The organism is Pseudomonas sp. P4_C8, assembly GCF_056401975.1.
In genome coordinates this window covers 55,710-112,239 of record NZ_JBFUIH010000002.1, presented here as the reverse complement: position 1 = coordinate 112,239, position 56,530 = coordinate 55,710, and the positions used below count along the sequence as shown (strand labels likewise).

56 protein-coding genes (2 of these 56 only partly in view) are annotated in these 56,530 nt (G+C 58.5%); 34 read left to right on the top strand and 22 right to left on the bottom strand.

All coding sequences use genetic code 11. The features are described from left to right. From AC1DWM_RS01725 to AC1DWM_RS01715, 3 genes are all read left to right on the top strand, one after another. Window positions 1-131 carry the end of a cytochrome ubiquinol oxidase subunit I gene (locus AC1DWM_RS01725; protein ID WP_223519412.1) on the top strand. The gene continues 1,309 nt to the left of window position 1, outside the view, so 131 of the gene's 1,440 nt are visible here — the last part of the coding sequence; its start codon lies off the left edge, out of view; it ends in the stop codon at window positions 129-131. A gap of 3 nt (window positions 132-134) precedes the next feature. After that, the gene (gene cydB / locus AC1DWM_RS01720; protein ID WP_223519414.1) at window positions 135-1,142 is read left to right on the top strand and encodes a cytochrome d ubiquinol oxidase subunit II; all 1,008 of its coding nucleotides are present in this window, start codon (window positions 135-137) and stop codon (window positions 1,140-1,142) included. A 69-nt stretch (window positions 1,143-1,211) separates the two neighbouring features. Further along, window positions 1,212-1,379 (top strand): DUF2474 domain-containing protein, encoded by a 168-nt coding sequence (locus AC1DWM_RS01715; protein ID WP_223519415.1) that lies wholly within the window; start codon window positions 1,212-1,214, stop codon window positions 1,377-1,379. A 67-nt stretch (window positions 1,380-1,446) separates the two neighbouring features. On the opposite strand, the gene AC1DWM_RS01710 is transcribed toward AC1DWM_RS01715, so the two are convergent. Both AC1DWM_RS01710 and AC1DWM_RS01705 read right to left on the bottom strand, forming a co-directional pair. Next, the gene (locus AC1DWM_RS01710) at window positions 1,447-2,571 is read right to left on the bottom strand and encodes a methyltransferase (RefSeq protein ID WP_477794497.1); all 1,125 of its coding nucleotides are present in this window, start codon (window positions 2,569-2,571) and stop codon (window positions 1,447-1,449) included. 177 nt (window positions 2,572-2,748) lie between these two features. After that, the gene (locus AC1DWM_RS01705; protein WP_477794496.1) at window positions 2,749-3,459 is read right to left on the bottom strand and encodes an autoinducer binding domain-containing protein; all 711 of its coding nucleotides are present in this window, start codon (window positions 3,457-3,459) and stop codon (window positions 2,749-2,751) included. Window positions 3,460-3,804: 345 nt separating this feature from the next. On the opposite strand from AC1DWM_RS01705, the gene AC1DWM_RS01700 reads away from it, so the two are divergent. After that, on the top strand, window positions 3,805-4,581 hold the full coding sequence (locus AC1DWM_RS01700; RefSeq protein WP_477794495.1) for a ferredoxin--NADP reductase: 777 nt from the start codon (window positions 3,805-3,807) through the stop codon (window positions 4,579-4,581). Between the two features lie 44 nt (window positions 4,582-4,625). Here AC1DWM_RS01700 and mscL read toward each other — a convergent pair whose 3' ends face one another. Further along, entirely contained in the window at window positions 4,626-5,039 is a 414-nt protein-coding gene (gene mscL / locus AC1DWM_RS01695; protein ID WP_046028605.1) for a large-conductance mechanosensitive channel protein MscL, read from the bottom strand. 285 nt (window positions 5,040-5,324) lie between these two features. Between mscL and katB the strand changes: the two genes are divergently transcribed. The 3 genes from katB to radA are packed head-to-tail and all read left to right on the top strand — an operon-like array spanning window position 5,325 to window position 8,881. Next, window positions 5,325-6,866 carry a catalase KatB gene (katB, locus tag AC1DWM_RS01690; RefSeq protein ID WP_477794494.1) on the top strand — a complete coding sequence of 514 codons (1,542 nt, stop codon included), beginning with the start codon at window positions 5,325-5,327 and terminating at the stop codon, window positions 6,864-6,866. Window positions 6,867-6,925: 59 nt separating this feature from the next. Beyond that, window positions 6,926-7,468: an ankyrin repeat domain-containing protein gene (locus AC1DWM_RS01685; protein ID WP_223519425.1), complete on the top strand. Its 543-nt coding sequence runs from the start codon at window positions 6,926-6,928 to the stop codon at window positions 7,466-7,468. A gap of 45 nt (window positions 7,469-7,513) precedes the next feature. After that, entirely contained in the window at window positions 7,514-8,881 is a 1,368-nt protein-coding gene (gene radA / locus AC1DWM_RS01680; protein WP_008040321.1) for a DNA repair protein RadA, read from the top strand. Between the two features lie 121 nt (window positions 8,882-9,002). Here the strand turns inward: radA and AC1DWM_RS01675 are convergent, their stop codons facing one another. Further along, window positions 9,003-9,371 carry a PilZ domain-containing protein gene (locus AC1DWM_RS01675; RefSeq protein WP_477794493.1) on the bottom strand — a complete coding sequence of 123 codons (369 nt, stop codon included), beginning with the start codon at window positions 9,369-9,371 and terminating at the stop codon, window positions 9,003-9,005. A 160-nt stretch (window positions 9,372-9,531) separates the two neighbouring features. On the opposite strand from AC1DWM_RS01675, the gene AC1DWM_RS01670 reads away from it, so the two are divergent. From AC1DWM_RS01670 to yjiA, 3 genes are all read left to right on the top strand, one after another. Beyond that, window positions 9,532-11,601, top strand: coding sequence for a carbon starvation CstA family protein (locus tag AC1DWM_RS01670; RefSeq protein ID WP_223520486.1), 2,070 nt, complete (start codon window positions 9,532-9,534; stop codon window positions 11,599-11,601). Between the two features lie 15 nt (window positions 11,602-11,616). After that, window positions 11,617-11,814, top strand: coding sequence for a YbdD/YjiX family protein (locus AC1DWM_RS01665; RefSeq protein ID WP_003228401.1), 198 nt, complete (start codon window positions 11,617-11,619; stop codon window positions 11,812-11,814). 124 nt (window positions 11,815-11,938) lie between these two features. Next, complete coding sequence (gene yjiA / locus AC1DWM_RS01660) at window positions 11,939-12,910, top strand: GTPase (RefSeq protein ID WP_223520484.1); 972 nt, start codon at window positions 11,939-11,941, stop codon at window positions 12,908-12,910. A gap of 105 nt (window positions 12,911-13,015) precedes the next feature. Here yjiA and AC1DWM_RS01655 read toward each other — a convergent pair whose 3' ends face one another. From AC1DWM_RS01655 to AC1DWM_RS01635, 5 genes are all read right to left on the bottom strand, one after another. Then, complete coding sequence (locus AC1DWM_RS01655) at window positions 13,016-13,705, bottom strand: GntR family transcriptional regulator (RefSeq protein ID WP_477794492.1); 690 nt, start codon at window positions 13,703-13,705, stop codon at window positions 13,016-13,018. Between the two features lie 24 nt (window positions 13,706-13,729). Beyond that, window positions 13,730-14,434, bottom strand: coding sequence for a FadR/GntR family transcriptional regulator (locus AC1DWM_RS01650; protein ID WP_223520476.1), 705 nt, complete (start codon window positions 14,432-14,434; stop codon window positions 13,730-13,732). A 57-nt stretch (window positions 14,435-14,491) separates the two neighbouring features. Further along, window positions 14,492-15,805 (bottom strand): C4-dicarboxylate transporter DctA, encoded by a 1,314-nt coding sequence (locus AC1DWM_RS01645; RefSeq protein ID WP_222588533.1) that lies wholly within the window; start codon window positions 15,803-15,805, stop codon window positions 14,492-14,494. 259 nt (window positions 15,806-16,064) lie between these two features. Continuing rightward, window positions 16,065-17,318, bottom strand: a complete 1,254-nt coding sequence (gene glyA / locus AC1DWM_RS01640; protein WP_223520474.1) for a serine hydroxymethyltransferase — start codon at window positions 17,316-17,318, stop codon at window positions 16,065-16,067. 223 nt (window positions 17,319-17,541) lie between these two features. Further along, window positions 17,542-21,390: a sensor domain-containing protein gene (locus AC1DWM_RS01635; protein WP_223520472.1), complete on the bottom strand. Its 3,849-nt coding sequence runs from the start codon at window positions 21,388-21,390 to the stop codon at window positions 17,542-17,544. 505 nt (window positions 21,391-21,895) lie between these two features. On the opposite strand from AC1DWM_RS01635, the gene ettA reads away from it, so the two are divergent. Beyond that, the gene (gene ettA, locus AC1DWM_RS01630) at window positions 21,896-23,560 is read left to right on the top strand and encodes an energy-dependent translational throttle protein EttA (protein WP_223520471.1); all 1,665 of its coding nucleotides are present in this window, start codon (window positions 21,896-21,898) and stop codon (window positions 23,558-23,560) included. A 165-nt stretch (window positions 23,561-23,725) separates the two neighbouring features. On the opposite strand, the gene AC1DWM_RS01625 is transcribed toward ettA, so the two are convergent. From AC1DWM_RS01625 to AC1DWM_RS01615, 3 genes are all read right to left on the bottom strand, one after another. Further along, window positions 23,726-24,220, bottom strand: a complete 495-nt coding sequence (locus AC1DWM_RS01625; protein WP_223520469.1) for a GreA/GreB family elongation factor — start codon at window positions 24,218-24,220, stop codon at window positions 23,726-23,728. Window positions 24,221-24,364: 144 nt separating this feature from the next. After that, window positions 24,365-26,218, bottom strand: a complete 1,854-nt coding sequence (locus tag AC1DWM_RS01620) for an Lnb N-terminal periplasmic domain-containing protein (RefSeq protein ID WP_477794491.1) — start codon at window positions 26,216-26,218, stop codon at window positions 24,365-24,367. Between the two features lie 92 nt (window positions 26,219-26,310). Then, a complete protein-coding gene (locus tag AC1DWM_RS01615) occupies window positions 26,311-26,799 on the bottom strand; it encodes a DUF3015 domain-containing protein (RefSeq protein ID WP_477794490.1) in 489 nt (162 codons plus the stop codon). A gap of 279 nt (window positions 26,800-27,078) precedes the next feature. Here AC1DWM_RS01615 and AC1DWM_RS01610 point away from each other — a divergent pair, with 279 nt between their 5' ends. Further along, window positions 27,079-29,517, top strand: coding sequence for a Lon protease family protein (locus AC1DWM_RS01610; protein WP_477794489.1), 2,439 nt, complete (start codon window positions 27,079-27,081; stop codon window positions 29,515-29,517). 323 nt (window positions 29,518-29,840) lie between these two features. Then, a complete protein-coding gene (locus AC1DWM_RS01605; RefSeq protein WP_223515467.1) occupies window positions 29,841-30,182 on the top strand; it encodes a PA4575 family protein in 342 nt (113 codons plus the stop codon). A 5-nt stretch (window positions 30,183-30,187) separates the two neighbouring features. Here AC1DWM_RS01605 and AC1DWM_RS01600 read toward each other — a convergent pair whose 3' ends face one another. Further along, entirely contained in the window at window positions 30,188-32,017 is a 1,830-nt protein-coding gene (locus tag AC1DWM_RS01600; protein ID WP_477794488.1) for a hypothetical protein, read from the bottom strand. Between the two features lie 181 nt (window positions 32,018-32,198). Here AC1DWM_RS01600 and AC1DWM_RS01595 point away from each other — a divergent pair, with 181 nt between their 5' ends. From AC1DWM_RS01595 to AC1DWM_RS01585, 3 genes are all read left to right on the top strand, one after another. Beyond that, on the top strand, window positions 32,199-32,687 hold the full coding sequence (locus AC1DWM_RS01595) for a TIGR00645 family protein (protein WP_027924206.1): 489 nt from the start codon (window positions 32,199-32,201) through the stop codon (window positions 32,685-32,687). Between the two features lie 212 nt (window positions 32,688-32,899). After that, window positions 32,900-33,211: a DUF6482 family protein gene (locus tag AC1DWM_RS01590; RefSeq protein WP_223515487.1), complete on the top strand. Its 312-nt coding sequence runs from the start codon at window positions 32,900-32,902 to the stop codon at window positions 33,209-33,211. Window positions 33,212-33,332: 121 nt separating this feature from the next. Then, window positions 33,333-33,950 carry an FKBP-type peptidyl-prolyl cis-trans isomerase gene (locus AC1DWM_RS01585; RefSeq protein ID WP_477794487.1) on the top strand — a complete coding sequence of 206 codons (618 nt, stop codon included), beginning with the start codon at window positions 33,333-33,335 and terminating at the stop codon, window positions 33,948-33,950. Window positions 33,951-34,058: 108 nt separating this feature from the next. Here AC1DWM_RS01585 and AC1DWM_RS01580 read toward each other — a convergent pair whose 3' ends face one another. From AC1DWM_RS01580 to AC1DWM_RS01570, 3 genes are all read right to left on the bottom strand, one after another. Then, window positions 34,059-34,316 carry a PA4570 family protein gene (locus tag AC1DWM_RS01580; RefSeq protein ID WP_477794486.1) on the bottom strand — a complete coding sequence of 86 codons (258 nt, stop codon included), beginning with the start codon at window positions 34,314-34,316 and terminating at the stop codon, window positions 34,059-34,061. Window positions 34,317-34,522: 206 nt separating this feature from the next. Further along, a complete protein-coding gene (locus AC1DWM_RS01575; RefSeq protein WP_046028563.1) occupies window positions 34,523-34,864 on the bottom strand; it encodes a zinc ribbon domain-containing protein YjdM in 342 nt (113 codons plus the stop codon). Window positions 34,865-35,071: 207 nt separating this feature from the next. Further along, the gene (locus AC1DWM_RS01570; protein WP_223515496.1) at window positions 35,072-36,040 is read right to left on the bottom strand and encodes a polyprenyl synthetase family protein; all 969 of its coding nucleotides are present in this window, start codon (window positions 36,038-36,040) and stop codon (window positions 35,072-35,074) included. Window positions 36,041-36,280: 240 nt separating this feature from the next. Between AC1DWM_RS01570 and rplU the strand changes: the two genes are divergently transcribed. The 5 genes from rplU (at window position 36,281) to AC1DWM_RS01545 (ending at window position 40,117) form a co-directional block, all read left to right on the top strand. Beyond that, window positions 36,281-36,595 (top strand): 50S ribosomal protein L21, encoded by a 315-nt coding sequence (gene rplU, locus AC1DWM_RS01565; RefSeq protein ID WP_003176051.1) that lies wholly within the window; start codon window positions 36,281-36,283, stop codon window positions 36,593-36,595. 34 nt (window positions 36,596-36,629) lie between these two features. Next, entirely contained in the window at window positions 36,630-36,905 is a 276-nt protein-coding gene (gene rpmA, locus AC1DWM_RS01560; protein ID WP_007943982.1) for a 50S ribosomal protein L27, read from the top strand. Between the two features lie 193 nt (window positions 36,906-37,098). Further along, entirely contained in the window at window positions 37,099-38,322 is a 1,224-nt protein-coding gene (cgtA, locus tag AC1DWM_RS01555; protein ID WP_008037904.1) for an Obg family GTPase CgtA, read from the top strand. A gap of 199 nt (window positions 38,323-38,521) precedes the next feature. Beyond that, the gene (gene proB, locus AC1DWM_RS01550; protein WP_477794538.1) at window positions 38,522-39,640 is read left to right on the top strand and encodes a glutamate 5-kinase; all 1,119 of its coding nucleotides are present in this window, start codon (window positions 38,522-38,524) and stop codon (window positions 39,638-39,640) included. A 12-nt stretch (window positions 39,641-39,652) separates the two neighbouring features. Then, window positions 39,653-40,117 carry a CreA family protein gene (locus AC1DWM_RS01545; RefSeq protein ID WP_223515498.1) on the top strand — a complete coding sequence of 155 codons (465 nt, stop codon included), beginning with the start codon at window positions 39,653-39,655 and terminating at the stop codon, window positions 40,115-40,117. 213 nt (window positions 40,118-40,330) lie between these two features. Here AC1DWM_RS01545 and rpsT read toward each other — a convergent pair whose 3' ends face one another. Then, window positions 40,331-40,609 (bottom strand): 30S ribosomal protein S20, encoded by a 279-nt coding sequence (gene rpsT, locus AC1DWM_RS01540; RefSeq protein WP_007942340.1) that lies wholly within the window; start codon window positions 40,607-40,609, stop codon window positions 40,331-40,333. 252 nt (window positions 40,610-40,861) lie between these two features. Between rpsT and murJ the strand changes: the two genes are divergently transcribed. From murJ to ispH, 6 genes are all read left to right on the top strand, one after another. Then, complete coding sequence (gene murJ, locus AC1DWM_RS01535) at window positions 40,862-42,400, top strand: murein biosynthesis integral membrane protein MurJ (protein WP_223515501.1); 1,539 nt, start codon at window positions 40,862-40,864, stop codon at window positions 42,398-42,400. 128 nt (window positions 42,401-42,528) lie between these two features. Then, window positions 42,529-43,479 carry a bifunctional riboflavin kinase/FAD synthetase gene (gene ribF, locus AC1DWM_RS01530; RefSeq protein WP_223515504.1) on the top strand — a complete coding sequence of 317 codons (951 nt, stop codon included), beginning with the start codon at window positions 42,529-42,531 and terminating at the stop codon, window positions 43,477-43,479. After that, entirely contained in the window at window positions 43,480-46,311 is a 2,832-nt protein-coding gene (gene ileS / locus AC1DWM_RS01525; protein ID WP_223515507.1) for an isoleucine--tRNA ligase, read from the top strand. It abuts the gene before it with no gap. Continuing rightward, window positions 46,304-46,816, top strand: coding sequence for a signal peptidase II (gene lspA, locus AC1DWM_RS01520; protein WP_452628204.1), 513 nt, complete (start codon window positions 46,304-46,306; stop codon window positions 46,814-46,816). The genes ileS and lspA overlap by 8 nt, the downstream gene beginning before the upstream one ends. Window positions 46,817-46,823: 7 nt before the next feature. After that, entirely contained in the window at window positions 46,824-47,261 is a 438-nt protein-coding gene (gene fkpB, locus AC1DWM_RS01515; RefSeq protein ID WP_477794537.1) for an FKBP-type peptidyl-prolyl cis-trans isomerase, read from the top strand. A gap of 142 nt (window positions 47,262-47,403) precedes the next feature. Beyond that, the gene (gene ispH / locus AC1DWM_RS01510) at window positions 47,404-48,351 is read left to right on the top strand and encodes a 4-hydroxy-3-methylbut-2-enyl diphosphate reductase (RefSeq protein ID WP_214378885.1); all 948 of its coding nucleotides are present in this window, start codon (window positions 47,404-47,406) and stop codon (window positions 48,349-48,351) included. Here ispH and AC1DWM_RS01505 read toward each other — a convergent pair. Then, the gene (locus AC1DWM_RS01505; protein WP_477794485.1) at window positions 48,320-48,877 is read right to left on the bottom strand and encodes a GspH/FimT family pseudopilin; all 558 of its coding nucleotides are present in this window, start codon (window positions 48,875-48,877) and stop codon (window positions 48,320-48,322) included. The genes ispH and AC1DWM_RS01505 overlap by 32 nt on opposite strands. A 128-nt stretch (window positions 48,878-49,005) precedes the next feature. Between AC1DWM_RS01505 and AC1DWM_RS01500 the strand changes: the two genes are divergently transcribed. Genes AC1DWM_RS01500 through thiO form a run of 7 tightly spaced genes read left to right on the top strand, consistent with a single transcriptional unit; the run spans window position 49,006 to window position 53,074 of the window. After that, window positions 49,006-49,479 (top strand): GspH/FimT family pseudopilin, encoded by a 474-nt coding sequence (locus tag AC1DWM_RS01500; RefSeq protein WP_223515530.1) that lies wholly within the window; start codon window positions 49,006-49,008, stop codon window positions 49,477-49,479. Further along, window positions 49,476-49,925 (top strand): type IV pilus modification protein PilV, encoded by a 450-nt coding sequence (pilV, locus tag AC1DWM_RS01495; RefSeq protein WP_223515533.1) that lies wholly within the window; start codon window positions 49,476-49,478, stop codon window positions 49,923-49,925. The genes AC1DWM_RS01500 and pilV overlap by 4 nt, the downstream gene beginning before the upstream one ends. Continuing rightward, complete coding sequence (locus AC1DWM_RS01490) at window positions 49,922-50,635, top strand: PilW family protein (RefSeq protein ID WP_477794484.1); 714 nt, start codon at window positions 49,922-49,924, stop codon at window positions 50,633-50,635. Before pilV ends, AC1DWM_RS01490 begins: the two co-directional genes overlap by 4 nt. An 8-nt stretch (window positions 50,636-50,643) precedes the next feature. Beyond that, a complete protein-coding gene (locus AC1DWM_RS01485; RefSeq protein ID WP_223515552.1) occupies window positions 50,644-51,099 on the top strand; it encodes a pilus assembly PilX family protein in 456 nt (151 codons plus the stop codon). 40 nt (window positions 51,100-51,139) lie between these two features. Next, entirely contained in the window at window positions 51,140-51,502 is a 363-nt protein-coding gene (locus AC1DWM_RS01480; protein ID WP_223515555.1) for a hypothetical protein, read from the top strand. A 14-nt stretch (window positions 51,503-51,516) separates the two neighbouring features. Continuing rightward, window positions 51,517-51,918 (top strand): type IV pilin protein, encoded by a 402-nt coding sequence (locus tag AC1DWM_RS01475; RefSeq protein ID WP_477794483.1) that lies wholly within the window; start codon window positions 51,517-51,519, stop codon window positions 51,916-51,918. 55 nt (window positions 51,919-51,973) lie between these two features. Then, the gene (gene thiO, locus AC1DWM_RS01470; RefSeq protein WP_223515561.1) at window positions 51,974-53,074 is read left to right on the top strand and encodes a glycine oxidase ThiO; all 1,101 of its coding nucleotides are present in this window, start codon (window positions 51,974-51,976) and stop codon (window positions 53,072-53,074) included. A 126-nt stretch (window positions 53,075-53,200) separates the two neighbouring features. On the opposite strand, the gene AC1DWM_RS01465 is transcribed toward thiO, so the two are convergent. The 4 genes from AC1DWM_RS01465 to AC1DWM_RS01450 all read right to left on the bottom strand — a co-directional run. After that, window positions 53,201-54,541 (bottom strand): sigma-54-dependent transcriptional regulator, encoded by a 1,341-nt coding sequence (locus tag AC1DWM_RS01465; protein WP_477794482.1) that lies wholly within the window; start codon window positions 54,539-54,541, stop codon window positions 53,201-53,203. Between the two features lie 2 nt (window positions 54,542-54,543). Beyond that, window positions 54,544-56,130, bottom strand: a complete 1,587-nt coding sequence (locus tag AC1DWM_RS01460) for a sensor histidine kinase (RefSeq protein ID WP_477794536.1) — start codon at window positions 56,128-56,130, stop codon at window positions 54,544-54,546. After that, window positions 56,120-56,353, bottom strand: a complete 234-nt coding sequence (locus AC1DWM_RS01455) for a PP0621 family protein (protein ID WP_223515567.1) — start codon at window positions 56,351-56,353, stop codon at window positions 56,120-56,122. Before AC1DWM_RS01455 ends, AC1DWM_RS01460 begins: the two co-directional genes overlap by 11 nt. Window positions 56,354-56,475: 122 nt before the next feature. Next, window positions 56,476-56,530 carry the end of an outer membrane protein assembly factor BamD gene (locus AC1DWM_RS01450; RefSeq protein ID WP_223515569.1) on the bottom strand. It continues 968 nt past the right edge of the window, so 55 of the gene's 1,023 nt are visible here — the last part of the coding sequence; the start codon falls outside the window, past its right edge; the stop codon is at window positions 56,476-56,478.

Below are 56,530 nucleotides of genomic sequence, written 5' to 3'. Positions count from 1 at the left end.
CGAAGATCGATGAAGGCAAGGAAACCAACGACGGTGGTCCTGGCCAGAAACGTACACCGGCTCGTCCGCTCTCTGCGGCTGACGATGATGGCGCCAGTGACCACAGCCCTAGCCTGACCAAGGAGATTTGAGTCATGGGTATTGATCTTCCGCTGATCTGGGCCGTGATCATCATCTTCGGCATCATGATGTACGTGGTCATGGACGGTTTCGACCTGGGGATCGGGATTCTCTTCCCGTTCATCCCCGGCAAGACCGACCGTGACGTGATGATGAACACCGTCGCCCCTGTGTGGGACGGTAACGAAACCTGGCTGGTACTGGGCGGCGCTGCGTTGTTCGGTGCCTTTCCGCTGGCCTATTCGGTGGTGCTCTCGGCGCTGTACCTGCCGCTGATCCTGATGCTGATCGGGCTGATCTTCCGTGGCGTGGCCTTCGAGTTTCGTTTCAAGGCCAGGGACGAAAAACGTCACCTTTGGGACAAGGCCTTTATCGGTGGCTCCGTCACCGCAACCTTCTTCCAGGGCGTGGCATTGGGGGCCTTCATTGATGGGTTGCCGGTGGTCAATCGCCAGTTTGCCGGTGGCTCACTGGACTGGCTGACACCGTTCACCCTGTTTTGCGGCTTGGCGTTGGTGGTGGCTTATGCGTTGCTCGGTTGCACGTGGCTGATCATGAAGACCGAAGGCAAGCTGCAAGAGCAAATGCACGATCTGGCCCGACCGCTGGCCTTCGTGGTGTTGGCGGTGATCGGCATCGTCAGCATCTGGACGCCATTGGCCCACGCCGAAATCGCCGCTCGCTGGTTCACGCTGCCCAATCTGTTTTGGTTCATGCCCGTGCCGATTCTCGTGCTGGTGACCATGTACGGCTTGATCCGCGCCGTCGCCCGCAATGCGCACTACACGCCGTTCCTGCTGACGCTGGTGCTGATCTTCCTCGGCTATAGCGGTTTGGGCATCAGCCTGTGGCCGAACATCGTGCCACCGTCCATCTCGATCTGGGACGCTGCTGCACCACCGCAAAGCCAGGGTTTCATGCTGGTGGGCACGTTGTTCATCATCCCGTTCATCCTGGGTTACACCTTCTGGAGCTACTACGTGTTCCGCGGCAAGGTGACCCACGAAGACGGTTATCACTAACACTGTGGGAGCGAGGCTGCTCGCGATGGCGCCCTCACCGGCGCCATCGATCTACTGAGGATCGATGCAATGACCGGCAAACATTCCCTGCACGACATTGAAGAGGCTGAAAAAAAACCGCTGTGGCAGCGGCTCGGCTGGCTGGCCTTGATCTGGGTCGGTAGCGTCGGCGCCCTGTTTATCGTGGCCAGTCTGATGCGCATGTTCATGAATGCGGCAGGCCTGAGCACACACTAAAGATCCCATCCCGTTGCCTTGGAGGCACGGATTTATAACCCTCCTGCATGGAGGGTTTTTTTCGGGCTTATTTGCGGGCTTTTAGAATCACGAATTTTGGCGTGGCGGCCACTTGCTCTACACCACGGAACAGTCGGGCAAGCTTGCTGTGGTAACCCAAGTGACGGTTGCCGACGATATACAGCGCACCGCCCACCACCAGCGCCTCTCGGGCCTGCTGGAACATGCGCCAGGCGAGAAAGTCGCCGACGACTTGTTGCTGATGGAACGGCGGATTGCACAACACCACGTCCAGGGATTGAGATTCCTGCCCCGCGAGGCCATCGCCGGCCCGCACAATGACTTCTCTGTCACCGAGTGCCGCGCGCCAGTTTTCGGCGGCCGATTGCACGGCCATGTACGACTCGTCCACCAGCGTGTACTGCGCCTGCGGGTTTTGCAGCGCACTGGCGATGGCCAGCACGCCATTACCGCAACCGAGGTCCGCGACTCGCGCAGTGCCGAGGTTCTTTGGCAGGTGTGGCAGAAAGGCCCGGGTGCCGATGTCCAGTCCTTCGCGGCAAAACACATTGGCGTGGTTCAGCAGTTCAATGGCCGGTTCATCGAGTTGATAGCGCGAGGGGTAGGGGGACACGACAGGGGCTTTTGCTTCAGGTGTGGCGATCAATAGCCGAGCCTTTTTCACCGCCAAAGAGGCTTGCACCGGGCCGATGTAGCGTTCAAGCAGATCCCCGGCAGCACGTGGCAGATGCTTGATCATCGCCGCAGCAATCACTTGCGCGCCCGGCGCCAACTGGCCTTGCAGGCGAATAAGCTGTTCTTCCAGCAACGCCAGGGTTTTTGGCACCCGGAGCAAAACCCGGTCAAACGGGCCGCTGAATGCTTCGCTGGCGGGCACGCTCGGCACCGCGTCAAACGCCTGGTTGTTACGGATCAGATTTTTCTCCAGTCCCTGAAACGCCAGAAACGAGTCGCCACTGCTGATCACCCGGACCTTGCCTGCGAGGCTGGCTGCCAACGCGCCAAAACTGTCGTTCAGCACCAGTACCCGAGTCTCTGTCGAGGGGTGTTGTTCGGCGAAATGGTTGAGCAGGTATTCGTCGGCCGCATCGAAAGCTTGCAGCGGTTCGTTCTGCTGTTCTGGCTGACGGATCAGATCGAGTTGGGCGAAGGGCGTTTCGAGCAGGGGCATGAGGCGGGGCTCTGGGTAGTCAACGGGTGTGGTGTCCCGCTGCCGGAGGCGTTGTAGCGGGCGGGGCCGTCCGAGTGCACTTCATCGTGAGGTTATAGACGACATCACTCAGGGGACCGCAAATGGTACGTTTTTTTCTGCTGGATTACTCGTAGGTTTTCCAGGCTTGGTGTGGATTCAGATGGCCCCCGTCCTCACAGCCTTTATCACCGCTGCAATCTTGTTGTTCACGCCAAATTTCTGGATTGCACTGTGCACGTGGAAATTGATGGTGCGTTCACTGATGCTGAGGATTCTGGAGCATTCATATGCCGTCTTGCCGTCGGCTGACAATTTCAAAATTTCGATTTCACGTGTCGACAAATGAGGTGTGCATGCGGTCGGCAGGCAATGACGCAGTTTTTGCGCCACGTGCCCATGCAACTGGTGGTTGATGAAAATGGCGTAGCCCAGATTTGCATAAAACTCAGAGGAAGTGATTGGGTTGTTGCTTCTGGCCAGGCTAAACATACTGCGAAGACCGCTGCCGTCATGAAACGATTGTGACCAGCCATATTGCAAGCCTAGTTTTTTTTGCGCTTGCCGAAGCAGAGGCGCCTTTGAGAAGACCCCATCCTCCCAAAGAATCGGCAGCTCTGATTGATTGCAATGAGCCAGTATTGGGTCTGTGTCACGGAAATGGTCATGTTCATATTTCGAATTCCAATCGAGCGGATAGTTGTTAAGACACACTTTGTCGCGATGATGCGCTTCGATGGGGGATGTAATTGAAAAAGCACAGAAAGTGAAGCCAAGACTCTGAGCGAGATTGAGCGAAATTTCATACGCAGATTTAATTTCCTTGGCGTCGGATATCTGTCTTAACTGTGATTCCTYCCACAATTCCATTGCAGCAGCTCCATGCAGATATCTTGGGGGTGCATATTGGATCCGCGATCCAGCACGTGCCGAGTGTAGGAGCAATCTCTGACATATGCTGCAATTATTTTGCTCTTGATGATTTCTGAAAGTGCATGTCTGGTTCTTAGAAATAAACAGCTAAGCAAAACTCAGTCACATGGCGTACATCATTCTATTTGTCGTTTTTTTGTAAGAGTTGGTGGATGTCGTTAGCAATACAAAGTCGGCTATATAACTAGCAGCGGGTCTCATTTCCAAAGACACTACAAATCACCAGTGTTTACATCGTCTGCTTTGCGCGACACTGGTGAGGTCAGTTCAATGGAGCGACCCATGACCGCCAGTGCCGATAAATTCACTCGCCAAACCTTGCTCGACGTCCAGCCGTTGACCCCGAACCTGTTTACCCTGCGGGCCACCAGGGATCCGGGTTTTCGTTTCAGGTCAGGGCAGTTCGCCCGGTTAGGCGTTACCAAGGCCGATGGCAGTACGGTTTGGCGTGCCTATTCAATGGTGTCGTCGCCCTTTGACGAATTTCTCGAGTTCTTCTCCATCGTGGTGCCAGGTGGGGAGTTCACCAGCGAGCTGAGTCGCCTGGAGGTCGGTGATACGTTGCTGGTCGACCGCCAGGCCTTTGGTTATTTGACCCTTGATCGTTTTGTTGATGGGCGTGATCTGTGGTTGTTATCCACAGGCACCGGCATTGCGCCGTTCCTGTCGATCCTGCAGGACTTCGAGGTCTGGGAGAAATTCGAACGCATCATCCTCGTCTACAGCGTGCGCGAAGCCCGGGAGCTGGCGTATCAGGCGCTGATCGCCGAGTTGGGGCAGCGCGATTATCTGGCCGAAAACGCCCACAAATTGCAGTTCATCGCCACCGTCACTCGCGAACAACATCCCGGCGCCCTGAGCGGGCGGATCACTACGCTGATCGAAAATGGCGAGCTGGAGCGGGCTGCAGGCGTGGCGCTGACACCCGAGCACTCGCGGGTCATGCTTTGCGGTAACCCGCAGATGATCGATGACACGCGCAAGCTGCTCAAACAGCATGACATGCACCTGAGCCTCAGCCGACGGCCAGGCCAAGTGGCTGTGGAAAACTTTTGGTAAAAAAACGGCGCCTCACGGGCGCCGTTTCTGCTTGTAACCAGTGTTCAGGGCCGATTGTTCTGGGCCTTGAGCAAATCACGGATCTCGCTCAACAACTCTTCTTCCTTGCTCGGGACCGGCGGCAGTGTTGGAGCCGCGGCTTCTTCGCGCTTCAGTTGGTTGATCGCTTTGATCCCCATGAAAATCGCGAGAGCGACAATGACGAAGTCAATCATGCTCTGGATGAATTTGCCGTAGGCCAGCACCACTGCCGGGGCATTGCCTTCGGCAGCCTTGAGCGTAATGGCCAGATCACTGAAGTCCACCCCGCCAATCAACAAGCCAATGGGCGGCATGACCACGTCGCCGACAAACGACGTAACGATCTTGCCGAAGGCTGCGCCGACGATGATACCGACCGCCATGTCGATCACATTACCTTTGACCGCGAAGGCCTTGAACTCACTTATCACGCCCATAGGTTATTTCCTTGTTACAGATGAGGTTGGTAAACGCAGTGTAAAGCAGCAAAACGGCTCTTGCTTGAAACACCTTATTACAGTGCGCGTGATTATCGACCCGTCTGCCGGCAATTAGTTTGCAAAGTGCCAGCAATCGCGCGCGAAATACGCGCTAACTGGCTGATCAGCAAAATAAATTTCTGAATCATCACGTTGCGTTATTTCTATTTAAGCTTTACCGCTTTGGCCTCTAGCCTCGGGTCAGCGCACTGGGAGTGCGCCTCGAAAACAGAGGAACCTGATATGACTTCAACCATTGGAATTGGGGCTTTTCCCCATCGGCGTACCCTTGGCGTTTTAACCGCCAGCCTGCTGTCCTTCTCCGTCCATGCTTCCAACCTGACCCGGGATAACGGCGCAGTCGTGGGTGACAACCAGAACTCACAAACCGCTGGCGCCACCGGCCCCGTGCTGTTGCAGGACGTGCAACTGATTCAGAAGCTGCAGCGCTTTGACCGTGAACGTATTCCTGAACGTGTGGTGCATGCTCGCGGCACCGGGGCCCATGGCACCTTCACCGTGACCAATGACCTCAGCGACCTGACCAAGGCGAAGGTATTCGCTGGCGGCCAGAGCACACCGGTGTTCGTGCGTTTCTCCGCCGTTGTTCATGGCAACCATTCGCCGGAAACCCTGCGCGACCCTCGCGGTTTCGCCACCAAGTTCTACACCGCCGACGGCAACTGGGACCTGGTGGGTAACAACTTCCCGACCTTCTTCATCCGTGACGCAATCAAGTTTCCGGACATGGTCCACGCGTTTAAACCAGATCCGCGCACCAACCTCGACGATGATTCGCGACGTTTCGACTTCTTCTCCCATGTCCCTGAAGCCACTCGCACCCTGACCGAGTTGTATTCCAACTCCGGTACTCCCGCCAATTACCGGGAAATGGACGGAAACGGTGTACACGCCTACAAGTTAGTTAATGCCAAAGGTGATGTGCACTATGTGAAATTTCACTGGAAGAGTTTGCAGGGGATAAATAATCTCGATCCGAAGTCGGTCACAAAAGTTCAAGGCAAAGACTACAGTCATATGACCAGTGATTTGGTCGCTCATATTAACAAGGGTGACTTTCCGAAGTGGGACTTGTACGTTCAGGTTGTAAAATCTCAAGATTTGTACAAGTTTGATTTCGATCCATTGGACGCAACCAAGATCTGGCCCGGAGTTCCGGAACGAAAAGTTGGACAAATGGTTTTGAATCGTAATCCTGCAAATGTCTTCCAGGAAACCGAGCAAGTTGCCATGGCGCCAGCCAATCTTGTTCCCGGTATCGAGCCATCGGAAGATCGCTTATTGCAGGGGCGAGTGTTCTCCTACGCCGATACGCAACTCTATCGTCTGGGCGCCAATGCGCTGCAGTTGCCGATCAACGCGCCAAAAGTTGCCGTGAATAACGGTAATCAGGACGGCGCGATGAACATCGGCCACAGCAGCACGGGCGTTAATTATCAGCCGAGCCGTCTCATGCCCCGCGAAGAGCCGCAAGCCGCGCGTTACAGCCAATCGGCGCTGTCGGGCAGCACCCAGCAGGCGAAGATTCAGCGCGAGCAAAACTTCAAGCAGGCCGGTGATCTGTATCGCTCCTTCAGCAAAAAAGAGCGAAACGATCTGATCGAGAGTTTTGGCGGTTCGCTCGCGACAACCGATGACGAGAGCAAGCACATCATCCTGTCGTTCCTTTACAAAGCTGACCCGGAATACGGGGCAGGCGTGACCAAGGTGGCCAAGGGTGACCTGAGTCGGGTCAAGGTGCTGGCGGCCAACCTGGTCGACTGACCGTGTTTGCCTGAAAAGCGGGACCTCGGGTGAGGTCCCCTCGAGCCAAGGAGCTTGCGATGCGTAGTTATCTGTTTCTGTTACTGGCGTCGCTATCGACCAGCGCTTTTTCCACTACAACCGAAGACCCTGCGGAGCTGACGGCTCAACTGCAGGATTACTACTTCGACGCCGCTCGCCGCGGTGATGTGCCAATGCTCGATACATTCATTGAAGCCGGCTACTCGCTCGAGACCCGCGACAGCAAGGGTTACACCGCGCTGATTCTGGCGACCTATCACGGCCAGACCGCTGCAGTAGACCGCTTGCTCGCCGCCGGCGCGGATGCCTGTGCTCAGGATCAGAGAGGCAACACGGCATTGATGGGGGCGATTTTCAAAGGTGAAGTCCAGATCGCCCGCACCTTGTTGGCGGCCCATTGCAGTCCCGACCAGCGCAACGGCGCAGGGCAGACTGCCGCGATGTACGCCGGACTGTTCAAGCGTGCCGAGTTGCTCGACGCACTCAAGGCCAAAGGGGCGGACCTGGACGCCGAAGATCCATTGGGCAATAGCGCCGCGCGTCTGGCCAACGGTGAAATCCGCACCGCTGCGCCGCGCTGATCGGCGTCAGCTGAGCTATCATCGCGGTTTTTGCCGGGAGTTCAGATGGCCAAGGCCAAGCGCATGTACGGCTGCACCGAGTGTGGCTCAACCTTCCCAAAGTGGGCTGGCCAGTGCGGCGAGTGTGGGGCCTGGAACACGCTGACTGAAACCATGGTGGAAAGCGGTGGTGCCGCTGCCCCGAGCGGTCGCACCGGCTGGACCGGCCAACAGGCCCAGATCAAGACCCTGGCCGAAGTCAGCGTCGAAGAAATCCCGCGCTTTTCCACGGCCTCCAGCGAACTCGATCGGGTGCTGGGCGGTGGCTTGGTCGACGGTTCGGTGGTGCTGATCGGCGGCGATCCGGGCATCGGTAAGTCGACCATCCTGTTGCAAACCTTGTGCAACCTCGCCAAGAGCATGCCGGCGCTGTACGTCACCGGCGAAGAATCGCAGCAGCAAGTGGCCATGCGTGCCCGCCGGCTGGGTTTGCCGCAGGATCAATTGCGGGTGATGACCGAAACCTGCATCGAAACCATCATCGCCACGGCCCGGGTGGAAAAGCCCAAAGTCATGGTGATCGACTCGATCCAGACGATCTTCACCGAACAATTGCAATCGGCGCCGGGTGGTGTCTCTCAGGTTCGCGAGAGCGCGGCTTTGCTGGTGCGTTATGCCAAGCAGAGCGGCACCGCGATTTTCCTGGTGGGCCACGTGACTAAAGAAGGCGCACTGGCCGGTCCTCGCGTGCTGGAGCACATGGTCGACACCGTTCTGTATTTCGAAGGCGAATCCGATGGTCGTTTGCGTTTGCTGCGTGCGGTAAAAAACCGTTTCGGTGCGGTCAACGAATTGGGTGTGTTCGGTATGACGGACAAGGGCCTGAAAGAAGTCTCTAACCCTTCGGCGATCTTTCTCACCCGCGCTCAGGAAGAAGTCCCGGGCAGTGTGGTCATGGCGACGTGGGAAGGGACGCGGCCCATGCTGGTGGAAGTCCAGGCATTGGTGGACGACAGTCATTTGGCCAACCCGCGTCGGGTCACGCTGGGGCTGGATCAGAATCGTCTGGCGATGTTGTTGGCGGTCTTACACCGTCACGGCGGCATTCCGACCCACGATCAGGACGTGTTCCTCAACGTGGTCGGCGGTGTGAAGGTTTTGGAAACCGCTTCTGACCTGGCGTTGATGGCGGCGGTGATGTCCAGTTTGCGCAACCGACCATTGCCGCATGATCTGTTGGTGTTTGGCGAAGTCGGCTTGTCCGGCGAAGTACGCCCGGTGCCAAGCGGTCAGGAGCGCCTGAAAGAAGCCGCCAAGCACGGCTTCAAGCGCGCCATCGTGCCCAAGGGCAATGCGCCGAAAGAGGCGCCACCGGGATTGCAGATTATTGCGGTCACGCGTTTGGAGCAGGCACTCGACGCATTGTTCGAGTAACCCACAAATCCCTGTGGGAGCGAGCCTGCTCGCGAAAGCGGTATGCCTGTCGACTTAAATGTTGAATGTCACACCGCATTCGCGAGCAGGCTCGCTCCCACATTGGAATTGCGGCAAACCTTCAGACTTCGATCAGGGCGCCCAGCTCACGTTCCAGCTCTTGCGGATCCCCCAGGTTGAGTTCGATCAACCGCCGCAGGCGCTCGATCGATTCCAGGCTGATGTGCTTGCAGACGAAGCCGAGTTGGCCATGGTCATCGTGGGTCAATAGCACATCCATCTTGATCGCGACTTCAGGCGTCAGATGAATATCGACGCAAAAGTGATGCTCCCGATTGCCCAGCCACGGCTCGGGCTTCTCGACCAGCAGCCCCTTGAGCGACAGATCAATCAACTTCACCCGCCAGATGTATTCGTCCTGGCGCAGTTCGGTTTGGGCATCGAACGCGATACGTTTGAAGCGGCGGCGATCGGCTGCGTGTTCGCTCATGGCGCAATCCTCGAATAGGTACGCTGACTATAGTCCCGCATTGTCAAGACCTGCCAGCGCAGGCAGGCGTCTAGACCAATATCAGGGTATGGCCTTTGCCGTCAGGAGAGCTAAACTCGGGGTGGCTGTCTTTCTTGTCCACTCTGGCTGGAATCATAAAATGAAAAATAATAATAATAGCCCGCTACGCCACTTACCCTGGCTTCTGCTGGCAATCGTCGGTGCGTGCGCCTTGGGTGTAGTGGCATTGCGCCGAGGTGAGGCGATCAACGCCTTGTGGATTGTGGTCGCTGCCGTGGCCATTTATCTGGTTGCGTATCGCTATTACAGTCTGTTCATCGCTAACAATGTGATGCAACTCGACCCGCGACGGGCCACCCCCGCCGTACTCAATAATGACGGTCTGGACTACGTTCCGACCAACAAACACATTCTTTTCGGCCACCACTTCGCGGCCATCGCTGGCGCTGGTCCTCTGGTCGGTCCGGTACTGGCGGCGCAGATGGGTTACCTGCCGGGTACTCTGTGGATAATCGCGGGCGTGGTGCTGGCCGGTTCTGTTCAGGACTTCATGGTGTTGTTCATGTCGACCCGCCGTAATGGCCGGTCTCTGGGCGACATGGTCCGTGAAGAAATGGGCCGCATCCCCGGCACCATCGCGCTGTTTGGCTGCTTCCTGATCATGGTCATCATCCTCGCGGTGCTGGCGCTGATCGTAGTCAAGGCCCTGGCCGAAAGTCCGTGGGGTATTTTCACGGTGATGGCGACCATCCCGATTGCGATGTTCATGGGCATTTACATGCGCTACATCCGCCCGGGCCGCATCGGTGAAATCTCCGTGGTCGGCGTGCTGTTGTTGCTGGGTTCGATCTGGCTTGGTGGGCAGATTGCTGCTGACCCGGTCTGGGCCAAGGCGTTCAGCTTCACCGGGATTGAGATCACCTGGATGTTGATTGGCTACGGTTTTGTAGCGGCAGTGTTGCCGGTGTGGCTGATTCTGGCGCCGCGTGACTACCTGTCGACCTTCCTGAAAATCGGCACCATCGTTGCTTTGGCGATTGGCATTCTGGTGACCATGCCCGAGCTGAAAATGCCGGCGCTGACCCAGTTCATCGACGGTACAGGGCCGGTGTGGAAGGGCGGTCTGTTTCCGTTCCTGTTCATCACCATCGCTTGTGGTGCGGTCTCGGGTTTCCACGCACTGATCTCCTCCGGCACCACGCCGAAGCTGCTGGATAACGAAACCAACGCCCGTTACATCGGTTACGGCGGCATGCTGATGGAATCGTTCGTCGCCATCATGGCCATCGTTGCCGCCTCGGTGATCGAACCGGGTGTGTACTTCGCGATGAACAGCCCGCCAGCCGTGGTCGGCGGTGATGTGGTGGCGGTGGCGCAAGCGGTCAGCAGCTGGGGGTTTGCCATTACACCGGAAGCCCTGCAAGCGGTGGCCCATGACATCGGCGAAACCACCATCCTGGCCCGTGCCGGTGGTGCGCCGACCCTGGCAGTGGGTATCGCGCAGATCCTGCACAGTGTCCTGCCGGGTGAAAACACCATGGCGTTCTGGTACCACTTCGCGATCCTGTTCGAAGCACTGTTCATCCTGACAGCTGTCGACGCTGGCACCCGTGCCGGACGTTTCATGCTCCAGGATTTGCTCGGCTCCTTCGTGCCGGCGCTGAAACGTACCGAATCCTGGACCGCCAACCTGATCGCCACCGCCGGTTGTGTAGCGATGTGGGGTTGGTTGCTCTACCAGGGAGTGATCGATCCATTGGGCGGCATCAACACCTTGTGGCCGCTGTTCGGCATCTCCAACCAGATGCTCGCCGGTATCGCGCTGATGCTCGGCACCGTTGTGCTGATAAAAATGAAACGCCAACGCTATATCTGGGTGACGTTGGTGCCCGCGGCCTGGCTGCTGATCTGCACCACCACCGCAGGCTTCATCAAGCTGTTCGACGCCAATCCGGCGATCGGCTTCCTGTCGCTGGCCAAGAAATACAGCGATGCGCTGGCCAATGGTCAGATCCTCGCTCCAGCCAAGGACATCACGCAGATGCAACACGTGATCTTCAATGCCTACACCAACGCAACGCTGACGGCGCTGTTCTTGTTCGTGGTCTTCAGTATCCTGTTCTACGCACTCAAGGTCGGCATTGCCTCTTGGGGTAAAAAAGAGCGTACGGATAAAGAATCGCCATTCCAGGCCCTGCCGGACGCGTAATCGAGGATTGCAAACATGTTCAATGACCTGAGTCGCCTCGGTAAATACCTCGGTCAGGCCGCGCGCCTGATGGTCGGCATGCCCGACTACGACACCTACGTCGAGCATATGCAAACCAAACACCCGGACAAACCGGTGATGAGCTACGAGATGTTCTTCCGCGAACGCCAGGAAGCTCGTTACGGTGGCAAGGGTGGGCCGAAGTGCTGTTGATACTCGGCATTTAGGCGACACATCATCTCTGTAGGAGTCCGGCTTGCCGGCGATAGCGATCTTCGGGACGCCATCGCCGGCAAGCCGGGCTCCTACAGTTTTTTGCGCATGGGAGATTTTCGTTTTGTTCACACCAATCCCGGTAACAATCCTCAGCGGCTTCCTCGGCGCTGGCAAGACCACGCTGTTGCGCCACCTGCTTAAAGCCGAGCACGGGCTGAAAATCGCCGTGATCGAAAACGAATTCAGTGATGCCGGTATCGATACCCAACTCTTGGGTGACGAGCCGGTACAAGTCATGACGCTGTCCAACGGCTGTGTCTGCTGCACCATCCACACCGATCTGACCAAAGCGCTTTACCTGTTGCTCGAACGCCTGGACAGCGGCGACATCGCTTTCGACCGTCTGGTGATCGAATGCACCGGCCTGGCCGATCCGGCTCCGGTGGCGCAAACCTTCTTCATCGACGAAGAACTGCGCGAGCGCTACATCCTCGACGGCATCATCACCCTGGTGGACGCGGCGCACGCCGAGACTCACCTGACCCAAACCATCGCCCAGGCGCAAATCGGTTTCGCCGACCGCTTGCTGGTGAGCAAACGCGATCTGGTGGACGAGCCGACGTTCACTGCATTGAGTGAGCGCCTGACCCGCATCAATCGACGCGCACCGATCCGCGTGGTGGATCATGGCAAGATCGATTTGGCCGAATTGCTCGACGTACGCGGTTTTAACCTGAATGCCGACCTCGGCGGCGGCGTGAGTTTGCGCCCGGTGAGCAAAGCACCTTCCATTGACCGCATTTCCAGTCTGGTGCTGCGCACCGACAAGCCGCTGGATATCGACAAACTCAGTGAGTTCATGAACGAACTGCTGGAAGACCATGGCAAGCAGTTGCTGCGTTATAAAGGGGTGTTGAACATCCTGGGTGAGCCGCGACGGATGGTGTTTCAAGGTGTCCTGAAATTGTACGGATTCGACTGGGACACGGATTGGGCAGAGGGCGAGGCGCGGGAAAGTGTGATCGTATTTATTGCCGATGATTTGCCGGAAGAGAAGATTCGTGAGGGGTTTGCGCGGGTGGCGGCGGAGTAAGGCCAGGCATGTTCAGTGGGCCTGGTGCCGTCATCGCGAGCAGGCTCGCTCCCACAGGGGGAATGCATTCCAAATGTGGGAGCGAAACCTACTCGCGATGGCGATTTAACCGGCCACACGATTCTGGCTGAGTGACAGTTCCGAGCTCAGCAACATCTCTTCCAAATGATCCAGATGCTGACTCAGCAAAGAGACCGCCTTCACCTCATCCCTATGCTCCACCGCCACCAAAATCCCCTGATGCACCTGCCAATCGCAATAATTCGCTACCCGTCCATCAAGCTGCGCAATCGCCAGCGACGTCACTGGCACCAGGCTGTCCAGAAAATGCGTCAATGGAGCATTTCCAGCCATTTTTGCCAGCTGTAAATGAAACTCCCCCGACAACCGAATCGCCGAACCACGCTCGGTACATTCGCGCTCGCTATCGATCAAGGCACTCAGGCTTATCAAGTCTTGCAGACGCCGGTGCTGGCAGGCCAACTGCACCAACGTGATCTCGGCCAGCCGCCGTGCATGCAACGTTTGCCGGACCTGCTCGACATCCAGCGCAGCAACACGAGGCCGATGATTCGCCCGAAGTACGACAATCTGTTGATGAGCCAATTGCGCCAGCACCCCCCGAATATCACTACGTCGAACGCCAAACATCTGCGCCAGACTTTCTTCGGTAAAGCGACTGCCCGCATCAATGCGCTGTTCGAGAATCGCATCGAAAACCCGTGAGTACAGATCTTCCTCCCGCTTTGGGAAGGGCAGGGCAACTAGAGTCTGCGGTGAAGCGAAGCTGTTCATGGCCTGTCTCCGGTTCCAAAGGTTTCAACTGCCGAGGTTGTCGTCCGGGATGTTCAATTCGATGCCCATCCGCTGCCCTTCGCGAAGAATGTGTCGGCGCATTTCGGCGCTGGCCTGGGCGCTGTTCTTGCTGCGGATCGCGCGCACCACGGCTTCGTTTTCTTCAAGACGTTCGGCCAAGTGTTCCGGCGAGTTACGCAACACTTCAGCGCTTTGCTTGAGTGCGTTGCTGGTCTGCTGCACCACGCTCTGGAAAATCGGGTTCGACGTCAGCGTGAACAATTCTTCGTGGAAGGCGATGTAGGCGTTGACCCCGGCCTCGGCGTCGTTGGCTTCCAGCGCTTCGCGCATATCCATCAGGGTCAGGCGCAGTTGCCCGACTTCCTTGCTGCTGATCGACTGCGCCACCAGACCGACGATGAACGGCTCAAGGGTGTAGCGCAGTTGCAGCACGTCTTCCAGGCTCGCGCCAGCCACTGCGCTGTCGTGGCTTTGGCTGTCACTGAGGTGGGCGTCCAGCACCACCACGCCTTTGCCCGGCATGGAACGCACAAGGCCCAGGGTTTCCAGCACGATCACCGCTTCCCGCAGGCTCGGACGGCTGATACCCAGTTGTTCGGCCAGTTCACGCTGTCCCGGCAACATCTCGCCGGAGCGCCACTGACCGCGGGCCAGTGCGGCCCGAAGTTTTTCTACGACTGAATTGACGACCGTTGAAGTGGTAATCACGGGTTGCTCCATGGATAAAGGCAGGGGAGCCCGCCGTCTGGAGGGCTCCCACATGATTCAAAATTCCTGCTGATGCGCCGGCGCGACCGGTTTTCTCGGTTGGAAGGTATAACCCACCTGACCAGAAAGCACCTTGTTCGCGCGCTGGATATCGATGTCCTTCTCCCAGCGGGCGATGGCCACGGTGGCGACGCAGTTGCCGATCAGGTTGGTCAGCGCGCGGCCGATCCCCATGAACCAGTCCACCGCGAGCACCAACACCAGGCCGACCACCGGAATCGCCGGGATCGCGGTCAATGTTGCCGCCAGGATCACCAGCGCCGAGCCGGGAATCCCGTGGGCACCTTTGGAGGTGATCAGCGACACCAGCAAAATGGTCAGCAGGTCAGTCATGGCCAGCGGCGTGCCGGTGGCGTTGGCAATGAACACGATGGCCAAGGTCAGGTAGATCGAGAAACCGTCAAGGTTGAACGAGTAACCGGTGGGAATCACCAGCCCGACCGTCGAGCTGCCGATGCCCAGATGCTCAAGCTTGCGCATGATTTGCGGCAACACGGCGTCGGACGAAGCGGTGCCCATGACGATCAGCAGTTCTTCGCGCAGGTACTTGAGCAGCGGCCACATCCGCAGGCCGGACAGACGCATCACCAGCCCCAGAATCAGCGACACAAACGCCACGCAAGTCAGGTAAAACAGGCCGACCAGGCTGCCCAGATGCTGCAGCGAATCCAGGCCATATTTGCTGGTGGTGAAAGCGATGGCGCCGAACACACCAATCGGTGCCAGGCGCACGATCATGCCCATGATGCGAAAGATCACGTGGCTCAGCTCATTGATCAGCCGGGAGATGCCCGAGGCCGCTTCACCCACCAGGTTCAGCGCACTGCCGAACAGCACCGAGAACAGCAGCACCTGCAGAATGTTGTTGTCAGCGAAGGCGCCAATCACCGAAGTCGGGATCAGGTCCATCAGGAATTGCGTGGTGGTGTGCATGTGCTGGCCGCGCTGGGCGATGTCACCCATGTCGGCGGCGGAGAGCTGATCCAGATGAATGTTCGCGCCGCTGCCGATGCCGGTGCTGAAGGCGAACACCAAGCCGATCACCAGGGCGATGGTGGTCAGGATTTCAAAGTAGATCACCGATTTCAGGCCGATGCGGCCGACTTTCTTCAGGTCGCCGGCACCGCTGATGCCGCTGACCACCACGCAGAACACGATCAGGCCGATGAGCATCTTGATCAGTTTGATGAAACCGTCGCCGAGCGGTTTGAGCTGGGCCGAGTATTCAGGAAGGGTCAGCCCGCAGACGATGCCGAGCACCAGTCCGAGAACCACTTGAAGGAAGATTGAACGCGAGCACCATCTGAGCATGGGAGGAATCCTGGTCGGTGTCCTGGCGGCCTTACGCTTAAGCGCATCAGATTCAGGACTTAATTATTGTGGTCTTACCGGTATGTCCAGTGCAGGCGCAGTGTACGCTGGGTTTTTTCAGGATTACAAGAGTGGATACAAAAATTGGCATGACCGGTCTGACCGGTTGCTCCTACAGGGGGAAAGCGATAAATCGCAGACGAAAAAAAACCGGCCATTCACTGGCCGGTTTTTTCATTGCTGCGGTTTAGCGGGCTGATCAGGCGCCGTACACCGGCAGCTTCTTGCAGATAGCCTTGACCTTCTCACGAACGGCGTCGATCACCGCTTCGTTGTTCAGGTCTGCCAGGATGTCGCAGATCCAGCCGGCCAGTTCCATGCACTCTGCTTCCTTGAAGCCGCGAGTGGTCACAGCCGGAGTGCCGAAGCGCAGGCCGGAGGTGACGAACGGGGAGCGAGGGTCGTTAGGCACGGAGTTCTTGTTCACGGTGATGAACGCTTTGCCCAGAGCGGCGTCGGCGTCTTTACCGGAGATTTCCTGCTTGATCAGCGACAGCAGGAACAGGTGGTTCTCGGTACCGCCGGAGACCACGTCGAAACCGCGCTCGATGAACACGCCGGCCATAGCTTTGGCGTTTTTCACCACTTGTTGCTGGTAGGTCTTGAACTCAGGCTGCAGCGCTTCCTTGAAGCAGATCGCTTTGGCGGCGATCACGTGCTCCAGCGGGCCACCCTGGGCGCCCGGGAATACCGCGGAGTTCAGCTTCTTCTCGATGTCGGCGTTGGCGCGAGCCAGGATCAGGCCGCCACGTGGACCGCGCAGGGTCTTGTGCGTGGTGGTAGTCACGACGTCAGCGAATGGCACCGGGTTCGGGTAGACGCCAGCGGCGACCAGACCGGCCACGTGGGCCATGTCGACGAACAGGTAAGCGCCCACTTTGTCGGCGATTTCGCGGAAACGCGGGAAGTCGAGGATCTGCGAGTAGGCAGAGAAACCGGCCACGATCATTTTCGGCTTGTGCTCAACCGCCAGACGCTCGACTTCGTCGTAGTCGATCAGGCCGTTGGCGTCGATGCCGTACTGGATGGCGTTGTACAGCTTGCCGGAGGACGAAACGCTGGCACCGTGGGTCAGGTGACCACCGTGGGCCAGGCTCATGCCCAGGATGGTGTCGCCAGCCGACAGCAGGGCCAGGTAAACGGCGCTGTTGGCTTGGGAACCGGCGTGTGGCTGAACGTTTGCGTAATCGGCACCGAACAGTTCTTTGGCACGGTCGATGGCCAGTTGCTCGACGACGTCGACGAACTCGCAACCACCGTAGTAGCGCTTGCCCGGGTAGCCTTCGGCGTACTTGTTGGTCAGTACCGAGCCTTGAGCTTCCATCACCGCTGGGCTGGTGTAGTTTTCTGAAGCGATCAGCTCGATGTGTTCTTCCTGGCGCTGAGCTTCTTGCTCCATGGCGGCAAAAAGGTCGGCGTCGTACTTGGCAATAGTCAAATCACGGCTGAACATGGCGGTCCTCAAGGATCGGGGGCAGAAAAGGGGGGCATTCTAACCCAATGGGTTTTAGATGGCATATGAAAGGACATCATGTCGCGGACAAGTGGTGTTCATGCGGGGATCAGCGGTGAACGTGCCGACCCCTTCGCGAGCAGGCTCGCTCCCACAGGGAAATGCATTTCAAAATGTGGGAGCGAGCCTGCTCGCGAAGGGGCCATCTGCCCCACTGAAAGAATCAGTCGAACATGAACAGCGCATCATTGCTGAACTGCGCTTCAAACTGGCCGGGTGGCATCGGCCGGCCGAACAGATAGCCCTGAACCTCATCACAACCATGTTCACGCAGGAAGTCCAGTTGCTCGTGGGTTTCCACGCCCTCGGCGATCACCGCCAGATTCAGGCTGTGAGCCATGGCGATGATCGCCCGGGCAATTTGCGCATCCTGTTCACCGGACGGCAGGCCATCGACAAACGTACGGTCGATTTTCAGCACGTCGATCGGGAATTGCTTGAGGTAGTTGAGCGATGAATAACCAGTGCCGAAGTCGTCGACCGCGATGCTCAGGCCGAGGTTTTTCAACCCGGCGAGAATCTGCATCGCCTCGCTGACTTCGCGCATCAGGATACTTTCGGTCAGCTCCAGCTCCAGGCACGCCGGCGGCAGGCCGGTTTCCTTGAGGATGGTGGCGATTCGCGTGCCCAACTGGCCGTCCGAGAACTGCCGAGCCGAAATGTTCACCGAAACCTTCGGCACACGGACCTTCGTCTGGTGCCAGGTCTTGAGCTGACGGCACGCTTCGCTGATCACCCAGTCACCGACATCCACCACCAAGCCGAGCTCTTCGAGTACCGGTATGAAGTCCCCCGGCGGCACCAGCCCGCGTCGCGGATGACGCCAGCGCAGCAAAGCTTCGGCACCAGTCAATCGTTTGCCATCGCCGCTGAACTGCGGTTGGTAATACAGCACGAATTCGTTCTGTTCGAGGGCATGGCGAAGGTCGCTTTCCAGCTCCAGACGTTCCAGGGCGCTGGCGTTCATGTCCGCCTGATAAAACTGGAAGTTGTTCTTGCCGCGTTCCTTGGCGTGGTACATCGCGGTGTCGGCGTTCTTCATCAACTGGCTGAGTTCGTTGCCGTCTTGCGGGCTCAGGGCGATCCCGATGCTGGCCGTGACGAAGAACTCGCGGCCTTCCAGCACAAAGGGTTTCACCAGGCTGGCGAGAATCTGTTCGGCCACATGAATCGCCCGATTCAGAGCGATTTCGCGGTTGACCCGTGGCTGCAGCAGCAAGGTAAATTCGTCGCCGCCCATGCGTGCCACGGTGTCGTCATCATCGACGCAGCCAAGCAGGCGCGTGGCCATTTCCTTGAGCATGCGGTCGCCGGCGGCGTGACCGAGGGAGTCGTTGATCGGCTTGAAACGGTCCAGGTCGAGGAACATCAACACCACCCAGGACTTCTGCCTTTCCGCCGATTGCAGCGCGGTGTGCAGGCGATCCTGAAACAGCGTGCGGTTGGGCAGATGGGTCAGGGCGTCGTAGTAGGCGAGGCGGTGAATCCGCTGTTCACTGGCTTTACGTTCACTGATGTCGCTGAAGAAGCACACGTAACTGGCCAGATCACCTTCATCGTCAAGCACGGCCGTGATGCCGACCCAGGCCGGGTAGTGTTCGCCGTTGCGTCGTCTGAGCCAGACTTCGCCTTCCCAGGTGCTGTGCTGATGAAGGTGCTTGAGCACGTAGCGCAGATGCGATTCCTGATGCTCGTCGACGGTCAGCATGTTCGGCAACTGGTCGAGCACTTGCTCCACGGCATACCCGCTGACGCGACTGAACGCTTCGTTGGCCTGAACGATGTAACCGGCCGGGTCGGTGATCAGAATGGCCGAGGTCGAGTGTTCAAACACCGTGGCTGCCATGCGCAGGTCTTTCTCGGCCCGGCGCTGCTGGCTGATGTCGCGACCGACACCGAGCACGCCTTCGAATGCGCCGTGTTCGTCCCAGACCAGCACCACCCGCAGCTCGATGGGAATCTTGCGCCCGTCGGCCCGCAGACAATCGAACAGAAACAATTGGGTCTGCACCTGGCTGCGCAACAGCGCCAGTTGCTCGGGTTTATCCAGCGCTTTGCCAACCCGATCCATCAGACTGAAGATGCCGGTCAGTTGCTGCGGGTTGGCAATGATCGATTGCCAGCCGTTCTGGAAGATCCACTCCGCGTCGTAACCGAGCACTGCCTGCACCGAAGGGCTGACGTAGTTGAGCGACAGCTTGCTGTTCGTAGAGAAAATCACGTCGCTGATGCTTTCGGCGAGCATCCGGTAACGCTGCTCGCTATCGCGCAACGACTCACTGGCTTCGATCTGATCGGTGATGTCCTTGGCCACACCAATAATGCGCGTGACCTGATTGTGCTTGTCCCGTGCCAAGGCTTGTTCGCGAATCTCGAACCGCCGCCATTGGCCATCACGGTGGCGGAAGCGCAGTTGGCACTGCATCAATTGGCTGTAACCACCCTGGCGCTGGATCTGGCGTGAGCGGTGGTAAAAATCGGCGTCTTCGGGGTGCAGCAGGATCTCCCAGAAATACTCACCCATTTGATGCAGTTCAGTGCGGTCGTAACCCAGGGTGTGCCCCAGGTGGTGGTTGCTGAAAATCATCCGCTGGCTGATCACGTCCTGCACATACAGGTGATCCGGCACGGTGCGCACCACATCGGACCAGAAGCTTTCACGTTCCAGCAGCGACAGCTCGATCAGTTTGCGGCTGGTGATGTCGGTGATGCTAAGGATCACGGCTTTATAGTCGTCCTGATCGACCGGCAGGTGCAGGACCAGCCACAAATGCTGATCGCGGTCATGGGCGTCCTGCAGTTTGATTTCCAGCTCAAGCTGCTTCTGCTGGTTGAACACCGCTTCGAGCACTTGATTGCCGATGGCGGTGCCGTCCAGCGGGTTGCCGTCGATCAGCAGGTTCCAGGCTTGATCGCAAGATTTGACGTTGAGCAGTTGCAGGGCAACCTGGTTGACCTCGGTGATGTGCAATTGCTGAAGCAGTTGCCGACGTTGTTCCGGGGAATCAAGCCAGGTTTGCAATTGTTCGCGGCTGTGCAGCTGAGCCTTGTCGAAAAAGTTCTTGAGCCCGGCCACGTCGAGTACGCAGAGGGCAACGCCGGTGCCTTCGAAAATGTCCTGATAACGTCGACGGCCCTCATTCAGTTGGCGTTGACGCCGGCGCATGTTCAGCAGCGCAATGAATGGCAGTAGAGAAAGCGCCAGGCCCAGCAGGCATTTGCCAATGAACGCCGGCAGCAGGTCTTCGAGCACGCGATGCCGATCAAACAACCCACGCAGTTGCCAGTCGCTGTTGCTCAAGGGAACGGTCAGCACACTGCTGGCCAGTTCATCCGGCGTCAGCACGGTTGGCTTGCTTGAGGGCAATGCATCATTGCGGCTGATGATCTGGCGATTGACCCGGTTTTCCACCAGCCACAGCGGGCGGATACCGGCTTCGTCTTGTTTGATCAGGCCTGAGAAAAAGGTCGGCGTCAGGCGCAGGGCCCAATAGCCTCGGGTGCTACCGCTGGCTTGATGCAACAGTAGATGCACCACCGAACCGTCATCGGCGTTGCTGAAGTAGTGCGCCTGGGCATGACTGCGCCGGACCAGTTCTCTCAGGTAATCGGCGTCCTGGTTGTCATCGGCGCTGTCGCTGAGGATTTTTCCGGAAGGGCTGAGCAACACCAGGCTGCGCAGCTCGGGCAATGACCGTTGCAGCTTGCGCAGCAGCGCCTGCTGTTCGTCGGCGCTTTGCGGTTGTTCGACGATCGGTAGCAGGTTGAGGGCGATCTGAGCGTTGAGCGCCATGTTCAGGCTGACTTGCGCGGCCAGATCGGCGGTGTAATCGATGGTGTATTGGCGTTGGCTTTTCTGGGTTTCGCGAAGCTGATCCAGCAACTGCCAGAACAGCAGGGCGAGCAGCAACAGGACGAGGGTGGCCAGTGTGCCCTTCAAGGTTCCGCGCAGGGGTGAGCCGGTCGCAGGACTGGGGGCGCTCACGGAAACGGGCGGAGTGGCATTAGACAAACTGAAATCCTGCGGTTTGGCTGGGCTGGCGCGACGTGCACTATAAGTCGCGCGCCCGAAGGGCGGCTAGCATGCCTTGAGTTGTGGCGAAGTGCCAGTCCCGCTCGGCTGGACTGCCTTCCGTCAATCAGGTAGCTTTGCCGGTTACGCGGGAGCGTTCCAGCTCTTAGGGGGCATTCTCAATTAGTTTCCGCGCCGCGCCGGGTCTGCTGTTGTGCAGGGCAAGGCGCGAGAAGCGTGGTTTGGTCATTCCAAATAAGCTTCGAGCAACGCAGCCCTGCACAACAGCAGGCCTTGGAAAGGGAACAACCATTCCCAGCGGCCTGCGCCTTGCCTGGCCCGCTTTAAGGCGACAACACGGCGCGGAAACTAATTGAGAACGCCCCCTAAACTCAGACTTTTTCAGCGCGCACGCATTGATCCCCATCAATCGGACGACGCGCACGGTCTGGTCGGGCTTCGCCTGCGCTCCAATCATTCATCTGTCACTGACCCAAGGTTCTCCATGGCTCAATACGTCTTCACCATGCATCGGCTGGGCAAAGTTGTTCCGCCGAAGCGGGAAATCCTGAAAAACATTTCTCTGTCGTTCTTCCCTGGCGCCAAGATCGGTGTACTCGGCCTCAACGGTTCGGGTAAGTCCACGCTGCTGAAAATCATGGCCGGCGTCGACACCGAGTTCGAGGGCGAGGCCCGCCCGATGCCAGAGCTGAACATCGGCTACCTGCCACAGGAACCGATCCTGGATCCGACCAAGACCGTGCGTGAAGTGGTCGAGGAAGCGGTCAGCGTGATCAAGAACGCCCAGGCACGCCTGGACGAGGTTTACGCGGCTTACGCTGAAGAAGATGCCGACTTCGACAAACTGGCGGCAGAACAGGCCAAGCTCGAAGCCATCCTGCAAGCCAGCGACGGTCACAACCTTGACCGCCAACTGGAAGTCGCCGCCGATGCGCTGCGTCTGCCGGCGTGGGACGCCAAGGTCGAATTTCTCTCTGGTGGTGAAAAGCGTCGTGTGGCCCTGTGCCGCCTGCTGCTGTCCGCCCCTGACATGTTGCTGCTCGACGAACCGACCAACCACCTGGACGCCGATTCCGTCGCCTGGCTGGAGCACTTCCTGCACGATTTCCCGGGCACCGTGGTTGCGATCACGCACGACCGTTACTTCCTGGACAACGTTGCCGGCTGGATTCTGGAACTCGACCGCGGCGCCGGTATTCCGTACGAGGGCAACTATTCGGGTTGGCTCGAAGCCAAGTCCGATCGTCTGGCGGCCGAATCCAAGCAGCAGTCGGCTCACGAAAAGGCCATGAAGGAAGAACTGGAGTGGGTGCGCAAAGGCGCCAAGGCCCGCCAGTCGAAATCCAAGGCTCGTCTGCAACGCTTCGAAGAAATGCAATCGCAGGAATTCCAGAAGCGCAGCGAAACCAACGAGATCTACATCCCGGCCGGTCCGCGCCTGGGCGACAAGGTCATCGAATTCAAGAACGTCACCAAGGGCTACGGCGATCGCGTGTTGATCGACAACCTGTCGTTCTCCATGCCTAAAGGCGCCATCGTTGGCGTGATCGGCGGTAACGGTGCCGGTAAATCGACCCTGTTCCGCATGTTGATGGGCAAGGAAACGCCGGACTCGGGCAGCATCGAAGTCGGCGAAACCGTGCAGTTGGCGTGTGTCGATCAGAGCCGCGAAGACCTGGATGGCAGCAAGACTGTATTCCAGCAAATCTCCGAAGGTTCGGATCAGATCCGCATTGGCAACTACGAGATCCCGTCGCGTACCTACGTCGGTCGCTTCAACTTCAAGGGCGGCGATCAGCAGAAGTTCGTCAAAGACCTGTCCGGTGGTGAGCGCGGTCGCTTGCACCTGGCGCTGACCCTGAAAGAGGGCGGCAACGTCCTGCTGCTCGACGAACCGTCCAACGACCTTGACGTTGAAACCCTGCGTTCTCTGGAAGAAGCCCTGCTGGACTTCCCGGGCGCCGCCATTGTGATCTCTCACGATCGGTGGTTCCTTGACCGCGTCGCGACGCACATCCTGGCGTACGAAGACGACTCGCAAGCGGTGTTCTTCGAAGGTAACTACAGCGAATACGAAGCCGATCGCCGCAAGCGTCTCGGCGAAGCGGCTACTCAGCCGCATCGTGTACGGCACAAAAAACTGGCCTGATCGGGGCTGGTTGCATGAAAAGCGGAGCCTTCGGGCTCCGTTTTTTTATGGGCGCTCAGTGATACCGTGGTGCGGCCATCGCTAGCAGGCTAGCTCCCACAGTGGATTTGTGTCGATCACATAACCCCTGTGGGAGCTAGCCTGCTAGCGATGGCGGCCAAAAGGTCACCCAATCTCTATATGCAAAACCTCAATCACCAAATCCCCCACCGGCCGCTTCCACACCACCTCATCCCCCACCTGCGCGCCCAGCAACGCCCGCCCCAACGGCGAGCCCCAATTGATCAACCCGCTGGCGGCATCCGCCTGATCCTCGCCCACCAACTGCACACGCTGCTCGCTGCCCTGTTCATCGGCAAAGGTCACCCAGGCGCCAATCTGTACCTTGTTGATCGAGGAGGCCGGCACGACCAACTGAGCGCTTTGCAGGCGCTGATTGAAATACCGCCAGTCACGCTCAAGATCAGCCTGGCGCTGTTTGTCGGCCAGTTCACCTTTCGCGCTCTGTTCATTGATCAGGTTTTGCACCTCGGCGACTTTCGCCTGCAATTGGGCCAGGCCCGTGGGCGTGACGTAATTGGGCTGCGCGCTGACCTGCCGTTCGACCGGCTGATCGGCTTGCGCGGCGGCGTTATCTTCGTTGACGAATGCCCGGCTCATGATTTTCTCCCGTTATAGGGTTTGGGCCATTTTGGCAGGTATGTAGGAGCACAGCTTGCTGGCGATGGCATCACCCGGTCTATCTGAATAACCGCATTGATGCCATCGCCAGCAAGCTGGGCTCCTACAGGTTACGCGGGGTGGTTAGTAGTGATACCACTTCACCTCAAGCATCACTTCGTTCTCGGGGGTGGCGAGGTGGCTGAATTCGCGCTGGGCGCTCAGGCGCAGGCCCAGGTTGCGTGATAGCTCCCACTGCTGATTCAGGCTGATGCTACGGCGCACTTCACCATTGCTGAAGAAATCGCCTTTGGTCTCCAGGCTGAAATAGCCCAGCGGGTTTTTCCACAGCACGCCGGTGTTGAAACCCGCCGCCGGGGCGATGAAACCGGCGAAGTCGTTATTGTGTTCAATGCGCGCGGTACCCAAGGCAAAACCGAGCATGTCGTCGCCCAGTTGCCAGGTACCGCCGCCTCCGCCATTGATGTGACTGACCAGGGTTTCGTCGTCATGTTTGCCCGGCACGCGTTCCAGGCCGCCAGTCACCTGCCATGACAACGGTTGCAGCAGCTCGCTGCGGGGGGTGAAGGAGCGAATCGTCGCCAGATCCAGCTGTTGAAACTGCCAGTGATTGTCTTCGTACTGGCGCAGTTTCATTTGCAGGATTTCAATTTGTGCGCCGAGCGGGAAGCTCTCGGCGTTGTCGTTGAGATCGTGATAGGCCATGCGCAGACCGTATTCGCCGAACGCCTTGTCACCCCGGGTGCCGACGCCGGCCTGCCAGGTGCGGGATTCATGACCGTCCTCGGGCAGGCCGGGTTGCGGGATGTCCAGTTCCGGTGCCGGGTTCTGGTTGATCGCCCGCAGCAATTCAAAACTGCGCTGAGCCTGCGCGGGGTCGCGTTCCTGGCCGTTGGCACGGTAGCGCTCCAGACGATAGGCCGCGTCGATGATCAGCGCCTGGCGATCCTTGGGTTGCGCCTTGAAAGCGGGTTCTTGCAACTGTTTCTGGTCAGCGCTGACTTTCAACACCCATTGCAGTTCATCAGGATTCAGCGGTTCGGCACGACTTAACAACTCACGCTCGCGGGACGGGCGATATTCAATCGATTCCACCAAACCGGCGGCTTTCACGGCTTTGACGGTGTCGGTAGGAATCGCTGTCAGCGGGAATTGCTCAGTCAGCCGCAGACTGGGCCGCGCCACTTGCAGCAATTCAAGCAAGCGATAGGAGCAGTTTTCGTCGAAGAAGAAATAGTCGAACCGGACCTGCTTCAGCTCCCAGACGTGCTCGACCATGCGTTCGGTTTCTGGCGGGGTCAGGTTCAGCCGGTACTCCCACAAGTCACGGTTCTCGAGGCTGCGGTATTCCGAGAGTTTTTCCTGATAGGGCACGAGCGAAAAAAGCCCCGGATAGCCACCCATCAAGCCTTTCCAGGCGAAGAGGATGCTGTTGTCCGAACCTTCGATGAAGGCGCCGAAGTTGATTGCGTAACTGAGCAGGGCCGTGTGGTCGCTTTGCACATCCGCTTGGTCAATGCGCAGCAACGTGTGGCCGAACATCGATGATGGACTGTTCAAGTAAGCCGCCGGGAAAATCATCACCGCACTGTGCGGCGAGACGTCCTTGAACCATTGCTTGAACTCAGTGCAGGCAAGCGTCGGCAGACCGGTCAGGTTGAGCTGCGCCTTCAGCCAGCGGGTACGGGCCGGATAGACACATTGGGCGTGTTGTTCGCCAGCACTGGCCGAGGCGTACAACGCTTGCACGGTGGCGGCCAGTTCACGGTCGGGGTGTTCGTTGCCGTCGGGCGCCAGGAAGAACGCCTTGTCGCTGATATAACTGCGCCAGCCGCCGAGCTTGGCGGTTTCGTAGTGTCCCAGAGAAATCCAGAAGGGGTCATTGGCCAATTGCTGCAAACGTTGAGGGTCGATGTGCGGCGCAGCAGACAGCGGGGCGCAGACACAGAGCGCCAGCCAGGCAAGGCGTTTGAGCATAGTGGGCAACTTAAGTCGAAAAAAACAAAGACCCAAAGAGGGGCGGGCCAAAAAAATAAATCCGCTCCCCGAAAGGAGCGGGCGGGTCGAGCTTAAGCTTGAGTGGCGTACTTGGCGAGACGCGGATCGTTCTTCAGAACGGCCAGGGTGTTGGTATGCACGTCTTCAGCGGTCACATCCGCCTTGCTGAAAATTTGCTGGAAATGCTCGTGAGTCACGGCGGCGAAATGCGCACGGTCTTCCGGTGCCACGCCCAGGACCACGGCGTAAGTGGTCAGCGCTTCGCCCTGACCTTTAGCCATGTCTTCGGACAGCTCGTTCATCATGCCATTCATGGCAAACCAGGATTTGCCACCGTAGGTCAGCGACGAATTCGTTGCGCAGCCGTTGGTGCCGGAGGTCATACCAAAGGTTGCGTTGCCGGATGTGCCGTTGGTGATGGAGGCCATGATGTGAGACGGGGTGCCACGCTGACCTGCGAACAGCATGTTGCCCCATCCGCAATCCGGGCCGCCTGGGGCTTGCGCCATGGCGTTGAGGGATACAACGGTGAAGAGAGTACCGAGAAGAATCCGTTTCATAGCAAAGTTCTCTTTGTGTGCATACCGATGGACAAGGGAGACTGGTGCCACTCTGGCGTCAGTTAGGCCGGTTATTGGTCCAGCCGCGCAGTTTGGAGTTTAGGCGCGATCCTGGGGTTCCGTGATTTTTTGCAAAACGCCCGCTGAAATCATTGATTTAGCCCCGGCCCGCCAGGGGATGGCAGTTTGTCTATGCTTTGGCTGGAGGTGCGCCTTGCAAGTGAGGTATGGGCAGCGCCAGAATGCCGCTATCTGCCCCGCCTGATGTAAGGAAGCCCGATGCCTGATCCTGTTGCTGCCAGCTTGCGTCTAGCGCCCGAAGCGCTGACCCGTCCGTTTTCCGCTGAACAGTTCAGCTTCTCTACCACCAATGATCTGGAGCCCTTCCGCGGTGTGCTTGGCCAGGAACGTGCGGTCGAAGCCTTGCAGTTCGGTGTGGCCATGCCACGCCCCGGTTACAACGTCTTTGTCATGGGTGAGCCAGGCACCGGCCGGTTCTCGTTCGTCAAACGTTACCTGAAAGCCGAAGGCAAGCGCCTGCAGACCCCGGCGGACTGGGTCTATGTCAACAATTTCGATGAACCGCGCGAGCCACGCGCCCTGGAATTGCCGTCTGGCACCGCGGGCGCTTTCATCGGCGATATCAATGGCTTGATCGACAACCTGCTGGCGACCTTTCCGGCGGTGTTTGAACACCCGTCCTACCAGCAGAAGAAAAGCGCCATCGACCGCGCCTTCAACCAACGCTACGACAAGGCGCTGGACGTCATCGAGCGTCTGGCCCTGGAAAAAGAAGTCGCCCTGTACCGCGACGCGAGCAACATCGCCTTTACCCCGATGAGCGAAGGCAAAGCGCTGGATGAAGCGGAATTCGCCCAGTTGCCGGAAGCCGATCGCGAACGTTTTCACGAGGACATTTCCGGCCTGGAAGAGCGTCTGAACGAAGAACTCGCCAGCCTGCCGCAATGGAAGCGTGAGTCGAGCAATCAACTGCGCCACCTCAACGAAGAAACCATCACGCTGGCGTTGCAGCCGTTGCTGTCGCCTTTGTCGGAGAAGTACGCCGAGAACGCAGCCGTGTGCGGTTACCTGCAGGCGATGCAGGTTTACCTGCTGAAAACGGTGGTCGAGCAACTGGTGGACGACAGCAAGACCGACGCGATTGCCCGCAAGCTGCTGGAAGAGCAATACGCACCGAGCCTGGTGGTCGGGCATTCGGCCAGCGGCGGTGCGCCGGTGGTGTTCGAACCGCACCCGACTTATGAAAACCTGTTTGGCCGCATTGAATACAGCACCGATCAGGGCGCGTTGTACACGACCTATCGGCAACTGCGACCGGGTGCCTTGCACCGGGCCAACGGCGGCTTTCTGATCCTTGAAGCGGAAAAAATGCTCAGCGAGCCGTTCGTCTGGGATGCGCTCAAGCGCGCCCTGCAATCGCGCAAGTTGAAAATGGAATCGCCATTGGGTGAACTGGGCCGTCTGGCCACCGTGACCCTGACGCCGCAACACATCCCGTTGCAGGTCAAAGTCGTCATCATCGGTGCTCGTCAGCTGTATTACACGCTGCAAGACCTCGATCCGGACTTCCAGGAGATGTTCCGCGTCCTGGTGGACTTCGACGAAGACATCCCGATGGTCGACGAGAGCCTAGAGCAGTTCGCCCAGTTGCTCAAAACCCGCACCTCCGAAGAAGGCATGGCCCCGTTGACGGCGGATGCCGTGGCGCGTCTGGCCACCTACAGCGCGCGCCTGGCCGAGCACCAGGAGCGTTTGTCGGCGCGAATCGGTGATCTGTTCCAGCTGGTCAGCGAAGCGGATTTCATTCGCCACCTGGCCGGTGATGAAATGACCGACGCGGGACACATCGAGCGTGCGCTCAAGGCCAAGGCGACCCGCACCGGACGCGTCTCGGCGCGGATTCTCGACGACATGCTGGCCGGGATTATCCTGATCGATACCGATGGCGCGGCCGTCGGCAAGTGCAACGGGCTGACGGTGCTGGAAGTCGGCGACTCGGCCTTCGGTGTGCCGGCTCGTATTTCCGCCACGGTGTATCCGGGCGGCAGTGGCATTGTCGACATCGAGCGTGAGGTCAACCTCGGGCAGCCGATTCACTCAAAAGGCGTGATGATCCTCACGGGGTACTTGGGCAGTCGTTACGCCCAGGAATTCCCGCTGGCCATTTCCGCGAGCATCGCCCTGGAGCAGTCCTACGGTTATGTCGATGGCGACAGTGCGTCGCTGGGCGAGGCCTGTACGCTGATTTCGGCCTTGTCGAAAACACCGCTCAAGCAGTGCTTTGCGATTACCGGTTCGATCAACCAGTTCGGCGAAGTGCAGGCGGTAGGCGGGGTCAACGAGAAGATCGAAGGCTTCTTCCGGCTCTGCGAAGCGCGCGGGCTGACCGGTCAGCAAGGGGCGATCATTCCGCAAGCGAACGTTGCCACGTTGATGCTCGACGAGAAGGTCTTGGCGGCGGTGCGCGCGGGGCAGTTCCATGTTTACGCGGTGCGTCAGGCGGACGAGGCCTTGAGCCTGTTGGTCGGCGAGCCTGCCGGTGCGCCGGATGAGAATGGCGAGTTTCCGGAAGGCAGCGTCAATGCGCGGGTGGTGGAACGATTGCGCGTGATCGCGGAAATGATCAGCGAAGAAGATCTCAAGGAAGCCGAGAAAGAGATGGCGCAAGAGGCGTTGGCAGAAACAAAACCGGCCTGACGCAAACAATTAAGCGGATCACACGGATCCACTGTAGGAGCGAGCTTGCTCGCGAAGAGGGAGTGTCAGTTGACATCATTGTTGCCTGACACACCGCTATCGCGAGCAGGCTCACTCCCACATTTGTATCGGGTGCAGCATGAAAAAGTGCCATCACTCTGACGTCAAGCTTCACACAATGACCATTCGGCGCCTTCTGGTCTCGCCTGACGTACGGTGCGGACTTTTCTTCTATTCTCTGCTCAAGGATATCGACAGTAATCACTGGATCGAGACAGTTCCTATGTGGGGGCTGAATACCAGATCTACCGAGGGTCGCCGCCATGTCGCGCAACCTCTGCCTCACCCGTCAATGCCTGGGCCTTGTAACCCGTATCGAGTGTGCCATCCGCCCTCTGGCGGGAGATACGGGCATGTGGACCTTGCTCTTCGCCGCCGGGATGGCCGGCGAGCAGCCCTCGGCCATCAAGGCGCAAGGCCCGTTTCATGGTCCTATCGTGGCTGAATCAATCCTCGACACCATCGTTGAAAGCCTGACCCTGCACGGCTACGAACTGGCCGACGATCCACAAATCTGGTGCCTGCACCTGCAAGCCCAACTGCGGGAAATCAACGGTGGCCGTTGCCGCAATCTCGGTGGCTTCGAGTACCGGCCCGATCACTGAGCGGGTTATTGATCAAGTTCACTTGGATCAGCCTTGGACAGTTGGACCTCGAAACCATATTGCACGGTGGTGAGTTCGGTGCGCTGATAGCTTTCCAGGTGTGTCGGCTGACCATAAAAGTAATGCACCTCGAATAACGCCGGGCCTTCGGCGCTTGCGTGATGCGTGACCGCAAGAATCTCTTTCAGATAGTTCCCGCTGTCGTCCTTGGCAAAAAATCGCCAGTCCTGCGCAGGGAACAGCTTTAAATCCACCACCAGCGCATTGCCTTTGAGCTCCAGGCCCTTGGGCAATTTCCGGGTGTCGAGCGTCTGCTTCTCGATCGTGGCCAGAAACAACGGCATGGAGCCCACGGCGTACRCTGGCGTTTGTGGAAACAGGTTCAGGTCGTAAGTGATCGTGCCGCGTAGAGGGTCAACCTGATACGCCTGCGATGGCAGTTCGATTGGCTCATCGCGTTTGCCGCTACTGTCCGCGGTAAAAAAACTGAGCGGGCTATCGCCGGGGCTGAAGGTGCTGCCGAGCAACTCGTCATTGAAGCTTCTGGGGTGATCGAATTCGATGCGCGCGGCGCTCGGGTCCTCCACGGACTGAATGACGTTGATGCTTTTTTTCAGCTGTTCCTCACTCAGTGTCGCGCCCTTGAGCCAGTTCGGCGTCTGATCGTCATACACCACCACCGGTAAGCTCAGCGGCGGGATGGTTTTTCCCGTGGTGTGCGGGTCGAAGCGGCGTATCGGCAGGTTGAGGTCTTTGCGGGTTATGGTGGCAGCCGAGAAGTCCAACAGGCTGACCTCAAGGGTCTCGATCGGCCCGTTGAAGTACACCTTGGAATAATGCTGTCCCTGCTGCTGCTCGAACGTGCGCTGTTCTTCATTGAGCTGTTGTTCGAACGCGTCGCTCCAGGCCTTCTGCTGCTGCATTTTCGCCAGTTGTTTTTGATAGAAAGCAATTTGCGTGGCGGTTTCGTTGATCGAGCCTGCGCGCGAGAGGAACTGCCCTGTGGTGTCTTTGGCCTGAACAATCAGTGGGATCAACCGGGTTTCAGCGACTTCGGGGGGCAGTGGGGCGTTGTTGCTGTATTCAATTTCGGCGTAGTTCTTTTCTAGCTTCAACAGGGTGACGCTGAGGTTGTCGTTGGTGCGCGTCTGTCCGACATCCTTTTTGGTCAGGTCGAAGCTGTAGAGCCGGCGTGGCGCGATCACTTCGACTTTGCCTTGCACGCTCACCGGTTGCGGCTGGTTTTTTTTGTCCACATCCAGGCCGTTGATGAAGGGGTAGGTCACCGTCAGGTCATCGGGGCTGGTCAGGTTGGAACTCGATGGGCTGAACTGAATACCGGGATCGGTTTCCGACCATTCGGGCTGGAAGGGGATGACCCGTTTGTTGTTCAGTGTCACCGATTGCCATTCCAGACCATGGGGGAAAAGGAACGCCGCCGGAATACTGAAGTTGAAGGGGAATACCGGTTGCAGATCTGTCAGGTAATCGGAACTTGAATCCTTGTGCAGCACGAACAGGCCATTGATGTAGGTGTCGACCAGAGCCTGGGGCGTAGGGTAGTGCTTGAGCACGGCGAGGGCGTCTTCGCCGTATTCGGTTTCCACCGGTTTACTGTCGAGCTTGAGTTGCGCACGTTCGAGCAACAAGAGTGAGCCGCCGAGTTCAGAGACCGCGTCCTTGAGCTTCGGGTCCTGGATCTGATCCAGCGATTGCTCGAACTGTGCGGTTTTTTCCTCGAGGCTGACCTGACGCTTGTCCTCGCTTGGCGAGCAGCCGCTCATCAGCAGGATCAGGCAAATGCCGGTACTCGTTAAAGGCAATCGCACATCCATTTTCCAGTCTTCCTGTCCGACATCGCTGAGCAGTCAATAGTCTGGACACTAGCAGAAAAACTTTGTGGCACACGCGCAGGTAGCGGATTTTTCGACGGTTTCTGGCTGCTTCTGGCTGCTTCTGGGTGTAGACAGGTGGCTGGTATACTCGCGGCCATTTTCAACCCACGTGTGAGATTCAATGGAACGCTTTATCGAAAATGCAATGTACGCCTCCCGCTGGCTGCTGGCGCCGATCTACTTCGGGCTATCCCTTGGTCTGCTGGCGCTGGCGCTGAAGTTCTTCCAGGAGGTTTTCCACGTTATCCCTAACGTTTTCTCGATGGCAGAATCGGATCTGATTCTGGTGCTGCTGTCGCTGATCGACATGGCGCTGGTGGGCGGTTTGCTGGTGATGGTGATGATTTCCGGTTACGAGAACTTCGTCTCTGAACTGGACATCGATGACCACAAGGAAAAGCTCAACTGGCTGGGCACCATGGATTCATCTTCTCTGAAGATGAAAGTGGCCGCTTCCATTGTGGCGATTTCCTCTATCCACCTGCTGCGGATCTTCATGGACGCCAAGAACGTTGATCCTGAGCATTTGAAGTGGTACGTGATCATTCACATGACGTTCGTCGTGTCGGCGTTTGCCATGGGCTATCTGGACAAGCTGACCAAGCACTGATTCGTACACCCCCCCTGTAGGAGCCTGGCTTGCCAGCGATGGCATCACCGCGGTTTATCGTCAGACCAAGTTGATGCCATCGCTGGCAAGCCAGGCTCGTACAAGGGTATTTGGTCGAACCGGACAGGTGGTGTGATTACTGGCTTGTACTTTGATTCGCCGAGGCCTATCCCTGTAAGTAGTCTTGGCTCGCCACTGTATGAGGTGCATTCATGAACCTTGTTGAACTACGCGCTTATGCCATCGCAGGGAAGGTCGATGAGTTGAATCTGATCTCCATGGAAGGCGGGATCTACCTGCTGGAGGCGCGTATGCATGGTGTCGCGTATCCGCTGAGTGATGCTCACGACCATATGTTTCAACTGCGCTCGGTCGAGCATGCTCGTGAAGTGTTGCATGACTTTCCTTCCTTACCCTTCAACCTTGTTCACGCCTCGGTTCATGATGAAATGTGCGGGCAGGGTGCGAACGTGGGGGAAAGCCTGAAGGTGCCGATAGCCTTCCGTTCTGCCTGGCATCTCTGAAGGCTCTCATCAACGCAATGACATCTGTGCTAGTCTGCTGGCCCTTTTGGTTCCGGGCGCTCCGGGATGCGCTGTGCGAGCACGGCGAGTTCCTGAGCCGTCCGCACAGCGGAGCAATGTCATGTCCGAAGTAAATCTGTCCACCGACGAAACCCGCGTCAGCTACGGTATTGGCCGTCAGCTGGGCGACCAGCTGCGCGACAACCCGCCACCGGGCGTTAGCCTGGACGCGATCCTGGCTGGCCTGACTGACGCCTTCACCGGCAAAGAAAGCCGTGTTGGCCAGGAAGAAATGTCCGCGAGCTTCAAGGTGATCCGCGAAATCATGCAAGCCGAAGCTGCTGCCAAAGCTCAAGCCGCTGCTGGCGAAGGCCTGGCTTTCCTGGCTGAAAACGCCAAGCGTGACGGCATCACCACCCTGGCTTCCGGCCTGCAATTTGAAGTGCTGACTGCCGGCGAAGGCGCCAAGCCAACCCGTGAAGATCAAGTGCGCACTCACTACCACGGCACCATGATCGACGGCACTGTGTTCGACAGCTCCTACGAGCGCGGCGAGCCGGCAGAATTCCCGGTTGGCGGCGTGATCGCTGGCTGGACCGAAGCCCTGCAACTGATGAACGCCGGCAGCAAATGGCGTCTGTACGTGCCGAGCGAACTGGCTTACGGCGCTCAAGGCGTTGGCAGCATTCCGCCGCACAGCGTACTGGTATTCGACGTCGAACTGCTCGACGTTCTGTAATACCCATGTGGGAGCGAGCCTGCTCGCGATGCGGTCAACTCGGTTTTCCTGTGAAACCGCGGTGATGCTATCGCGAGCAGGCTCGCTCCCACAGTTCTTTGTGCTGTCTCATATTTCGATCTTGTGGTGCAGTTCACTCGATGGGCGCAACGCCCGGGCGTAGCAGAACAGAAACAGATTACGCACCAGTTCCTTGAGCACCACCGGCTCGCTGGAACTCAAGTCGCTGACGTCCAGATCCCCCTGATCCTGCAGCTCGCTCAAGGCTTCTTCTTCAAGCACCGCACAGACTTCCCCGGTTTCCCGATGCAGGATCCTGAGGTAAGGGTGTGGGCGGTCCAGCCAGGCATCGATCAAATAAGTCATGTCTTATCTCCATTGAATGGGTTTCAATGAGAATAATTCTTATTCATCAAATAGCAAGGGCCTATTGGCGCTTTGTGCTTTTTTCCGGGTAAAGCTTGCGTCAGGTCAAAACGGCTGGCGTTTGGATATTGCGCGTGTAGGCGGGATAAAGCGGGAAGAGGGCGAAGCACCATCCCACGCAAGGCGTGGGATGGAATACAGCCAGTTCAGACTTTTCTGACGAACTCGGATTTGAGTTTCATCGGGCCGATGCCGTCGATCTTGCAGTCGATGTCGTGATCGCCATCGCACAAGCGGATGTTCTTGACCTTGGTGCCGACCTTGACCACCAGCGACGTGCCTTTGACCTTCAGGTCCTTGATCACGGTGATGGTATCGCCGTCCTGCAGGACATTGCCTACCGAATCCTTTTTCACGGTGTCATCGGACGCCACGTCGGCTTCGCCGCTGGCAGACCATTCGTGCGCACACTCGGGGCAGATCAGCTGTGCGCCGTCTTCATAGGTGTATTCGGAGTTGCATTTTGGGCAGGGTGGCAACGTGCTCACTAAAGCTCCTTGAATTCAGGATGGCTAAAAAGCGCACATTATATAGGGTTTTAGGCGGGAGAGGGGCGGGATGCTTGCCGGCGAACGCTGCGGTGCCGCTTTCCTGTAGGAGCCGGCTTGCCGGCGAACCAGGCGACGCGGTGTGTCTGAAACACCGCCTTCGCTGCGATGCGGCGACCCGACAAGCCAGCTCCTACAGAGGGCGTATCAATGGGTACGCGCGACCGCAAACTCACTCAGCTCAACCAATGCATCGCGATACTCACTGGCAGGCAGCGCGTCGAGGCATTTGATCGCACGAGCAACGTAATCACGGGCCAGTTGCGCGGTGTATTCCAGCGAGCCAGAGGCTTCTACCGCTTCGCGGATGCTTTCCAGGTCTTCGATACCGCCTTTCTGGATCGCCTTGCGCACCAGGGCTGCCTGTTCCGGCGTGCCTTCGCGCATGGTGTAGATCAGCGGCAGGGTCGGCTTGCCTTCGGCCAGATCGTCACCGACGTTCTTGCCCAGGGTTTCGGCATCGCCTTTGTAGTCCAGCAGGTCGTCGACCAGTTGGAAGGCCACGCCCAAATGATCGCCAAAGGTGCGCAGGGCTTCAGCCTGTTCCGCAGGGGCTTCGCAAAGAGCGGCGGCACTGTGGGTCGAAGCTTCGAAGAGCATCGCGGTCTTGCCGCGGATGACTTCCATGTAGGTTTCTTCAGTGGTGCTGGCGTCACGGACCTTTGACAGCTGCAACACTTCGCCTTCAGCGATGATGCGGGTCGCTTGCGAAAGGATCTTCATGACCGGCATGGAGCCCAGTTCGACCATCATTTCGAAGGAGCGCGAATAGAGGAAGTCGCCGACCAGCACGCTCGGTGCGTTGCCCCACATGGCGTTGGCGGTCGAGCGGCCACGGCGCATGCCGGACATGTCGACCACATCGTCGTGCAGCAGGGTGGCGGTGTGCAGGAACTCGATGGTCGCAGCCAGCAGGCGCAGGTCGTCGCCTTCGCGGCCCAGCGCCTTGCCACACAGCAACACCAATAAAGGGCGCAGGCGTTTACCGCCCGCCGAGGTAATGTAATCGCCGATTTTCGATACCAGCGGCACTCGGGAAGTCAGCTGCTTCTTGATGATGCCGTCGACGGCGCTAAAATCGTCCGCCACCGCGCGGTAGAAAGCTTGGGGTTGCATCAGCGACAGTTGCTCCAGAAGGGTTGCGCGGCATGCTAGGACCCACGTCGGCGAGTGTCAAGGCGCGATGGACGGCCTCTTGCATCGCCCCGGTAGCTTGCGTACAATCGCGCACCCTGAACTTCCTGGGCAGCACCTGCCTTACGCAATTGCAAACCGGCCTTCCAGCCATATGCAGCCATGCCAGCCAATACCTCTTCTTATAAAGAGCTGGGTGAGCAGGATTATCGGAGAAATACCATGTCGTACGCAGTAATTGTTACTGGTGGCAAGCAATACAAGGTCGCCCCAGGTGAATACCTGAAGATCGAAAAACTGGAAATCGCTACCGGCGAATCCGTTACTTTTGATCGCGTTCTGTTGGTCGCCAATGGCGATGACGTGAACATCGGCGCTCCAGTTGTTGCTGGCGCTACCGTTGTGGCTGAAGTGATCTCCCAAGGTCGTCACGATAAAGTCCGCATCATCAAGTTCCGTCGTCGTAAGCACCACATGAAGCGTATGGGCCACCGCCAGTGGTACACCGAGATCAAAATCACCGGTATTCAGGCTTAATTTCAGCCTAATTCCTCACTAGGAGAATTGACTCATGGCACACAAAAAAGCTGGTGGTAGTACCCGTAACGGTCGCGACTCAGAAGCCAAACGCCTTGGCGTGAAGATGTATGGCGGCCAGGTTATCATTCCGGGCAACATCATCGTGCGTCAGCGCGGCACCCAATTCCACGCCGGTTACGGTGTTGGCATGGGTAAAGATCACACTCTGTTCGCTAAAATCGACGGCGTGATCAAGTTTGAAGTAAAAGGCGCTTTCAACCGCCGTTACGTAAGCATTGTCCCGAAGACTGACGTCGTCGCGGCATAATTACGTGGTTGCTGGAAAAGCCCTGTCTTGCGACGGGGCTTTTTCGTTTGTGGGGTGAGTCTCTTGCAAAGCTGTTTGTGATGGGCTCCAGCGCAGGTTTTGCGGTCGTTGATTGAGGTCGCTGCGCTCATTTTTGCAAGAGTCTTATGTCTAGATTTTTTCGGCTCGTCCGTATGGCGAGAGGCGTTTTGTTATGAAGTTTGTTGATGAAGTATCGATTCGAGTAAAGGCCGGTGACGGCGGCAACGGTTGCATGAGCTTCCGTCGCGAAAAATTCATTGAAAACGGCGGCCCGAACGGCGGTGACGGTGGTGATGGCGGCTCGGTCTACATGATCGCCGACGAAAACCTCAACACCCTGGTCGACTACCGTTACACCCGTCACTTCGATGCCGAGCGCGGTTCCAACGGTGGCAGCACCGACTGCACCGGCAAGAAAGGTGAAGAGTTGGTGCTGCGCGTACCGGTCGGCACCACCGTCATCGATGCGGCCACTCAGGAAGTGATCGGCGACCTGACCAAGGCTGGTCAGAAGCTGTTGGTGGCTCACGGCGGCTGGCACGGTCTGGGTAACACCCGTTTCAAATCCAGTACCAACCGCGCTCCGCGTCAGACCACTCCGGGTAAGCCGGGTGAGGCGCGTGACCTCAAGCTGGAAATGAAAGTGCTGGCTGACGTCGGTCTGCTGGGCTTGCCGAACGCCGGTAAAAGTACCTTTATCCGCTCGGTATCGGCCGCCAAGCCGAAAGTCGCCGACTACCCGTTCACCACCTTGGTGCCGAACCTGGGTGTGGTCAGCGTCGATCGCTGGAAGAGCTTCGTGGTCGCGGACATTCCGGGCCTGATCGAAGGTGCTTCCGATGGCGCCGGCCTGGGGATTCGTTTCCTCAAGCACTTGTCGCGTACCCGCTTGCTGCTGCACCTCGTGGACATGGCGCCGCTGGATGACACCAGCGCACCGGATGCTGCTGAAGTGATCGTCAGCGAGCTGACCAAGTTCAGCCCGTCCCTGGCTGAGCGTGATCGTTGGTTGGTGCTGAACAAGTGCGACCAGATCCTTGAAGAAGAGCACGACGCTCGCGTCAAGGAAATCGTTGATCGTCTGGAGTGGACCGGTCCGGTCTACGTCATCTCGGCTATCTCCAAGCTCGGTACCGAGCGTCTGTGCCACGACATCATGCGTTACATGGAAGATCGTGCTGATCGCCTGGCTAACGACCCGGCTTACAAGGAAGAGTTGGCCGAACTCGATCAGCGCATCGAAGACGAAGCCCGTGCTCAGCTGCAGGCCCTGGATGACCAGCGTGCCCTGCGTCGCAGCGGCGTCAAGTCGGTCCATGACATCGGCGACGATGATTGGGACGAGGAAGATGTGGATGACGAAGACGGTCCAGAAATCATTTACGTGCGTGACTGATTCTGTAGGGGTGGGGGGACGCCCAGTCCTTGCCCGCGATGGCGGTTTATCTGTCTGATCGCGGTGTTATCATCGCTGGCAGACCGGCTATCTAAGCGCCGCTCAATCGAGCGGCGTTTTAGTATCTGGAAATCGGTAGTCACGAATAACGTTACGGGCGGCGCTGGGTCGTGCTGCCCTCAAGCTAAGGTTGAAGATGATGCGGAGCAAGGTGACAGGTGCGCAGCGTTGGGTCGTGAAGATCGGCAGCGCTTTGCTGACGRCGGACGGCAAAGGCCTGGATCGCGCAGCAATGGGTGTCTGGGTTGAGCAGATGGTGGCTTTGCATGAGGCTGGCGTCGAACTGGTGTTGGTGTCTTCCGGGGCGGTAGCTGCGGGCATGAGCCGCTTGGGCTGGACCGTACGACCCAGTGCGATGCACGAGTTGCAGGCTGCTGCCGCCATCGGTCAGATGGGGTTGGTGCAGGCTTGGGAATCGAGCTTTGCCGAGCATGGCCGGCACACCGCGCAGATTCTCCTGACGCACGATGACTTGTCCGACCGCAAGCGTTACCTGAATGCTCGCAGCACCTTGCGCGCCCTGGTGGAATTGAAAGTGATCCCGGTGATCAACGAAAACGACACCGTAGTGACGGACGAAATCCGTTTCGGCGACAACGACACGCTGGCGGCGCTGGTGGCCAACCTGGTCGAGGCCGACTTGCTGGTGATTCTCACGGATCGCGATGGCATGTTCGACGCTGATCCGCGCAACAACCCTGATGCCAACCTGATTTACGAAGCTCGCGCCGATGATCCGGCGCTGGATGCGGTGGCGGGCAGTACTGGCGGTGCGTTGGGGCGTGGCGGTATGCAGACCAAGTTGCGTGCTGCGCGTCTGGCGGCCCGTTCTGGGGCGCACACCATCATCGTCGGCGGACGTATTGAGCGCGTGCTGGATCGCCTGAAGGCGGGTGAGCGCATCGGCACCTTGCTCTCGCCTGAGCGTGGCATGCTGGCGGCGCGTAAGCAGTGGTTGGCCGGGCATTTGCAAACCCGTGGCACGCTGGTGTTGGATGGTGGTGCGGTGAAGGCGCTGGTTCAGGATAATAAAAGTTTGCTGCCGGTGGGTGTCAAACTGGTTCAGGGCAGCTTCCGTCGTGGCGAAATGGTGGTGTGCGTGGCGCCAGATGGTCGCGAGATCGCCCGAGGCCTGGCTAACTACAGTGCGCTGGAAGCGCAAAAAATTATCGGTCAGTCGTCTGAGGCGATTGTCGGTTTGTTGGGTTATATGGCTGAGCCGGAACTGGTTCACCGCGATAACCTGATTCTGGTCTGAGGGAATACCTGAATGCGTGTGGCAAAAGGAATATTGGGTCTGTTGCTGACATTGCCGCTGCTGACTTCGGCTGAGGAAATTGGCCAGGTATCAACGGTGTTCAAATTCGTCGGCCCCAACGACCGTATTGTCGTCGAGGCGTTTGATGATCCGAAGGTCGATGGCGTGACGTGCTACCTGTCGCGCGCCAAGACGGGTGGTGTGAAGGGTGGTCTGGGGCTGGCTGAAGACCGCGCCGAGGCGTCTATCGCTTGCCGTCAGGTCGGCCCTATCAGCTTCAAGGGTGAGCTGAAGGATGGCGATGAGGTGTTCAAGGAGCGCACATCGCTGGTGTTCAAGACCATGCAGGTGGTGCGGTTTCTCGACAAGAAACGCAATACGCTGGTGTACCTGGTCTACAGCGATCGTTTGATCGAAGGCAGCCCGCAGAATGCGGTGACGGCGATTCCGATTCTGCCGTGGGCGCACGCTCAGTAATCTGACGCAAATCGAAATGTGGGAGCGAGCCGGCTCYGGGCGGCGTTCCGACGATAGCTGTTTAACATTCAACGCTCATGTTGATTGTTCTACCGTTATCGTCGGAACGCCGCCCGGAGCCGGCTCACTCCCACATTTTTTTTGCGGTGCTTTCACTAAATCGCAGGCAATAAAAAACCGACCCTGAGGTCGGTTTTTCAACAAGCTTATCGCTTAAGCGGCAACAGCAAGGTTCAGAGCCTTGACGTGACCGTTCAGGCGGCTCTTATGACGAGCAGCCTTGTTCTTGTGGATGATACCTTTATCGGCCATACGGTCGATAACTGGTACGGCCAGAACGTAAGCAGCTTGAGCTTTAGCAGCGTCTTTTGCGTCGATGGCTTTAACTACATTCTTGATGTAGGTACGAACCATGGAACGCAGGCTGGCGTTGTGGCTGCGACGCTTCTCAGCCTGTTTTGCACGTTTTTTGGCGGAAGGTGTGTTGGCCACCGTCGAGCTCCTCGAAAGACTTTTTAGGAAATAGCAAACAAAATAGGCCGCGAATCATGCCGATGAGTTGATGTCTTGTCAAGGGCGGTTGAGACGTTCCGCTAAGTGGTAGGTATAAAGAGGCGGGATATTTATTTCCGGCGCTTGACCTGTAAACTCGCGAGCTTTGGCTCTGTGCTGCTGCGGCGCGGAGTATCGCATAAGTAGGCGCTTTGTTCGCCTGCTGTTTATCGACAGGCACAAACTCTTTCAATGAATCTGCTCAAATCGTTGGCCGCCGTCAGCTCTATCACGATGATTTCCCGGGTTTTGGGGTTTGTTCGTGACACGCTTATCGCACGTACATTTGGTGCCGGGATGGCGACGGACGCCTTCTTTATCGCCTTCAAACTGCCTAACCTGCTGCGGCGGATCTTCGCCGAGGGGGCGTTTTCCCAGGCTTTCGTGCCGATTCTGGCCGAATACAAAAGCCAGAAGGGTGAAGAGGCGACGCGAACGTTTGTTGCGTACGTCTCGGGCCTGCTGACGCTGGTGCTGGCGCTGGTTACGGTATTGGGGATGATTGCTGCACCCTGGGTCATCTGGGCGACCGCGCCGGGATTTACCACTACACCGGAAAAATTCGAGCTGACCTCCAGCCTGTTGCGGGTGACCTTTCCCTACATCTTGTTGATCTCCCTGTCGTCCCTGGCCGGTGCGATCCTCAATACTTACAACCGTTTTTCGGTGCCGGCCTTTGTACCGACTCTGCTCAACGTCAGCATGATCATCTTTTCGCTGTTCCTGACTCCGTATTTCGATCCGCCGGTCATGGCGTTGGGCTGGGCGGTTCTGGTGGGTGGTCTGGCGCAATTGCTCTATCAGCTGCCGCACCTGAAAAAGATCGGCATGCTGGTGTTGCCACGCCTGAACCTGCGTGACAGTGGCGTCTGGCGGGTCATGAAACAGATGCTGCCGGCGATTCTCGGCGTGTCCGTGAGCCAGATTTCGCTGATCATCAACACTATTTTCGCGTCGTTCCTGGTGGCCGGTTCGGTGTCCTGGATGTACTACGCCGACCGTTTGATGGAATTGCCGTCCGGCGTATTGGGCGTGGCGTTGGGCACGATTCTGTTGCCGACACTGGCCAAAACCTACGCCAGCAATGATCGTCACGAGTATTCGCGCATCCTCGATTGGGGGCTGCGCCTGTGCTTCATGTTGGTGTTGCCGTGTGCGCTGGCGCTGGGGATTCTGGCTGAGCCGCTGACTGTCTCGCTGTTTCAGTACGGTCAATTCAGCGCCTTCGATGCGTCGATGACGCAACGGGCGTTAATCGCTTATTCAGTCGGTTTGCTGGGCATTATCGTGATCAAAGTGCTGGCGCCGGGTTTTTATGCGCAACAAAACATCCGCACGCCGGTGAAAATTGCAATTTTTACCCTGGTGGTGACCCAGTTATTCAACTTGATGTTGATCGGTCCACTGGCCCACGCCGGTCTGGCACTGGCCATCAGTGCCGGTGCCTGCCTCAACGCCGGGTTATTGTTCTATCAGTTGCGCAAGCAGCAGATGTACCAGCCGCAACCGGGTTGGGCGAAGTTCGGCGCCAAGCTCGTCATCGCCGTGTTGGTGATGTCTGCGGTGTTGCTGGTCGGGATGCACTTCATGCCGGCGTGGGATCAGGGGCATATGCTGGAGCGGTTCCTGCGCCTTGGTGCTTTGGTCGCGGCCGGTATCGTCTCTTATTTCGGGATGTTGCTGCTGATGGGCTTCCGTTTGCGCGACTTCAATCGCAAGGCACTGAGTTGAGGTTGCGGCCTCGATAAACACGGGCGAGCCGGTGGTTTTGTCGGTTCGATCACTTTGGTTACGGTGTTGCCTGTCGTCGGCCGCCGGGTGTGGTTATAATCGACCACTTTATGAGCAAGAAGCGCGTTATGCAGCTGGTTCGAGGCCTCCAAAATCTGCGCCCCCAGCATCGGGGCTGTGTCGCCACCATTGGCAACTTTGACGGTGTTCACCGTGGTCATCAGGCTATCCTGGCGCGGCTGCGTGAACGTGCGCTCGAGTTGGGCGTGCCCAGCTGCGTGGTGATTTTTGAGCCGCAGCCCCGAGAATTTTTCGCCCCGGACACGGCTCCTGCCCGTCTGGCCCGGTTGCGGGATAAACTGCAGCTGCTGGCCGACGAAGGTGTCGACCGTGTCCTGTGCCTGGCCTTCAACCAGCGGCTGAGCAAGCTCAGCGCCAGTGAATTCGTTGATACCATTCTGGTGGACGGCCTTGGCGTGCAGCACCTGGAAGTCGGTGATGACTTCCGATTTGGCTGTGACCGCGTAGGAGATTTCGATTTCCTGCAACAAGCCGGCATCGTTCAGGGCTTTACCGTCGAAGCGGCGCAAACCGTCGAGCTGGACGGCATTCGCGTCAGCAGCACCCAGGTCCGCAATGCCCTGGCCGCTGCTGATTTTGCCTTGGCCGAGCGACTGCTCGGGCGGCCCTTCCAGATTACCGGGCGGGTGCTGCACGGCCAGAAGCTGGCGCGCCAGTTGGGTACGCGCACGGCCAACATACAACTCAAGCGCCGTCGCGTGCCGCTGACCGGGGTTTACCTGGTCAACGTCGACATCGACGGCAAGACCTGGCCAGGCGTCGCCAATATCGGCGTGCGGCCAACGGTTCAAGGTGATGGAAAAGCCCACCTCGAAGTGCATCTTTTAGATTTTGCCGGCGATCTGTATGACCGGCGTTTGACGGTGGTCTTCCACCACAAGCTGCGTGAAGAGCAGCGTTTCGCCTCTCTGGAGGCGCTTAAGACGGCGATCAATGCGGATGTCGCCGCCGCCCGTGCCCTGTCGCACCTAGCGCCAATCGCTAATGAAGAGCCTTAAATGACCGACTATAAAGCCACGCTAAACCTTCCGGACACCGCCTTCCCAATGAAGGCCGGCCTGCCTCAGCGCGAACCGCAGATTCTGCAGCGCTGGGACAGCATTGGCCTGTACGGTAAGTTGCGCGAGATTGGCAAGGATCGTCCGAAGTTCGTCCTGCACGACGGTCCTCCGTACGCCAACGGCACGATTCACATCGGTCATGCGCTGAACAAGATTCTCAAGGACATGATCATTCGCTCGAAGACCCTGTCGGGTTTCGACGCGCCTTATGTGCCGGGTTGGGACTGCCACGGTCTGCCGATCGAGCACAAAGTCGAAGTGACCCACGGCAAGAACCTGGGCGCGGACAAGACCCGCGAACTGTGCCGTGCCTACGCCACCGAGCAGATCGAAGGTCAGAAATCCGAATTTATCCGTCTGGGCGTGTTGGGCGACTTTGCCAACCCGTACAAGACCATGGACTTCAAGAACGAGGCCGGTGAAATCCGCGCCTTGGCTGAAATCGTCAAAGGCGGTTTCGTGTTCAAAGGCCTCAAGCCTGTGAACTGGTGCTTCGACTGCGGTTCGGCCCTGGCTGAAGCGGAAGTCGAGTACGAGAACAAGAAGTCCTCGACCATCGACGTAGCGTTCCCGATTGCCGACGAAGCCAAACTGGCTGCCGCTTTCGGTCTGCCGTCTCTGGCCAAGCCTGCTTCGATCGTGATCTGGACCACCACCCCGTGGACCATCCCGGCCAACCAGGCGCTGAACGTTCACCCGGAATTCAACTACGCCCTGGTCGACGTCGGCGGCAAACTGCTGGTGCTGGCTGAAGAGCTGGTCGAGTCGTGCCTGGCCCGTTACAGCCTGGAAGGTTCGGTCATCGCGACCACCACCGGTAAAGAACTGGAACTGATCAATTTCCGTCACCCGTTCTACGATCGCCTGTCGCCGGTTTACCTGGCCGAGTACGTTGAACTGGGCGCCGGCACCGGCGTGGTTCACTCCGCACCGGCCTACGGCGTGGACGACTTCGTGACCTGCAAGAAGTACGGCATGGTCAACGACGACATCCTCAATCCGGTGCAAAGCAACGGTGTTTACGCGACCTCGCTGGAGTTTTTCGGCGGCCAGTTCATCTGGAAAGCCAACCCGGCCATCGTCGACAAGCTGACTGAAGTCGGCGCGCTGCTGCACACCACCATCATCGAACACAGCTACATGCACTGCTGGCGTCACAAGACCCCGTTGATCTACCGCGCCACCGCACAGTGGTTCATCGGCATGGACAAAGAGCCTGCGACCGGCGACACCCTGCGCAAGCGGGCGATCAAAGCCATCGAAGACACCCGGTTCGTTCCAGCCTGGGGCCAGGCGCGCCTGCATTCGATGATCGCCAACCGTCCGGACTGGTGCATCTCCCGTCAGCGCAACTGGGGCGTGCCGATCCCGTTCTTCCTGAACAAGGAAAGCGGCGAACTGCACCCGCGTACCGCCGAGCTGATGGAAGAAGTGGCCAAGCGCGTCGAAGTCGAAGGCATCGAAGCCTGGTTCAAGATGGACGCCGCCGAACTGCTGGGTGATGAAGCGCCGCAGTACGACAAGATCAGCGACACCCTGGACGTCTGGTTCGATTCGGGCACCACGCATTGGCACGTCCTGCGCGGTTCGCACCCGATGGGCCACGAAACCGGTCCACGCGCCGACCTGTACCTGGAAGGCTCGGACCAGCACCGTGGCTGGTTCCACTCGTCCTTGCTGACCGGTTGCGCCATCGACAACCACGCGCCGTACCGCGAACTGCTGACTCACGGCTTCACGGTTGATGAGTCCGGTCGCAAGATGTCCAAATCGCTGGGCAACGTGATTGCACCGCAAAAGGTCAACGACACCTTGGGCGCCGACATCATGCGTCTGTGGGTGGCTTCCACCGATTACTCGGGTGAAATGGCAGTTTCCGAGCAGATCCTGCAACGCAGTGCAGACGCCTACCGGCGTATCCGTAACACCGCGCGCTTCCTGCTCTCGAACCTGACCGGCTTCAATCCGGCCACTGACATCCTGCCGGCCGAAGACATGCTCGCGCTGGATCGTTGGGCCGTGGACCGCACGCTGCTGCTGCAACGTGAGCTGCAAGAGCACTACGGCGAGTACCGTTTCTGGAACGTCTACTCCAAGATCCACAACTTCTGCGTGCAGGAGTTGGGCGGTTTCTACCTCGACATCATCAAGGACCGTCAGTACACCACTGGCGCCAACAGCAAGGCCCGCCGTTCGGCGCAAACCGCGCTGTATCACATCTCCGAAGCGCTGGTGCGCTGGATCGCGCCGATCCTCGCGTTCACCGCTGACGAACTGTGGGAATACCTGCCGGGCGAGCGCAACGAATCGGTGATGCTCAACACCTGGTACGAAGGTTTGACCGAGCTGCCGGAAGGCGTCGAACTGGACCGCGCCTACTGGGAGCGGATCATGGCGGTCAAAGTAGCCGTCAACAAAGAAATGGAAATCCAGCGCGCGGCCAAGGCCGTCGGTGGCAACCTGCAAGCCGAAGTGACGCTGTTCGCCGAAGAAGCGCTGAGCGCCGACCTGGCCAAGCTGAGCAACGAACTGCGCTTCGTGCTGATCACTTCGACCGCGACCGTTGCACCGTTCGTACAGGCACCGGCCGATGCCGTGGTCACCGAAGTCAGCGGTTTGAAGCTGCAAGTGGTCAAGTCGAGCCACGCCAAGTGCGCCCGTTGCTGGCACTGCCGTGAAGACGTCGGCGTGAACCCGGAGCATCCGGAAATCTGCGGTCGTTGCGTCGACAACATCAGCGGCGCTGGCGAGGTCCGTCACTATGCCTAATGCCGTTGGCCGTTTCGGACGGCTGAGCTGGCTCTGGTTGAGTTTGCTGGTCCTGGTCATCGACCAGGCCAGCAAGTTCTACTTTGAAGGCAAGCTCGAGATGTACCAGCAAATCGTGGTGATCCCCGATTACTTCAGCTGGACCCTGGCCTACAACACCGGCGCGGCGTTCAGCTTCCTGGCTGACAGCTCCGGCTGGCAGCGCTGGTTGTTTGCCCTGATCGCTGTGGTGGTCAGTGCGGTGCTGGTGGTGTGGCTCAAGCGTCTTGGGCGCAACGAAACCTGGCTGGCTGTCGCCTTGGCGCTAGTGCTGGGCGGCGCGCTGGGCAATTTGTATGACCGCATCGCCTTGGGCCATGTGATCGATTTCATTCTGGTGCATTGGCAGAACCGCTGGTATTTCCCGGCGTTCAACTTTGCCGACAGCGCAATTACTGTCGGTGCGGTGATGCTGGCACTGGATATGTTCAAAAGTAAGAAGACCGGAGAAGCCGTTCATGACTGAACAGGTATTGGCTGAGCAACGCATCCGCCAGAACACGGAAGTCACCTTGCACTTTGCACTGCGCCTGGAGAACGGCGACACCGTCGACAGCACCTTCGACAAAGCCCCGGCGACCTTTCAGGTCGGCGACGGCAACCTGTTGCCAGGTTTCGAAGCGGCACTGTTCGGCTTCAAGGCGGGCGACAAGCGTACGCTGATCATTCAGCCGGAAAACGCTTTCGGTCAGCCGAACCCGCAGAACGTACAGATCATCCCGCGTTCGCAGTTCAAGGACATGGGCCTGTCGCCGGGTCTGCTGGTGATCTTCAACGATGCGGCGAATACTGAGCTGCCAGGCGTTGTGAAAGAATTCGATGACGAGCAAGTGACCATCGACTTCAACCACCCGCTGGCCGGCAAGACATTGACCTTTGACGTCGAGATCATCAACGTCAAATCGTTGTAAAACGCTTTTCTGTAGGAGCCGGTTTGCCGGCGAAGAGGCCTTGAAGACTAGCGTTGAAGCTGATGGCCTCTTCGCTGGCAAGCCAGCTCCTACAGTGAGTTGCAATGTTTCAATTTCCTGCGCGCAAGACACGAGGCACAGCATGCAAATCAAACTCGCCAACCCCCGTGGCTTCTGCGCCGGAGTGGACCGAGCGATCGAAATCGTCAACCGCGCCCTGGAAGTGTTCGGGCCGCCGATCTATGTGCGCCACGAAGTGGTCCACAACAAGTTCGTCGTCGAAGACCTGCGTGCTCGCGGGGCGATCTTCGTTGAGGAACTGGATCAGGTGCCAGACGACGTCATCGTGATCTTCAGTGCCCACGGCGTTTCCCAGGCGGTGCGTACCGAAGCCGCCGGCCGTGGCCTCAAGGTGTTCGACGCGACCTGCCCGCTGGTGACCAAGGTGCACATCGAAGTCGCACGTTACAGCCGCGATGGTCGTGAATGCATCCTCATCGGCCATGCCGGTCACCCGGAAGTCGAAGGCACCATGGGCCAATACGATGGCAGCAATGGTGGCGCGATTTACCTGGTCGAAGACGAGAAAGACGTCGCCGCATTGCAGGTACACAATCCGGAAAAACTCGCCTTCGTGACCCAGACCACCCTGTCCATGGACGACACCAGTCGTGTGATCGACGCGCTACGTACGCGCTTCCCGGCGATTGGTGGCCCGCGCAAGGACGACATCTGCTACGCCACGCAAAACCGTCAGGACGCCGTTAAGCAACTGGCCGACGAATGCGACGTGGTGCTGGTGGTCGGCAGCCCGAACAGCTCCAACTCCAATCGCTTGCGTGAGCTGGCCGAACGCATGGCCACCCCGGCGTACCTGATCGACGGCGCCGAAGACCTGCAAAAGAGCTGGTTTGATGGTGTCGAGCGTATCGGCATTACCGCCGGCGCTTCTGCTCCGGAAGTGTTGGTGCGTGGGGTAATTCAGCAATTGCAGGCCTGGGGTGCAACCGGTGCCGATGAACTGGCCGGTCGCGAGGAGAACATCACGTTCTCCATGCCTAAAGAGCTGCGCGTGCGCTCGTTGCTCTGAAGCGTTTCCCACCCGGACATAGCGCCTGCTCGGCTTTTTTGCTGCGCAGGCTGACGCGACCCGTAGCGGCCAGCACCACCTGGAGCTGGCTGACCGGCTCGCGGGCCGCGCAAAAGTGCACTGTCCCCGCTTGAAACGCCCGTCCGGGCATCTGGGGTTCGCCTATCCCGCTGAATCGTATGTAACGCCTGACCGGCCCATTGCCGACAATCGCCCCCCGAGCGCCACTGGCGCGCTCAACCAGCAGCGGATTGCTGCTGTCCTTCGGCCCTTTGCCACTGATGTCCAGAATGATCCGCCAACCCTGACCCCAATCCCCGTTGATGCCATGAATTACAACGGCCTGGTTGCGCGTGATGGCCAAGGTTCGGGCGTTGCGTATCCCACTGACCAGCGCGTGCGCCGCCTGCTCTCGATGGTTCGATTCAGTGAGTGCTGCGAACGCCGAACTGACCAACAGCAGAACAATTGCGGCAATCGCCAGTCCCATAAGCAGTTCGATCAGGCTGAAACCTTGCTGATGCATGGCATTTCCTTCCCTGGAGTGTTGTGACCCGCGCGGTCCCTGCGGGGTGATGGCAAACAACCTGCCTGCGCCGGTCGAGTTTTCTAGCGTGTAATGGCAGGTATAGCCGACGGCAACTGAGGGCACCGATGGATCATCGTACAAAAGGTTTCACGCTGATCGAGCTGCTGATTGCGCTCGCGGTGTTTCTGATCTTGATCACCCTGGCGGTGCCGGCGTTTACCCGTTCGGTGCAAACCACCAGGGCCGATACAGAAATCGGCGACTTGCAGCGCGGACTCAACTTCGCCCGACTGGAGGCCATCAACCGTGGCATCACCACTCGAGTCCGCCCGACAGCCGGTGACAGCGTTTGGACCGGTGAATTGACGGTCTATGACGGTACTGGCACACCGGCCAATGTATTGCGGGTTGTTCCAGCGACGAGCAGCGGCGCCACCCTGACGCTAACCTCAGGAGTGACCGCGCTGGACTTTAACAACCTGGGCGGTTTGTCGGCACCGTCGACTGCCGTGGTTATCAACTATGTACGGGGGACGCAAAGCAGGACGCTGAATGTGTGTTTGAACGGACGAATTCTATTGGGTGGAAGTTGCGGATGAGGGGATGGAGCAAGCGTGCACAGGAGGGCATGACGCTGATCGAAGTCTTGGTTGCGTTGTTGATACTGACGGTGGGGCTATTGGGAGCGGCGGCGATTCAGCTCAATGCGCTGAAGTACACCGACAGTTCACGGATGACCAGCCAGGCCAGTTTTATCGCCTACGACATGATGGACCGCATCCGCGCCAATTCCGGCGCTGATTACACCGTCACGCCGCCGACCTCGGGCAACCAGAGTGTCGCCCGCGATCAGGATCTCTACGATTTCACCACCAACATCGTCAATTTCGGCGGCGCGACGGCCACCGGCAGTGTGGCGTTGAACCAGCGGGTCTACACCATCACCATCACCTGGGATGACTCGCGCGCCGCCAATACCGCCAATTCGCGCCGCAGTTTCGTCTTGACCAGTCGCGCCACGGTCGACCCGGTGTCCACGCCATGAGCCGCTCCAGCCGAGGGTTCGGTTTGATCGAGTTGCTGATTGCGCTGGCGTTGAGTCTGATCGTAGTACTGGGCGTCGTGCAGATTTTCATCGCGGCTAAAAATACCTACGTCAGCCAGAACGCCTCCGCCGCCATGCAGGAAGACGCGCGATTTGTATTGAGCAAGATGATCCAGGAAATCCGCATGGTCGGCATGTTCGGCTGTCTGGGGGCCATTACTGACTCAAGTGATGCGGGTGATTTCAACGCCAGTCAGATAACGCCCATCAGTTGGGACAACGCCAACCGCAAGCTGACCCTGGTGACGGCGGATGTCGGCGGCGCGGGCGGAGTGCCAGCCTGGACGGTCATTTCTGACTGCCGAAACTCGGCGACGGCGTACACCGGCTTGCGCAAACCCGCGACGGGGTTTCTGGCGTTTCCGATACGGCGCTTGATCTACAGCTTCAAAAATAACCAGGTACTGATGGGGGCCGGCGTCGGCACGCCCACCCAGTACGTGCTGGTGAACCACGTGGAGGCTTTCAACGTAAGCTTCGGCCTCGCCAGTTCGGCCACCGATGTGGCCGCCTCCAGTTACAGCAGCAACCCGTCAGACCCGGCACGGATTCGCAGCGTACGGCTGAGTCTGACCCTCGCGGACCCGAACAACCGGGTACACAACCAAACCTTCAGCGTGGTTGCCGCCTTGCGCAACCGCTTGCCATGAGAGCCGTCATGACATCTCACGCTCAACGCGGGATGGCGCTGCTGGTCAGCCTGGTGTTTCTGCTGTTGCTGACGTTGATCGGCCTGTCTTCGATGCAGAACGCCACCCTGCAGGAAAAAATGGCCGGCAGCGTGAGCTTGCGCAACCAGTCGTTCCAGGGCGCAGAAGCCGCGTTGCGCGTGGGTGAAAGCGCAGTGCAACTCGACACTTATTCATTGCCGGTTTGCAGCCAGTGCGCACCGCCGGCCGAGGCCACGACCCTCACTACCGCCGGCCGCAACGCCAGTTCTGGCGTGACGTGGATCGCTTCCGGCAGCGGCTTTTACGGGGTACAGAACATTGGCACCACGCTCACCGCCGTCAATGTGCCGAGCAATACCTCGGCGACGCTTTACCGGGTGACCGCCGTCGGCATCGCGGGCAACTCGCGCAGTGTCGTGGAGAGTATTTATGCGAAGTACTAAGCGCCACATTACATGGCGACTGAGGTGGTATGGCGTTGGGTTGCTGCTGTGCCTGTCGATGCCGGCCTATTGTTTTACGTCGCCGGACCCGCCCACCCCGAGTAAACGTCGATGTCTGGCCGCTGGCAATTGGTACGGTTTCTATCGCGACAGACAGGGGTTGACGGCAATCTGCCTGAAGCTGCCCGAAGCGTTCAGCGTTAAGATGCTCGACGGCAATGGCGATGGCGTGGTCGATAATCCCGACGCAATTTCCAGCGGGGTGATCTATATCGGCGATAATCCGGCCTCCGATGGCATTGCCAATGACATCCCCGGAAATGATTCCGGAGACGTGATCACCCCAGTGGTGGAAAAAACCGGCGGCGGCAGCCGTCGCATCATGTGGCGACAAATACAGTAAGTGAGAGTTGAGGCATGCGTAGATCCAACCGAGGTTTTACCCTGATCGAAATCATGATCGTGATTGCGATCATTGGGATCGTCATCACCATTGCCGCCCCGAGCTTCACCGAATACCTGAATAAGGGCCGGCGCGGCGAAATCGCCGGAGTGTTATCGGAGCAGGCGCAGATTCTTGAACGGTACTACTCCCAGAAGAATGTCTACACCGAAGCAACTGGCCTGAGCGCCGGCAATGACTATTACACCATTACCCCGACCCTCACTGACCAGACCTTCCTGCTGACAGCGGTGCGCAAGTCCGGTACGAGTATGGCCACCGACAAGTGCGGGGATTTCACCCTCACCAATACCGGTGTCAGAAGCATGGTCAATGCAACAGACGGGTTGACCGCCAAGGATTGCTGGGGTGGCTGAGTTTCGTTTTGGGCGTCATTTGCGCCCTCTGTCTATTTAACGGTTGGATCTGAACATGACCAGGCAACAGCAAGTGGTGATTGTCGGCGGCGGCGTGATTGGGCTGCTGACGGCGTTCAATCTCGCGTCCGAAGTGCACAGCGTTGTGCTGCTGGATCGTTCGAACGTCGGGCAGGAGTCGTCATGGGCCGGTGGCGGGATTGTTTCGCCGTTGTACCCGTGGCGCTACAACCCGGCAGTCACCGCGTTGGCGCATTGGTCCCAGGATTTTTATCCACAGCTCGGTGAGCGATTGTTCGCTGCGACCGGGGTTGACCCTGAGGTTCACACTACCGGTCTGTACTGGTTGGATCTGGATGACGAGGCTGAGGCGCTGGCTTGGGCCAAGCGCGAGAATCGTCCGCTGCGTGCTGTGGATATCTCTGCGGTACACGATGCAGTGCCGGTGCTGGGCGCAGGTTTTTCGCGGGCGGTGTACATGGCCGATGTGGCCAATGTGCGCAATCCACGGCTGGTGAAGTCGCTGAAGGCTGCGTTGCTGGCGCTGCCGAATGTGACGATCCACGAGCAGTGCGAAGTCAGCGGGTTCATTCGTGAGGGTGATCAAATCGTCGGTGTGCAGACTGCGACGGGTGCCATTGCTGGTGATCAAGTGGTGCTGACCGCCGGCGCCTGGAGTGGGGATTTACTGAAAAGCCTGGGTCTGGAACTACCGGTCGAACCGGTAAAAGGGCAAATGATTCTGTACCAGTGCGCGGCGGATTTTTTGCCGAGCATGGTACTGGCCAAGGGACGTTATGCGATTCCCCGGCGCGACGGGCACATTCTGATTGGCAGTACGCTGGAACATGAAGGCTACGACAAGACGCCGACCGATTCGGCGCTGGAAAGCCTGAAGGCGTCGGCGGAGGAGTTGATTCCGGCATTGGCGGATGCCGAAGTGGTCGGGCATTGGGCCGGATTGCGGCCGGGGTCGCCTGAAGGCATTCCTTACATCGGTCAGGTGCCAGGGTTTGAAGGCCTTTGGCTCAATTGCGGGCATTACCGCAATGGGCTGGTGCTGGCGCCGGCGTCGTGTCAGTTGTTTGCCGACGTGATGCTGGGCCGCGAGCCGATTATTGATCCTGCGCCGTATGCGCCGACGGGGCGGATCTGACTGCTAGATGTGTGTCGTTTATCAGATCGCTTCGCGAGCAGGCTCGCTCCCACAGTTAATCTGTGAACGACGCAAACTCCCTGTGGGAGCGAGCCGGCGCCGGGCGGCGTTCCGACGAAGGGGCCCTCAATCCAACCCTAACTTCTTGAGCCTGTAACGCATCGATCTGAACGAAAGACTCAGCCGCTGAGCCGCCGCCGTGCGGTTCCAGCGGGTTTCCTCCAGCGCCTGGAGGATGACTTTGCGCTCGACGTTTTCCAGATAATCTTCCAGATTGTCGATCTGCGTCAGGTCCGGCACGCCGGTCTCTGCGGTGCAATTCCCTTCGGCCAGTCGCAGGTCGCAGGCTTCAATCTGCTTGTTCTCGCACAAGGTGTGAGCCCGTTCGAGCACGTTCTCCAGTTCTCGAACATTGCCCGGAAAACGGTAATTTTTCAGCGCATCCAGGGCAAGTGGGTGGAGCGTTGCGGCGGGTTGGCCGCTGCCGGCTGCCAAGCGCTTGAGCACATGGCTGGCCAGCGGTTCGATGTCGTCACGGCGTTCGCGCAATGAGGGAACCCGCAGTTCGATCACGTTGAGGCGGTAGTACAGATCCTGGCGAAATCGTTCAGCAGAGACTTCGGCATCGAGGTCTTTGTGGGTGGCGCAAAGGATGCGCACATCGACCACCGTTTCCTGTTGTTCGCCCACCCGGCGAACCGTTTTTTCCTGAATCGCACGCAGCAGTTTGACCTGCATGGCCAAAGGCAAATCCGCGACTTCATCGAGGAATAGCGTGCCGCCATGGGCGGCCTGGAACAGTCCGGGTTTGTCTTCGATGGCGCCACTGAAACTGCCTTTGCGATGCCCGAAGAATTCGCTTTCCATCAACTCTGACGGAATCGCCCCACAGTTGACCGGGACGAAGGGTTGATGGGCTCGCGGTCCTTGCTCATGGATCAGTCTGGCGACCAATTCTTTGCCACTGCCGGACTCGCCGCTGATGTAGACCGGCGCCTGGCTGCGCGCGAGTTTGTCGATGTGTTTGCGCAGGCTGCGCATGGGCAGGGAGTCGCCCAGTAGCCGGCGATCAATGGCCGTGCTGGCCTCGCCCGGTGCAGGCAAGCGCAGGGCGCTGGTGATCAGTTCTCTCAGCCGAGTGAGGTCGACCGGTTTGGTCAGGAAGTCGAAGGCGCCGGCCTTGAGTGCGTTGATCGCTGTTTCGAGACTGCCGTAGGCGGTGATCATCGCCACCGGCACTTGCGCGTAACGCTGCTGGATGTGCTGCACCAGCTCAAGGCCGGTGCCGTCGGGCAGGCGCATGTCGGTCAGGCACAGATCGAAGGATTCCCGGGCCAACAAGGCTTGGGCATCGCCCAGGTTGCGGACACTGAAGGTATCGAGTTTCATCCGTCCCAGGGTGATTTCGAGGAGTTCGCGGATATCCGGTTCGTCGTCGACGATCAGGACTTTGGGCCGTGGGCTCATGTTCAACTTTGTTTCCGTCCGTGGGCAAAAGTAATGCGAAAGCAGCCGCCTTGGCGTGGTTTGAAGTCTAGGCGGGCCTGATTGCTTTCGCACAGCTCACGGGACAGATAAAGCCCCAGGCCCGTGCCTTGGCTACTGGTGGTAAAAAACGGTTCGAACAAATGCACCTGCTGGTCCGGCGCCACGCCGGGGCCGTTGTCCACCACTTCGAGCATCGGTAACTGGGTGTCGGCATCAACAAACAACTCGAGCCAGACTTGGGCCGCGTCGTGATTCAGGGCGCTATGGCGCCAGGCATTGCGCAACAAATTGTCCAGAACCTGGGTGAGCTGGATCGGGTCCATCAAGGTGTTGAAGTCGCCTGAGCCTATACGCAAGTGAATGTGCTGACCCTCGGTCGTGCCCTCACGGGTTTCGGCGACGAACCTTTCCAGCCACGGCTTCAGATCGAGCCGTTGCGGTACGGTTTGCTGGCGGCGGGACAGTTGCAGGACGTTTTCGATAACCCGATTCATTCGCTGAGAGTGGTCTTGAATAATCTGGGTCAGACGCCGATCTGCCCCCTTGAGTTCCTCGGATTCGCGCAGCAATTGCGCGGCATGACTGATGGCGCCCAGTGGATTGCGGATTTCATGGGCAATACCCGCCGTCAGTCGACCGAGGGCGGCGAGTTTTAGTTGCTGTGCTTGTTGTGCGACCTGAGCGAGGTCTTCGAGAAAAACCAGGGTCTGGTGGTTGGGGCTTTGGTTCAGGGCAATGAAACTGGGTTGCAGCTCCAGGCCGTTGCCAGCGATTTTCAGGCTTTGCGGGCGCAGGGTCGGATTGTTTAGCCACAGCTGAAGACGTTCGGCCAGCATTGGCGAAAAATCATCGATCAGCTGTCCGTCGAGGGCTTTGTGCCCCAGGAAAGTCAATGCGCTGTGATTGGCCAGTAGCACCCGCCGCTGCTCGTCGAGCACCAGAATGCCCGTGCGCATGCGTTGCAGGATCAGCGCATTGAGTGCTTCGAGCCCCACCACTTCGCTGGCCCGCTGTTCGGCGAGGTGTTCGCTGACTTCCAAGCGTCTTGTCAGGCCTTGCACCAGCAATGCCGCGGCAAAACACAGCGCGCCGAGCGTGCCGACTTGCAGGTAATCGTTGGGACTGGCCGGGTGACTGTAGCTCAGGAGGAAACTCAAACCGACGATGCCCAGTGCGCCGACTGCGGCGATTGACAGGCCGGTACGTCCACGCAGCAGGGTATTGCCGATGGCCACTGACACGATCAATAGATTGCCGATGCCACTGGCCACTCCGCCAGCGGCGTAAAACAAACCGCAGAGCAGCAAGACGTCGACCAGCGCGAGGCTGAACAGCTGCGCCGGCCGTCGGGTGTTTTCCAGAAACACTACCAGCAGAATATTCAGCACCAGGTACAACCAGCTGCCACTGCGCAGCAGGTCGTCATTGGCGAACGCCAGCAACCCGTTGTCGAGGTTGCTGGTCATCAACAACACCAGAGTGATGCCGACGCTTAAGCGGTAGAGGTGATAAAGGCGCAGCAGTCGCTGGGCCTGTTTGTCGCCGGGACTGGGCGTCTCAGCGACCACCAGGGCCCGGGCCTTGCTCAAGGTGAGCCTGGCTGCAATACCACTGTTGTTGAAGGCTCAGCGCGCGGTCGCGGGGCAGGTGTACGCCGCAATGGGCGCAGCGGACCATCGGAGCAGCCTCCAGCTCGGCGGAAGACCTGGGGGCGGAAGCCGAGCCCTTGAACTTGCGCCAGAACCATACCGCAGCGGCAATCAGGGCGATCCAGAACAGTAAACGGAGCATGGTGAGCAGCTTTATGACGAGTGATTCAGCAGTTTAGCCAAGGTGATGCCAAGCGCACAGCGTAATCATCACGCCCACAAAAAAGGAGCCTTGCAAGGCTCCTTTTTGTACAACCTGAGGTGTCAGTCGAACACGCCAAAGGTCATGTAGCTGAACCACGAGCGGTCGCTGTTGTTG

Bases quoted from the DNA above. Each gene is read 5' to 3' on its own strand.
- cydB (WP_223519414.1), top strand. From the start codon at position 135: ATGGGTATTGATCTTCCGCTGATCTGGGCCGTGATCATCATCTTCGGC.
- AC1DWM_RS01715 (WP_223519415.1), top strand. From the start codon at position 1,212: ATGACCGGCAAACATTCCCTGCACGACATTGAAGAGGCTGAAAAAAAA.
- AC1DWM_RS01710 (WP_477794497.1), bottom strand. From the start codon at position 2,571: ATGCCCCTGCTCGAAACGCCCTTCGCCCAACTCGATCTGATCCGTCAG.
- AC1DWM_RS01700 (WP_477794495.1), top strand. From the start codon at position 3,805: ATGACCGCCAGTGCCGATAAATTCACTCGCCAAACCTTGCTCGACGTC.
- mscL (WP_046028605.1), bottom strand. From the start codon at position 5,039: ATGGGCGTGATAAGTGAGTTCAAGGCCTTCGCGGTCAAAGGTAATGTG.
- katB (WP_477794494.1), top strand. From the start codon at position 5,325: ATGACTTCAACCATTGGAATTGGGGCTTTTCCCCATCGGCGTACCCTT.
- AC1DWM_RS01685 (WP_223519425.1), top strand. From the start codon at position 6,926: ATGCGTAGTTATCTGTTTCTGTTACTGGCGTCGCTATCGACCAGCGCT.
- radA (WP_008040321.1), top strand. From the start codon at position 7,514: ATGGCCAAGGCCAAGCGCATGTACGGCTGCACCGAGTGTGGCTCAACC.
- AC1DWM_RS01675 (WP_477794493.1), bottom strand. From the start codon at position 9,371: ATGAGCGAACACGCAGCCGATCGCCGCCGCTTCAAACGTATCGCGTTC.
- AC1DWM_RS01670 (WP_223520486.1), top strand. From the start codon at position 9,532: ATGAAAAATAATAATAATAGCCCGCTACGCCACTTACCCTGGCTTCTG.
- AC1DWM_RS01665 (WP_003228401.1), top strand. From the start codon at position 11,617: ATGTTCAATGACCTGAGTCGCCTCGGTAAATACCTCGGTCAGGCCGCG.
- AC1DWM_RS01655 (WP_477794492.1), bottom strand. From the start codon at position 13,705: ATGAACAGCTTCGCTTCACCGCAGACTCTAGTTGCCCTGCCCTTCCCA.
- AC1DWM_RS01645 (WP_222588533.1), bottom strand. From the start codon at position 15,805: ATGCTCAGATGGTGCTCGCGTTCAATCTTCCTTCAAGTGGTTCTCGGA.
- glyA (WP_223520474.1), bottom strand. From the start codon at position 17,318: ATGTTCAGCCGTGATTTGACTATTGCCAAGTACGACGCCGACCTTTTT.
- ettA (WP_223520471.1), top strand. From the start codon at position 21,896: ATGGCTCAATACGTCTTCACCATGCATCGGCTGGGCAAAGTTGTTCCG.
- AC1DWM_RS01625 (WP_223520469.1), bottom strand. From the start codon at position 24,220: ATGAGCCGGGCATTCGTCAACGAAGATAACGCCGCCGCGCAAGCCGAT.
- AC1DWM_RS01620 (WP_477794491.1), bottom strand. From the start codon at position 26,218: ATGCTCAAACGCCTTGCCTGGCTGGCGCTCTGTGTCTGCGCCCCGCTG.
- AC1DWM_RS01615 (WP_477794490.1), bottom strand. From the start codon at position 26,799: ATGAAACGGATTCTTCTCGGTACTCTCTTCACCGTTGTATCCCTCAAC.
- AC1DWM_RS01610 (WP_477794489.1), top strand. From the start codon at position 27,079: ATGCCTGATCCTGTTGCTGCCAGCTTGCGTCTAGCGCCCGAAGCGCTG.
- AC1DWM_RS01605 (WP_223515467.1), top strand. From the start codon at position 29,841: ATGTCGCGCAACCTCTGCCTCACCCGTCAATGCCTGGGCCTTGTAACC.
- AC1DWM_RS01595 (WP_027924206.1), top strand. From the start codon at position 32,199: ATGGAACGCTTTATCGAAAATGCAATGTACGCCTCCCGCTGGCTGCTG.
- AC1DWM_RS01590 (WP_223515487.1), top strand. From the start codon at position 32,900: ATGAACCTTGTTGAACTACGCGCTTATGCCATCGCAGGGAAGGTCGAT.
- AC1DWM_RS01585 (WP_477794487.1), top strand. From the start codon at position 33,333: ATGTCCGAAGTAAATCTGTCCACCGACGAAACCCGCGTCAGCTACGGT.
- AC1DWM_RS01580 (WP_477794486.1), bottom strand. From the start codon at position 34,316: ATGACTTATTTGATCGATGCCTGGCTGGACCGCCCACACCCTTACCTC.
- AC1DWM_RS01570 (WP_223515496.1), bottom strand. From the start codon at position 36,040: ATGCAACCCCAAGCTTTCTACCGCGCGGTGGCGGACGATTTTAGCGCC.
- rplU (WP_003176051.1), top strand. From the start codon at position 36,281: ATGTCGTACGCAGTAATTGTTACTGGTGGCAAGCAATACAAGGTCGCC.
- rpmA (WP_007943982.1), top strand. From the start codon at position 36,630: ATGGCACACAAAAAAGCTGGTGGTAGTACCCGTAACGGTCGCGACTCA.
- cgtA (WP_008037904.1), top strand. From the start codon at position 37,099: ATGAAGTTTGTTGATGAAGTATCGATTCGAGTAAAGGCCGGTGACGGC.
- AC1DWM_RS01545 (WP_223515498.1), top strand. From the start codon at position 39,653: ATGCGTGTGGCAAAAGGAATATTGGGTCTGTTGCTGACATTGCCGCTG.
- murJ (WP_223515501.1), top strand. From the start codon at position 40,862: ATGAATCTGCTCAAATCGTTGGCCGCCGTCAGCTCTATCACGATGATT.
- ribF (WP_223515504.1), top strand. From the start codon at position 42,529: ATGCAGCTGGTTCGAGGCCTCCAAAATCTGCGCCCCCAGCATCGGGGC.
- ileS (WP_223515507.1), top strand. From the start codon at position 43,480: ATGACCGACTATAAAGCCACGCTAAACCTTCCGGACACCGCCTTCCCA.
- lspA (WP_452628204.1), top strand. From the start codon at position 46,304: ATGCCTAATGCCGTTGGCCGTTTCGGACGGCTGAGCTGGCTCTGGTTG.
- ispH (WP_214378885.1), top strand. From the start codon at position 47,404: ATGCAAATCAAACTCGCCAACCCCCGTGGCTTCTGCGCCGGAGTGGAC.
- AC1DWM_RS01505 (WP_477794485.1), bottom strand. From the start codon at position 48,877: ATGCATCAGCAAGGTTTCAGCCTGATCGAACTGCTTATGGGACTGGCG.
- AC1DWM_RS01500 (WP_223515530.1), top strand. From the start codon at position 49,006: ATGGATCATCGTACAAAAGGTTTCACGCTGATCGAGCTGCTGATTGCG.
- pilV (WP_223515533.1), top strand. From the start codon at position 49,476: ATGAGGGGATGGAGCAAGCGTGCACAGGAGGGCATGACGCTGATCGAA.
- AC1DWM_RS01490 (WP_477794484.1), top strand. From the start codon at position 49,922: ATGAGCCGCTCCAGCCGAGGGTTCGGTTTGATCGAGTTGCTGATTGCG.
- AC1DWM_RS01485 (WP_223515552.1), top strand. From the start codon at position 50,644: ATGACATCTCACGCTCAACGCGGGATGGCGCTGCTGGTCAGCCTGGTG.
- AC1DWM_RS01475 (WP_477794483.1), top strand. From the start codon at position 51,517: ATGCGTAGATCCAACCGAGGTTTTACCCTGATCGAAATCATGATCGTG.
- thiO (WP_223515561.1), top strand. From the start codon at position 51,974: ATGACCAGGCAACAGCAAGTGGTGATTGTCGGCGGCGGCGTGATTGGG.
- AC1DWM_RS01465 (WP_477794482.1), bottom strand. From the start codon at position 54,541: ATGAGCCCACGGCCCAAAGTCCTGATCGTCGACGACGAACCGGATATC.
- AC1DWM_RS01455 (WP_223515567.1), bottom strand. From the start codon at position 56,353: ATGCTCCGTTTACTGTTCTGGATCGCCCTGATTGCCGCTGCGGTATGG.